Annotated in this window: 52 protein-coding genes (1 of these 52 running past the window's edge); 48 read left to right on the top strand and 4 right to left on the bottom strand. The window is 43.2% G+C overall.

Features of this window, described 5'->3' with window-relative positions:
- The 8 genes from ABID56_RS11455 to ABID56_RS11420 form a co-directional block, all read left to right on the top strand.
- Nucleotides 1-1540, top strand: the 3' portion of a protein-coding gene (locus tag ABID56_RS11455) for a cation:proton antiporter (protein WP_354221315.1). Its footprint begins 272 nt before the window's first position; the window shows 1540 of its 1812 coding nt (coding positions 273-1812); the start codon falls outside the window, past its left edge; the stop codon is at nucleotides 1538-1540.
- A 429-nt stretch (nucleotides 1541-1969) separates the two neighbouring features.
- Complete coding sequence (locus tag ABID56_RS11450) at nucleotides 1970-2575, top strand: TRAP transporter small permease (RefSeq protein ID WP_354221313.1); 606 nt, start codon at nucleotides 1970-1972, stop codon at nucleotides 2573-2575.
- Nucleotides 2576-2598: 23 nt separating this feature from the next.
- Entirely contained in the window at nucleotides 2599-3870 is a 1272-nt protein-coding gene (locus tag ABID56_RS11445; RefSeq protein ID WP_354221311.1) for a TRAP transporter large permease, read from the top strand.
- A gap of 40 nt (nucleotides 3871-3910) precedes the next feature.
- Nucleotides 3911-5053, top strand: a complete 1143-nt coding sequence (locus ABID56_RS11440) for a DctP family TRAP transporter solute-binding subunit (protein WP_354221309.1) — start codon at nucleotides 3911-3913, stop codon at nucleotides 5051-5053.
- Nucleotides 5054-5180: 127 nt separating this feature from the next.
- Nucleotides 5181-5987: a TerC family protein gene (locus ABID56_RS11435; protein WP_354221307.1), complete on the top strand. Its 807-nt coding sequence runs from the start codon at nucleotides 5181-5183 to the stop codon at nucleotides 5985-5987.
- Between the two features lie 59 nt (nucleotides 5988-6046).
- On the top strand, nucleotides 6047-7123 hold the full coding sequence (locus tag ABID56_RS11430) for a hypothetical protein (RefSeq protein ID WP_354221305.1): 1077 nt from the start codon (nucleotides 6047-6049) through the stop codon (nucleotides 7121-7123).
- Between the two features lie 99 nt (nucleotides 7124-7222).
- The gene (locus ABID56_RS11425) at nucleotides 7223-8464 is read left to right on the top strand and encodes an aminopeptidase (RefSeq protein ID WP_354221304.1); all 1242 of its coding nucleotides are present in this window, start codon (nucleotides 7223-7225) and stop codon (nucleotides 8462-8464) included.
- A gap of 9 nt (nucleotides 8465-8473) precedes the next feature.
- Complete coding sequence (locus ABID56_RS11420) at nucleotides 8474-9709, top strand: helix-turn-helix domain-containing protein (RefSeq protein ID WP_354221302.1); 1236 nt, start codon at nucleotides 8474-8476, stop codon at nucleotides 9707-9709.
- Between the two features lie 62 nt (nucleotides 9710-9771).
- Here the strand turns inward: ABID56_RS11420 and ABID56_RS11415 are convergent, their stop codons facing one another.
- Entirely contained in the window at nucleotides 9772-11133 is a 1362-nt protein-coding gene (locus ABID56_RS11415) for a YjiH family protein (protein ID WP_354221300.1), read from the bottom strand.
- A 254-nt stretch (nucleotides 11134-11387) separates the two neighbouring features.
- On the opposite strand from ABID56_RS11415, the gene ABID56_RS11410 reads away from it, so the two are divergent.
- From ABID56_RS11410 to ABID56_RS11385, 6 genes are all read left to right on the top strand, one after another.
- Nucleotides 11388-11510: a hypothetical protein gene (locus tag ABID56_RS11410; protein ID WP_354221298.1), complete on the top strand. Its 123-nt coding sequence runs from the start codon at nucleotides 11388-11390 to the stop codon at nucleotides 11508-11510.
- Nucleotides 11511-11680: 170 nt separating this feature from the next.
- A complete protein-coding gene (locus ABID56_RS11405; protein WP_354221296.1) occupies nucleotides 11681-13033 on the top strand; it encodes a sodium-dependent transporter in 1353 nt (450 codons plus the stop codon).
- A gap of 32 nt (nucleotides 13034-13065) precedes the next feature.
- A complete protein-coding gene (locus ABID56_RS11400; protein WP_354221294.1) occupies nucleotides 13066-13383 on the top strand; it encodes a YwdI family protein in 318 nt (105 codons plus the stop codon).
- 15 nt (nucleotides 13384-13398) lie between these two features.
- Nucleotides 13399-13770: a DUF423 domain-containing protein gene (locus ABID56_RS11395; RefSeq protein WP_354221292.1), complete on the top strand. Its 372-nt coding sequence runs from the start codon at nucleotides 13399-13401 to the stop codon at nucleotides 13768-13770.
- A 114-nt stretch (nucleotides 13771-13884) separates the two neighbouring features.
- Nucleotides 13885-14292 (top strand): hypothetical protein, encoded by a 408-nt coding sequence (locus tag ABID56_RS11390; RefSeq protein WP_354221290.1) that lies wholly within the window; start codon nucleotides 13885-13887, stop codon nucleotides 14290-14292.
- 66 nt (nucleotides 14293-14358) lie between these two features.
- Entirely contained in the window at nucleotides 14359-14877 is a 519-nt protein-coding gene (locus tag ABID56_RS11385) for a YwhD family protein (RefSeq protein WP_354221288.1), read from the top strand.
- Nucleotides 14878-15129: 252 nt separating this feature from the next.
- Here the strand turns inward: ABID56_RS11385 and ABID56_RS11380 are convergent, their stop codons facing one another.
- Nucleotides 15130-17082 carry a transglycosylase domain-containing protein gene (locus ABID56_RS11380; RefSeq protein ID WP_354221286.1) on the bottom strand — a complete coding sequence of 651 codons (1953 nt, stop codon included), beginning with the start codon at nucleotides 17080-17082 and terminating at the stop codon, nucleotides 15130-15132.
- Between the two features lie 139 nt (nucleotides 17083-17221).
- Here ABID56_RS11380 and ABID56_RS11375 point away from each other — a divergent pair, with 139 nt between their 5' ends.
- Both ABID56_RS11375 and argS read left to right on the top strand, forming a co-directional pair.
- Complete coding sequence (locus tag ABID56_RS11375; RefSeq protein ID WP_354221284.1) at nucleotides 17222-17662, top strand: YwiB family protein; 441 nt, start codon at nucleotides 17222-17224, stop codon at nucleotides 17660-17662.
- Between the two features lies 1 nt (nucleotide 17663).
- On the top strand, nucleotides 17664-19331 hold the full coding sequence (argS, locus tag ABID56_RS11370; RefSeq protein WP_354221282.1) for an arginine--tRNA ligase: 1668 nt from the start codon (nucleotides 17664-17666) through the stop codon (nucleotides 19329-19331).
- A gap of 206 nt (nucleotides 19332-19537) precedes the next feature.
- Here the strand turns inward: argS and ABID56_RS11365 are convergent, their stop codons facing one another.
- Entirely contained in the window at nucleotides 19538-20707 is a 1170-nt protein-coding gene (locus tag ABID56_RS11365) for a phospholipase D-like domain-containing protein (RefSeq protein ID WP_354221280.1), read from the bottom strand.
- Between the two features lie 181 nt (nucleotides 20708-20888).
- Here ABID56_RS11365 and ABID56_RS11360 point away from each other — a divergent pair, with 181 nt between their 5' ends.
- From ABID56_RS11360 to prmC, 24 genes are all read left to right on the top strand, one after another.
- Entirely contained in the window at nucleotides 20889-23006 is a 2118-nt protein-coding gene (locus ABID56_RS11360) for a (Fe-S)-binding protein (RefSeq protein WP_354221278.1), read from the top strand.
- Nucleotides 23007-23705: 699 nt separating this feature from the next.
- On the top strand, nucleotides 23706-24728 hold the full coding sequence (locus tag ABID56_RS11355) for an ABC transporter ATP-binding protein (protein ID WP_354221276.1): 1023 nt from the start codon (nucleotides 23706-23708) through the stop codon (nucleotides 24726-24728).
- Nucleotides 24709-25641: an ABC transporter ATP-binding protein gene (locus tag ABID56_RS11350; protein WP_354221274.1), complete on the top strand. Its 933-nt coding sequence runs from the start codon at nucleotides 24709-24711 to the stop codon at nucleotides 25639-25641. The genes ABID56_RS11355 and ABID56_RS11350 overlap by 20 nt, the downstream gene beginning before the upstream one ends.
- A 7-nt stretch (nucleotides 25642-25648) precedes the next feature.
- Complete coding sequence (gene opp4B / locus ABID56_RS11345) at nucleotides 25649-26611, top strand: oligopeptide ABC transporter permease (protein ID WP_354221272.1); 963 nt, start codon at nucleotides 25649-25651, stop codon at nucleotides 26609-26611.
- Nucleotides 26612-26661: 50 nt separating this feature from the next.
- Nucleotides 26662-27543 (top strand): ABC transporter permease, encoded by an 882-nt coding sequence (locus tag ABID56_RS11340; RefSeq protein ID WP_354221351.1) that lies wholly within the window; start codon nucleotides 26662-26664, stop codon nucleotides 27541-27543.
- A gap of 103 nt (nucleotides 27544-27646) precedes the next feature.
- Complete coding sequence (gene opp4A, locus ABID56_RS11335) at nucleotides 27647-29563, top strand: oligopeptide ABC transporter substrate-binding protein (protein ID WP_354221270.1); 1917 nt, start codon at nucleotides 27647-27649, stop codon at nucleotides 29561-29563.
- Nucleotides 29564-29842: 279 nt separating this feature from the next.
- On the top strand, nucleotides 29843-31030 hold the full coding sequence (locus ABID56_RS11330) for an acetyl-CoA C-acetyltransferase (RefSeq protein ID WP_354221268.1): 1188 nt from the start codon (nucleotides 29843-29845) through the stop codon (nucleotides 31028-31030).
- 16 nt (nucleotides 31031-31046) lie between these two features.
- Entirely contained in the window at nucleotides 31047-31898 is an 852-nt protein-coding gene (locus tag ABID56_RS11325; RefSeq protein WP_354221266.1) for a 3-hydroxybutyryl-CoA dehydrogenase, read from the top strand.
- 20 nt (nucleotides 31899-31918) lie between these two features.
- Entirely contained in the window at nucleotides 31919-33058 is a 1140-nt protein-coding gene (locus tag ABID56_RS11320) for an acyl-CoA dehydrogenase (RefSeq protein WP_354221264.1), read from the top strand.
- A 16-nt stretch (nucleotides 33059-33074) separates the two neighbouring features.
- Nucleotides 33075-34217 (top strand): acyl-CoA dehydrogenase, encoded by a 1143-nt coding sequence (locus ABID56_RS11315; protein WP_354221262.1) that lies wholly within the window; start codon nucleotides 33075-33077, stop codon nucleotides 34215-34217.
- Between the two features lie 22 nt (nucleotides 34218-34239).
- Nucleotides 34240-35181 carry a methylmalonyl Co-A mutase-associated GTPase MeaB gene (meaB, locus tag ABID56_RS11310; RefSeq protein WP_354221260.1) on the top strand — a complete coding sequence of 314 codons (942 nt, stop codon included), beginning with the start codon at nucleotides 34240-34242 and terminating at the stop codon, nucleotides 35179-35181.
- Nucleotides 35174-35815 (top strand): TetR/AcrR family transcriptional regulator, encoded by a 642-nt coding sequence (locus tag ABID56_RS11305; protein ID WP_354221258.1) that lies wholly within the window; start codon nucleotides 35174-35176, stop codon nucleotides 35813-35815. The genes meaB and ABID56_RS11305 overlap by 8 nt, the downstream gene beginning before the upstream one ends.
- Nucleotides 35815-39045 (top strand): fused isobutyryl-CoA mutase/GTPase IcmF, encoded by a 3231-nt coding sequence (icmF, locus tag ABID56_RS11300; protein WP_354221256.1) that lies wholly within the window; start codon nucleotides 35815-35817, stop codon nucleotides 39043-39045. Before ABID56_RS11305 ends, icmF begins: the two co-directional genes overlap by 1 nt.
- 576 nt (nucleotides 39046-39621) lie before the next feature.
- Nucleotides 39622-40092 carry a DNA-directed RNA polymerase subunit delta gene (gene rpoE, locus ABID56_RS11295; RefSeq protein WP_354221254.1) on the top strand — a complete coding sequence of 157 codons (471 nt, stop codon included), beginning with the start codon at nucleotides 39622-39624 and terminating at the stop codon, nucleotides 40090-40092.
- Nucleotides 40093-40272: 180 nt separating this feature from the next.
- The gene (gene pyrG, locus ABID56_RS11290; RefSeq protein WP_354221252.1) at nucleotides 40273-41865 is read left to right on the top strand and encodes a CTP synthase; all 1593 of its coding nucleotides are present in this window, start codon (nucleotides 40273-40275) and stop codon (nucleotides 41863-41865) included.
- Between the two features lie 89 nt (nucleotides 41866-41954).
- Complete coding sequence (locus ABID56_RS11285) at nucleotides 41955-42317, top strand: response regulator (protein ID WP_354221250.1); 363 nt, start codon at nucleotides 41955-41957, stop codon at nucleotides 42315-42317.
- A 248-nt stretch (nucleotides 42318-42565) separates the two neighbouring features.
- The gene (gene fsa, locus ABID56_RS11280; RefSeq protein ID WP_354221248.1) at nucleotides 42566-43213 is read left to right on the top strand and encodes a fructose-6-phosphate aldolase; all 648 of its coding nucleotides are present in this window, start codon (nucleotides 42566-42568) and stop codon (nucleotides 43211-43213) included.
- 62 nt (nucleotides 43214-43275) lie between these two features.
- Complete coding sequence (gene murA / locus ABID56_RS11275; protein WP_354221246.1) at nucleotides 43276-44562, top strand: UDP-N-acetylglucosamine 1-carboxyvinyltransferase; 1287 nt, start codon at nucleotides 43276-43278, stop codon at nucleotides 44560-44562.
- Between the two features lie 39 nt (nucleotides 44563-44601).
- On the top strand, nucleotides 44602-45570 hold the full coding sequence (gene glpX / locus ABID56_RS11270; RefSeq protein WP_354221244.1) for a class II fructose-bisphosphatase: 969 nt from the start codon (nucleotides 44602-44604) through the stop codon (nucleotides 45568-45570).
- Between the two features lie 209 nt (nucleotides 45571-45779).
- The gene (gene rho / locus ABID56_RS11265) at nucleotides 45780-47042 is read left to right on the top strand and encodes a transcription termination factor Rho (RefSeq protein ID WP_354221349.1); all 1263 of its coding nucleotides are present in this window, start codon (nucleotides 45780-45782) and stop codon (nucleotides 47040-47042) included.
- A gap of 139 nt (nucleotides 47043-47181) precedes the next feature.
- Nucleotides 47182-47427 (top strand): type B 50S ribosomal protein L31, encoded by a 246-nt coding sequence (locus ABID56_RS11260; RefSeq protein ID WP_354221242.1) that lies wholly within the window; start codon nucleotides 47182-47184, stop codon nucleotides 47425-47427.
- Between the two features lie 573 nt (nucleotides 47428-48000).
- A complete protein-coding gene (locus tag ABID56_RS11255; RefSeq protein ID WP_354221347.1) occupies nucleotides 48001-48624 on the top strand; it encodes a thymidine kinase in 624 nt (207 codons plus the stop codon).
- Between the two features lie 154 nt (nucleotides 48625-48778).
- A complete protein-coding gene (prfA, locus tag ABID56_RS11250; RefSeq protein WP_354221240.1) occupies nucleotides 48779-49849 on the top strand; it encodes a peptide chain release factor 1 in 1071 nt (356 codons plus the stop codon).
- A gap of 1 nt (nucleotide 49850) precedes the next feature.
- Nucleotides 49851-50699 carry a peptide chain release factor N(5)-glutamine methyltransferase gene (gene prmC, locus ABID56_RS11245; protein WP_354221238.1) on the top strand — a complete coding sequence of 283 codons (849 nt, stop codon included), beginning with the start codon at nucleotides 49851-49853 and terminating at the stop codon, nucleotides 50697-50699.
- A 148-nt stretch (nucleotides 50700-50847) separates the two neighbouring features.
- Here the strand turns inward: prmC and ABID56_RS11240 are convergent, their stop codons facing one another.
- Nucleotides 50848-51399 (bottom strand): GNAT family N-acetyltransferase, encoded by a 552-nt coding sequence (locus ABID56_RS11240; RefSeq protein WP_354221236.1) that lies wholly within the window; start codon nucleotides 51397-51399, stop codon nucleotides 50848-50850.
- 305 nt (nucleotides 51400-51704) lie between these two features.
- Between ABID56_RS11240 and spoIIR the strand changes: the two genes are divergently transcribed.
- The 8 genes from spoIIR to glyA all read left to right on the top strand — a co-directional run bounded on the left by spoIIR (nucleotide 51705) and on the right by glyA (nucleotide 57557).
- On the top strand, nucleotides 51705-52301 hold the full coding sequence (gene spoIIR, locus ABID56_RS11235) for a stage II sporulation protein R (RefSeq protein WP_354221234.1): 597 nt from the start codon (nucleotides 51705-51707) through the stop codon (nucleotides 52299-52301).
- Between the two features lie 51 nt (nucleotides 52302-52352).
- Nucleotides 52353-52769, top strand: coding sequence for a hypothetical protein (locus tag ABID56_RS11230; RefSeq protein WP_354221232.1), 417 nt, complete (start codon nucleotides 52353-52355; stop codon nucleotides 52767-52769).
- A 72-nt stretch (nucleotides 52770-52841) separates the two neighbouring features.
- On the top strand, nucleotides 52842-53858 hold the full coding sequence (locus tag ABID56_RS11225) for an L-threonylcarbamoyladenylate synthase (RefSeq protein WP_354221230.1): 1017 nt from the start codon (nucleotides 52842-52844) through the stop codon (nucleotides 53856-53858).
- A gap of 94 nt (nucleotides 53859-53952) precedes the next feature.
- Entirely contained in the window at nucleotides 53953-54495 is a 543-nt protein-coding gene (locus tag ABID56_RS11220) for a manganese efflux pump MntP (protein ID WP_354221345.1), read from the top strand.
- 81 nt (nucleotides 54496-54576) lie between these two features.
- Nucleotides 54577-55008, top strand: a complete 432-nt coding sequence (locus ABID56_RS11215; RefSeq protein ID WP_354221343.1) for a low molecular weight protein arginine phosphatase — start codon at nucleotides 54577-54579, stop codon at nucleotides 55006-55008.
- Complete coding sequence (gene rpiB / locus ABID56_RS11210) at nucleotides 55005-55445, top strand: ribose 5-phosphate isomerase B (RefSeq protein ID WP_354221228.1); 441 nt, start codon at nucleotides 55005-55007, stop codon at nucleotides 55443-55445. Before ABID56_RS11215 ends, rpiB begins: the two co-directional genes overlap by 4 nt.
- A gap of 259 nt (nucleotides 55446-55704) precedes the next feature.
- On the top strand, nucleotides 55705-56256 hold the full coding sequence (locus ABID56_RS11205) for a TIGR01440 family protein (protein ID WP_354221226.1): 552 nt from the start codon (nucleotides 55705-55707) through the stop codon (nucleotides 56254-56256).
- Between the two features lie 50 nt (nucleotides 56257-56306).
- Nucleotides 56307-57557, top strand: a complete 1251-nt coding sequence (gene glyA / locus ABID56_RS11200; protein WP_354221224.1) for a serine hydroxymethyltransferase — start codon at nucleotides 56307-56309, stop codon at nucleotides 57555-57557.
- The last annotated feature ends 114 nt before the right edge of the window (nucleotides 57558-57671 follow it).

Genomic DNA, 57671 nt, shown 5'->3' with positions numbered 1-57671 from the left:
TGTAACAATTGGTCCATTATTAGCTTGGATTAGTGGCTCCTTGGCTGCCCATTATGTAGCTGGATTGTCATGGGCAGTTGCTTTCGTGATTGGCGGTATTTTTATCGTAACTGGTCCGACAGTTATTTTGCCGTTATTACGTCAAGCGAAATTAAAACCGAGAGTCGCAGCTGTATTAAAATGGGAAGGGGTTATTGTTGACCCGTTCGGTGCTTTAATAGCTGTATTTTCATTCGAGTTTATTCAGTTTTTAACGACTGAATCTGTTGAGTTTAGTGCAGTTATCATGTTCTTGTTAGCATCTGTCGTCGCAGCTATTATTGGCGTGATCTTCGGTTATATAATTGGTTGGTCATTTGAGCGTGGCGCTGTACCAGAATTTTTGAAATCCCCTGTCGTTCTCGTCACAGTCATTACAGCTTTTGTTGTGTCAGATATGATTATGCACGAAACGGGATTATTAGCAGTTACAGTCATGGGTATGACGATTGCCAATATGCATATATCGTCGATTAATGATATGAGGCACTTTAAGGAAAATATATCAATATTACTCATATCAGTTATCTTTATTATGTTAACAGCATCACTGGAACGCGACGTATTGTTATCAATTTTTGATACGGATATTTTAATGTTTATCCTGCTTATGTTGTTTGTTATTCGACCGTTAACGATTTTTGTGTCAACGATAGGGACAAATTTGGAATTCCGCGAACGGTTGTTAGTCGGTTGGATTGCACCACGCGGTATTGTCGCTTTAACAGTATCGGCTTATTTCGCGAGTATTCTAATTGATGCGGGTTATGCGGATGCTCATATTATGACGTCACTAACGTTCGGTTTAGTGTTTAGTACCGTTTTAGCACACGGCTTTTCTATCGGTTGGTTATCCCGTAAACTCGGCCTGTCGATGGATGATAAACCAGGCGTTATTTTTGTCGGGTCGAATAAGTTCTCTACGAGCTTTGCCCAAGTGTTACAAGGCTTAAATATTCCGGTTATTATTACCGATGCATCGAGCAGTCGCCTGACACACGCGAAGCAAGCAGGCGTACCGCATGAGCACGAAGAGATTTTGTCAGAACAGATGGAATATCAATTAGATATGACACCGTATGACTTTATGTTAAGTGTCACGGAATACGACTCCTATAACACGCTCGTGAGTTCAACGTTCAAGCCGGAGTATGGTAAAGAGAAGTTGTATCAATTACCACTTCAAGCGGATGCGGGTGACTCATTAAGTAGTGTGAGTCATCATATTAGCGGGACCGTATTGTTTAGCGATGATGTAACATGGACGATCTTAAACGAGAAAATTAACGATGGTTTTGTGTTTAAGAAAACGTTGATCACAAAGGAATATACGTATAACGATTTCTTAGATGATTGTGATGCAGAAGATATTCTTCTCGTCATGATGCGCCAATCTGGAATGTTAGACTTCTATTCACCAGAAAAACAAATCCTAATCGGTGAACCAGGAGACTTAGTCATTAGCTTAGCAAAACCAAAACCACAAAATGATTCAGAATAATGAATGCCCTTTGTAGCCTCGCGCTGCAAAGGGCATTTTTACGTGCAGGCCAAAAGTCTTGTCCCCTAAATGAATATATGTTAGAATATTAGCAAAATTAAACATAGTTATTTTTAACGAAAACCTTCCGAGAATGATCAGTCTACACTTCGTCAAACAGCAAAATGAAAGTAAAGCATATTATTTCACAGAATGAGCGAATATAAAAAAGAACAATACAGTTCAGCTATGTAGATTGACGCTTCACCGTAAATTATCCACCTATTTCAGAAAATTCAACGTTTGTGGCAAAGCATTTTTCTTCGATAATATTTTAATATGACTTTTTGATTACAAATCATAACCAAAACATAACAACATATGGTTTCATTGTGATGGTTTTGGGGTAGTAATAATTATTATGACGTCGGCCAACCGAGGAGGAACAGTGTGAAAGATCAATCGTTTTGGCAAAACCCAGTTTTTAAAGCGATCGGGAAATTTCTTAAAGCCATTGATTATGCTTTTTTAAAATTAGAAGAATTTGTTTTAAGTACAGCTATTATCATCATTGCAGTTATGATTGGTGGCAATGTGATTAGTCGGGAATTTTTTGGCCCGAGCATTTGGTTTCATGCTGAGGTATCGCAGTTTGCGGTTGTCATAGCAACATTTATGGGCATTAGTTATGCGGCGCGCAAAGGACGTCATATTAGCATGTCCGCTATATACGACACCGTACCGTGGAAAGTGCGAAAAGCGATGGCTATTTTCATTCCAGCGGTAACGTCAGGAATTTTATTTTACTTATCTTACGTGTCATATGAGTACGTCCTAACGGTTGTTGAATCAGGACGGACGACGACGTCACTTCAAGTACCACAGTGGTGGTTATACATGTTTATACCAATCGGTTTCTTAACGGGTGGTATTCAGTTTTTACGTAACTTAATCGTCAATTTAGTTAACAAAGAAGTGTATATTGGGTCTGATGCCAAAGACTACAATGATATCAAACCAGAAGAACGAGAAGAAGATGAAAGCATGCAACTATAATATAACAAAGTGAGGAACAAGCTATGTTAACAGCGCTACTCGGTATAATGTTTGTTCTCTTGATGCTTAATTTCCCAATGATGATTCCGTTGATTATTGCGCCTTTTGTGGTGGCTTTGTTCTATTCGCCGCTATTAGATACTTCGATGATGGTGCCGCAATTAATTACAGGGATTGAAAAATACGAGTTATTGTGTGTTCCGCTGTTTATTTTTGCAGCTGATATTATGACATCAGGACGAACATCTGAAAGACTACTTGATTTTATCGGCTCGTTTGTACGCCACATTCGCGGTGGTTACGCCGTCACAACGGCGGCAGCTTGTACGATGTTTGGTTCGATTTCCGGATCAACACAAGCGACCGTAGTAGCGATTGGTCGGCCGATGCGAGAACGTATGTTAAAAGCAGGCTATAAAGATTCGAGTGCTATGGCCTTAATTATAAATGCTAGTGACGTGGCACTACTCGTACCGCCAAGTATTGGGTTAATTATTTATGGTTTGGCGTCTAAAGAATCTATTGGTGATTTATTCTTAGCGGGTATTTTACCAGGTGTCATGGTATTTTTAGCATTTGCTATTTATAGTATTGTTTATGCGAAAGTCAAAGATATTCCGCTCGCGCCGAAAGCTGATTGGAAAGAACGGCTTCAAACGTTCCGAAAAGCATTACTACCGCTTGGCTTTCCAATTCTAGTAATCGGTGGTATTTATTCAGGTTATTTCACAGCAACAGAAGCAGCTGGGGTATCAGTGCTTTATGCGTTGTTGTTAGAGGTTATTATTTATCGTTCGGTACATATTAAGAAAATACCGAGCATTGCGCTATCAACGGGCCTTGTCACGTCAGTGGTTTTTATTCTTGTAGCTGGTGGGCAAGTATTCACCTTTTTAATTAATTTAGAAAACATACCAGAAATGCTTACGAATGCAGTGTTAGGGTCAGACCCATCTGCCTTTTACGTGTTAGTCATCGTCAGTGTCTTCTTTTTCGTAGGTTGTATGTTTGTCGATCCGATCGTCGTTATTTTAGTGCTGACACCGATTTTTTTACCAGCGGCAGAAACAGCGGGTATCGACCTTGTTCATTTAGGTATTATTATCACATTCCAAGCGGCTTTAGGTTCAGCAACACCACCGTTTGGCGTGGATATTTTTACGGCGAGTGCTGTATTTAATAAACCGTATATGGAAGTTATTAAAGGCACGCCGCCATATATACTAATGATGATCGCTATGTCTATTTTATTAATCTTGTTTCCACAGATTTCTCTTGCACTTGTACCAGAGTAAGGGAATCTTTACACACTATATCACTAAATATTAGGGGGTAATGATCATTTTAAACAAGAAAAGTTTTATTCTTGCGTTATTGATCTTTTTGACACTAGGTTTATTAGCAGCTTGTGGCGGTGGTGACGACACAAGTGAAGGAGAAGGTTCAAGTAATACTGAAACAGAGGAAGATAGCAGTGGTGACAGCGGCGATAGTGGAAGCGAAGGTGGAGACGCTCAGTTTGAAGAAGACACATGGCGCTTTGTCACTGAAGAAGTGGAAGGTCAAGTCCAGTACGTTTATGCTGAAGAGTTCGCTAAACGTATTTCTGAGAAAACAAACGGTGCGATTACAGTTGAACCTTATGAATTCGGTGGACTTGGAAGTGAAACAGACCAGGTTGACCAGTTAATGCAAGGAACGGTCGAAATGGCTGTCATGTCACCAGGTTTCACAGGTAACATGGTTGATGAAGGGCAATTGTTTGCGTTGCAGTTCTTGTTCCCAACAGATCAAGCAACGACTCAAGAAATTTTAAATAATAGTGAAGCATTAAACACGGATTTACGTGAGCAATATGAAGAGCATAGCATTACGCCATTAGCTTATTGGTCAGAAGGAGCGATGCAGTGGACGTCAAACGATCACCCACTAACGACCTTAGATCAATTCGAAAACTTCCAAATGCGTGTACAGACATCTCCACTCATTATGGAGTCGTACAAAGCTTATGGTGCCAACCCGCAGGAAATGAGTTGGGGTGAGCTTTATACAGCGCTTGACCGTGGTACAGTTGAAGGTCAAGAAAACCCAATTTTCTTCATCGGTGACGCATCATTCCACGAGGTGCAAGATTACCTAACGATGTCTAACCATAACAACTATGTGGCGATGACAACGGTTAATACAGAGTGGTTTAATGGATTAGATGAAGAATTACAAACAATCGTTGAAGAAACGGTAACAGAAATGCAAGATTGGGTATTCGAAGAGCAAAAGCGTCAGAACGAAGAGTATCTACAAGTTATTCGTGAAGATGAAGAAAACCCAACAAAGATTGTAGAATTATCAGATGAGCAAGTCGAAACGTTCCGTGAGAAAGCGATGAAAGTTCGTGAGTTTTACCGTAACGAAGTATCAACAGTTGACGGTGCGATTTTAGATAAGCTTGAAGATGAAATTGCAGAGCATACTGAATAATAAAAGTAAATCTGTGGACGAAACGAGCGATGCCAACATGGTATCGCTCGTTTTCGTTATGTTAGGCATGAAGTCCGATCCATTGGTTAAAATAGCCTTATGAACAATTAATAAGGAGCGTTTAACGATGGATTGGTCTTTATTATTAGAGTACAGTTGGGTATTAGTCATTCTCATTGTACTAGAAGGTGTACTTGCGGCAGACAATGCCATGGTTTTAGCGATTATGGTTAAACATTTGCCAGAAGAAAAACGTAAGAAGGCGTTGTTTTATGGGTTATTAGGTGCGTTTATCTTCCGTGTCGGGTCGTTATTTATTATTTCGCTATTAGTGGATTTTTGGTTTATTCAAGCAGCGGGTGCTTTATATTTATTTTTTATCGCAGGCAATCATTTAGTGAAGAAATTTATATTAAAGCGTGATAGTGATGGCGACAAGCAGAAAAAAGCTGAGAAAACAGACGGTGCGGGTTTTTGGCTAACCGTTGTGAAAGTGGAGTTCGCTGATATCGCGTTTGCTGTCGATTCGATTTTGGCCGCAGTTGCCATTGCGATAGCTCTACCGACGACACCAATCCCTGCGATAGGTGGTATGGATGGGGGTCAATTTCTCGTCATTTTATTCGGTGGTTTAATCGGTGTTATTATTATGCGGTTTGCGGCTACTTATTTTGTAAAATTGATCAAACGTCGACCTGGATTAGAGACGGCCGCTTTTATGATTGTCGGATGGGTCGGGGTGAAATTGCTTGTCATTACACTAGCGCATGAAGATCTGGCCGTCATACCGTATGATTTTGCTCATTCAACGGTTTGGAAAGTTATTTTTTATACAGTTTTAGTCGGGATTGCTGTGACAGGCTGGTTTATGAGTGACCGACGTGATATTGACGATGATCATACGGATGAACTGATTGGCGCGATGAAGTCATAGTATTGTACTGTAACAAGCCTCCTTCACATATAGTGTTGGTATAGTGAAGGAGGGATTAAATGGTGCAACATCACTATTTTATGGGCGGTTCAACAGCGAAAGGGTACGTCCAGTTTTATGACAATGCCGTCGAGCAGTTAGATCACGTCATTTATTTGGATGGTGGATTTACGACGATTCTTACACCGTTGCTTGAAAGAATGATTCATGACTATTCAAATGAAACGACGATTGACGTGATTCATAACCACATCATGCCCAACCATTATGAAGGCGTTATCTTTCCGGATCGTCGCGTCGGCATATTCGACAGAACGAAGATGCAACCGAAACGCATGGCACTGCCTGGGTTGAAAGATCAACTGATTTATTTTGGGGATGGCTATGCGCTCCCAGCGTTAAAACAAGAGCGTCAAACGGTTACGGCGTTGCAACGTGATATAAGAACCCATCATCATGATGTGATTCGCCATTTCGATCAAGCGTTAAAACAGCACCATCAAGTTGAAGCGATTTATTTAGATTACTTAAATGTGAGGCGAGCGAATGAACAAACAGATGAACTAATCGATACGTTGTTACAGGATAATGAAAAAGAAGCGGTGGGCCATGTTAAACATCGTTATTTAGGGGCTGCAACACCTGAAGGCCCTGTTGATTATGTGATGGAATTAACCGAGGACATTACGAAACGCTACTTTATTAAAGGTCGTTCAGGAACAGGGAAGTCGACGATGCTTCGAAAGTTAGCGCATGAAGCAAATGATCGTGGGTTTGACGTGGAAGTGTATCATTGTGGCTTTGACCCGGGTAGTTTAGATATGGTGATTGTCCGTGAATTAGATTTCGCGATATTTGATGCGACTGCCCCGCATCAACACACGCCTAAACGCAAGGGCGATCTCATTTATGACGTCTATGAACGATTTATTGACGGACATCCAGACGCTTTGCATCGGAAAAAACTTGGTGATTATAAGCAGGCTTACCAACAGGAAATGGCTCAAGCAGCGGATGAGTTAAAGCAATTACAAGAGAAACAACAAGAGTTAGAATCGATTTATCGTAAGGCGATGCGTGAAGATTTTTTTGAAGATAGTTACCGTCGTATAAGGCATTGGATAGATAATATGTGACCAAATTCGACGAAATATTAGTTTTTAGTGGCATAACTTTTTAATTTTTTAAAAATATGAAATAATAGATGCAGTGATAAAAATGAAGGAGTGGACAAAATGACTTTTCCTACAACAGAGCAATTATCGAAGTATGCAAAATTAGCCGTCCGAATGGGCGTTAACATTCAAGAAGGGCAAGCGCTATTAATTAATGCGCCTATCGAAGCGCGTGATTATGTTCATCACGTCGTTGAAGAAGCATATGCAGCAGGAGCGGAAAACGTCCAAGTGAGTTGGTCGGATGAAGTGTTAACACGGAAAAAGTATGACCATGAGCCATTAAGTGTGTTAGAAAATGTACCGGATTGGCAAATCGACCGTGTCTTGAGTCATGCGCAAGATGGTGGCGCGGTATTAAATATTTTAGCGCCTAATCCCGATTTATTAGAAGGTGTCGACGCCGAACGCGTTGCAAAAGCGAATAAAGCGCGTAGTGAAGCGATGCAAGATTATAAAAAGTACATTATTAATGACAAGATTCAATGGTCCATCGTGTCTGTTCCAACAGAAAAATGGGCGAAAAAAGTATTTAATACAGATAATGGAGATCAAGCGGTGCAAGATTTATGGGAACAAATCTTTAGTATCGTACGTGTCGACCAGCCTGATCCGATCGAGGCGTGGAAAAACCATAATGAAACACTGTTTGAAATCCGTGATTACTTAAATAACAAACAATATGATCATTTAGAATATCATTCAGAGTATGTGGACTTAACCGTTAAGTTGCCTGAAAACCACGTATGGGCTGGCGGTGGTGCTGTTGCTGAAACAGGGGCATCATTCAACCCGAACATGCCGACAGAAGAAGTGTTCACAGCGCCAGATTACCGCGGGGTTAATGGCACGGTGAAAAACACGAAGCCGTTAAATTATAACGGTAACTTAATCGATGACTTTGAATTAACGTTCAAAGACGGTCAAGTCGTTGATGTTAAAGCTGGAAAAGGCGAAGAAACATTTAAACATTTATTAGAATCGGATGAAGGGGCGAAATATTTAGGTGAGGTGGCATTAGTGCCGCATTCATCACCGATCTCGCAGTCTGATCTCGTCTTTTTCAATACTTTATATGATGAAAACGCGTCATGTCACTTAGCGATTGGTTCAGCTTATCCGACGAATGTGCAAGACGGTGAAAAGATGTCTGATGCCGAATTGAAAGATATCGGCGTTAATTCGAGTATTATTCACGAAGATTTCATGGTTGGTTCGGCAGACTTAACGGTATACGGTGTTACATCAACTGGCGATAAGGAACCAATTATCGAAAAAGGTGAGTGGGCGATTCCGCGGTAGGTGATTAGGATGTCGATTATTGGACAGGCGCTTAAATCGTACCGCATGGAGCAAGGGTTCACTCAAGAACAGTTAGCAGATGGTATTTGTTCGGTCGCGTATTTAAGTAAATTAGAAAACGGTAAGATAAGTGTTGACCAGACCGTAGTCATGAATCTCTGTGACCGTTTAGAGCTTGATCAAACGCCGTTTCTAATTAAAACGGATACAGTTTTTCATGATGAATTATTACAATGGTTAAGTGATATTCATATATTTCACATTCTTGAAGTGGATAAACGGACGCCGTCTATTTTTGAAACGAAACGTGACGCCATGTCAATTGATAATCAATGCTTATATGACATTGCGTTGTTAGGTTATTATTTAATGACTGATCAATTACAAAACGCAGCGACACAATGTGACGAGTTAGAAAAACGACCGCTTCTGTACCAAGCATGTGACCCCTTTAGCTTCTTTAAGTTCACAGGTATGTACTATCGCCGTAAAGGGCTTTACCATAATGCGATAGAACGTTTAGAGCAGGCAAATGACTCTTATCATGAACAAGAAGACGCAGAATTATATATCACGATGGCAACCGTTTACAGCCGTTTGAATAATATTTTAATCTCGAATAAATACGCTCAGTTAGCGTTTTCGATTTTTCAAGAAAAATTGTTCTACGTCCGTATGATAGACTGCCAAATTGTTCTCGGTGTTAATTATAGTTTAGTTGGTGACGTCTATTCGGCTGAAACGTATTTTCAGCAATTATTAGAAGTGGACGGTGAACATTTATTAGATAAAACGCGTGCTAATATTCACCACAACATTGGCTATATCAATTTTCGTAAAAAAGAATATCATGATGCGAAACAATCGTTTGAGCGTGCGTTGACGTTTAATGTGAATGAAAGTGATTTCTTAAATGCACGGTATTTATTAGCGTATATAGCAATGCAAGAACGTGACCGTTTTAAAGCGAAAGAGCATATTCAGACGGGATTGATTGTGGCGAATCGTTATGAGCATTTGCGTTATAAAATTAAATTCCGGGTGCTTGACTATTTGTTGGATGAACAGACGGATAAATTAGTTGATTATTTAGAGGATGAGGTGCTGTCGTTTTTTGAAACTAATCGTGAGGAAATTGAGCTGAAGTCATATTATTATTTACTCGGCCAATTAATGTTTGATCAAAAGAAATACAAACGCGCAGCCGAATGTTTTAAACGGTCAACTGATGGGTTGGTCGTGTGACATTAAAAAGCCCGTACGAGTTAACTGAACGGATTAACTCGCACGGGCTTAATTTATGGTGTTTAAAATAACAGATGCGCCATTGCGACAATGACTGGTAGTGTAATGATGGTTCGTAATAAGAAAATGACGACGAGCCGACCGAAATTAAGCGGCACATTCGAAGCAAGTAAAACACCACCGACTTCAGATAAATAAATCAATTGCGTCACGCTTAAAGCAGCAACGACGAATCGAGTCATATCACTTGCGACCGATTCGATTAATAACGCTGGTAAAAACATATCTGTAAAGCCTATTAAAATGGTTTCAGAAGCAGCTTTGGCTTCTGGAATTTGCATCAATTCTAATAGCGGGACAAATGGCATACCGAGCCAAGTGAACACAGGCGTTGTATTAGCGACAACTAAACCGATTGTGCCGATTGCCATGACAATTGGTAGAACACCCACCCACATGTCGAGTACATTTTTCGTGGCAACAGAGAAATACCCTTTAATGCCAGGTGATTGTTTAGCGCGTTCAATCGCTTGTTTGTAGCCCCAAGTGAACATGTTATAACCGTCAGGAGTGGATTCGTCTAATGAAGACGACTGTCCCGAGTACATATCATCTGGTATTCGTGATAATGGCGGGATGCGAGGCATGACTAAAGCAGCGATGAACCCTGCTAAAAAGATAGTCCCGTATAACGGTAAAAACATGTCCATTAAACCAACTTGTTGAATAATTGAAATCGTAAACGTAATCGATACAACGGAAAAGGTCGTACCAATCACGGCCGCTTCACGTTTAGTATAATACCCTTGTTCATACTGTTGATTGGTTAAAAGGACGCCGACTGTGCCATCACCAAACCACGATGTTAAGTTGTCGACAGTAGATCGGCCTGGTAACTTGAACAGTGGACGCATCACCTTCGTGAAAAGCGAACCAATCAATTCCATTAGCCCGAAGTTGAGTAATAAAGGCAGCAATAAACCCGCAAACAAAAAGACAGTCAGTAAAAAAGGGAGGAGGCCGCCATCACTTAGTAACAGGCCACCATTTTCGCCATTATAAATGCCGCTCCAACCTAGTTGAAAATAAGTCATAAATGCGATGACCATGCCAATGAGACGAATTATTAGCCAGACAGGGCTCACATGAAATAACGTTTGGAATAATGACTCTTGTTGCGATTCTTGTGATTGAGGCATCATGGTCGCCATTAGTGAGCCGATTGCTGATAAGGATATGATCACTAAGACGAGAATTGGTGCCATAAATCCGAGTACCAGTTCTAACTCTTCAGCTAAAATGGCAACCGGAATGCTCGTTTGTTCTTTGTATTGAATCGGGGTCATAAATAAGAAAATCCCGATAATAGATAAGATGAGAAATTTTAAATGATACTTTATCGATATAGCATTAGAGTGTGTCATGCTTTACCTCCTATTCCTCACATATTATGCCATATTTATGGTTATACAACAAGATGCAATAGTATAAAGTCAACATTAGTAATTGTGTTTCAATTTACAGTTCGCTGTAAAGCTGTGTAATCGGTGTTTCATTATATAAACATAACATTTTAAATTTTCGAAAAATTATTTACCTATCCAACAGTTTCATGTATAATATAAAGCGTGTTCTTCATATCATGATATTGTAACCATGTGGGAGGTTCTTAGGTTCGATGAGTAATCAATATGAACGTTGGGTGAAACAATTCGAATCAGAGCTCGGCAGACAATTGAAGGAAAAAGAAAAAGACTTCGTCTGCTGGATATGTGAACAACAAAAAGACACGGCACATTAATTTGATATAAACAACACCCCTCATACACTGCATCCTTCTGCAGTGTATATTTTATAAGGTTTATTTTATTAGTTTAAAGCATTGACATGCAAAAGGGGTGAGGTGATAAAATAAGCAATTATGTTAGAAATGAAGCATGATAGAATGATCATAACAAAGGAGTGACCAAGATGAGTCAGCAAAGTGGCATCGGCCAAGATCAATGGAAAACGCGCCTCGGTTTTATGCTTGCGGCAATGGGATCGGCAGTAGGGTTAGGTAATATTTGGCGCTTTCCATACGTGGCAGGTGAAAGTGGCGGTGCAACGTTTTTATTAGTATATTTAGCCTTTGTCTTTTTAATCGGTGTTCCGTTGCTATTAACGGAATTTAGTATTGGTAAAGCAGGTAAAATGGATGCTGTTGGTTCCTTTAAAAAGCTTGCTCCGAATACGAAGTGGCATTTAACCGGCATTATGGGTGTCATTGGTGGTATTTTAATATTAAGTTTTTACAGTGTTGTTGCCGGTTGGTCGATTTTTTATTTGTATCAATATGTAACAGGAGCTTTTTGGACTGAGCCTGACGGTGGCTTTGGCGCTGCGTTTGATGCGTGGATTACGAATCCGCTTGCACCATTATTTTGGCAAGCGTTGTTTTTAATTGTAACAATGGTGATCGTGATGCGCGGTATTGGATCGGGTATCGAACGCGCGAACAATATTCTGATGCCAGGCTTAGCGATCTTAATGATCTTCATGGCTGGTTATGGAATGACGTTAGACGGTGCAGGTGAAGGTTTAGCCTTTTTATTCACACCAGATTGGTCGAAGTTAGCTGATCCGAACGTGTATTTAATGGCGTTAGGTCAGGCGTTTTTCTCGTTAAGTATCGGTATTTGCGGGATGTTAACTTACAGTAGTTATTTGAAAGAAAAAGATAAACTACCAGCAGCAACCGTGGGTGTCGGGTTAATGGACACATTATTTGCTGTAATTGCTGGTGTGATGGTCTTTACGGCTGTGTTTAGTTTTGGCGTAGAACCGACATCAGGCCCACCACTCGTGTTTATTATTTTACCGAGCATTTTTGAGAGCATGCCTGCAGGTGGATTAATCGGCGTTGTTTTCTTCGTGTTACTTGTCATGGCAGCTTTATCGTCTGCGTTATCGCTTCTCGAACTGCCAGTCGCGTACATCCATCGTACACTTGGCTTAACGCGTAAAGCAGCGACAGCGATCGCCGGTTCGATTATTTTTGTTTTCGGTATTGCGGCGTCGCTTGGGTTTGGCATTTGGAGCCATATTCAAGTGAATGGTAATAATATTTTAGACATGATGGATAACTTAACCGCGAATATTATTTTGCCATTAGGCGGACTACTCATGGCGTTTTTCGTCGGTTGGTATTTAACGCGTGATAAAGCGATTCAGTTTAGTGAAATTGAATCACCGCTCTTACAAAACATTTGGTTAATCATTATTCGCTTTGTAGCTCCAGTTGTCTTATTAATTATTATGGTGACATCCTTATTAGGCATCTAATAGATATGCTATAATAAGGAATGGTGATGACAATGTCTGTTTCTTATCAAAATATAATCGAAAAAATGAAAAAAGAATTACAATCTGTTGATGCGACTTCTAATGAGGCAGATTTGCGTGCTAAAATGTATGCTATCAGGTCATTAGCGGATGTTGTTTTGGCTGATGAGTCTGAACCGCCGATGGTAGAGTCAAAACCGATTGCTTCTACTAAGGAGCAAGAGGCGGAGCCAAAGCAAGACATTTCGGCATTAGAAGCTAAAATGATGGGAATCGAAAAGCCGTCTAACAAACCACAAAACACGTGGCATGAAGACGATGCAAACGGTGAATCGATTTTCGATTTTTAAAGGAGCGAAATACAGATGAAGTTACTCTTAATGATCGGTGCGATTAGTGGTTTTATTACCGTCGCATTAGGTGCATTTGGCGCGCACGGTTTAGAAAGTCGCTTGAGTGCGAAGATGTTAGATACGTGGGAAAAAGCGGTTCAATATCAAATGTTTCATACGACAGCGATTTTAATAGCAGCAGTCTTAGCACTTAAGACAGATATCACGTTGTTCCAAACAGCTGGTTGGTTTTTCTTAATCGGCATCGTGATCTTCTCAGGTAGTTTGTACATCTATTCGTTATCAGGTGCGAAGATTTTCGGTATGATTACGCCAATCGGAGGCCTAGCCTTTTTAGTCGGTTGGGCGCTCGTTGCCTATGCTGTGACGAAGATTGTTGTATAGTAAGATGCTCTCACATTGTTGTGGGAGCATTTTCTGTTTAGAGATTAAATCACTTTTAAACAAATACAAATTAATTTATGATAATAGAAGAATAATTGACAGAGGAGTTAAGCGATGAAAAAGATTCATATCATGTTAATCGTGGCGATCGTCTCGTTAGCGATAAACCCATTTGCAATACAAGCTGAAACGACTGAAGAAGAATATCGTCTCGCGGTCGGCAATCTTTGGTACCCTGTGTCTGACGAATACGATAAACTCGAAATGCCGTATTTATCTTACACATTTGATGCCGTTTTTGCAGAAGATGAAGACGAAAAAGCAGAATTAACCAATCAACTCGACCAAACCGTTGCCAATGAGTTGTGGGATTTTTTTAACCGTGAAGATGTGAAACAACTAGCTTATACAGATGATGTTCTAGATTATTTAGATTCAAATTTTGACATCGATAAAAACGAAGGCGGTTTTTGGAGTTGGTTCGGCCGATTATTTAGTTGGATCGGTAATTTGTTTGCATAGCCTTTGCTTTTAAACGTTTGAATAATGTGGCAAAATGGAAGTGAATGATGTGAGGAGGTGCGACATATGTCAGAGGAACAAAATGAACAGAAGAAAAGTAATCAATTTACGATAATGAAAGATGATCCAATTGATGGCCACCCAGGTTATAGTGGCGGTGGTGCTTTCAGTTTGGAAAATATGTCACCGCTTATTGTTGACCCGAACGAGGACCACGTGTGGGTTGATATGGGTGCGATGCATGCACGTAGTGAAGTGGAAAAGCGGATTAAATTCGTCGCTGATAAAGAGGAAGTCCCGAATGGCAAACCGTATTGGATTGTCTGGGTGACAGTTGAGCAGAAAGAAGAAGGGCCATATTATCATGGTGTGGCTGCGTGTTATTTAGAAGTTGATCGTGAAGCGCGCCGTGGCTATAAAATTTTAGCAGAGCACGTGAATCGTATGGATAAATCGCTTAAAGGTCGCATTATATTAGAGCATATGGATGATCATTCGAAAGCCTTGCTACGCGATTTCTTGAAAGATTTTAACGAGCAATATTGGGATTTAGCATCTGATGAATTGAAACAAGTGCTCGCATAAATTTTGACTGATTTATGAACAATGTATCTCGTGATTGTGCAAAAGCTAATTTCTTTGTACAATAGAATTAAACATGGGCATGAAACATGTTTATTAGGACAAAAAAGCAGGTTAGTCGATTAATCGACTAGCCTGCTTTTTTTATCTTTTTTTAGAGTTATGAGATAAGTGCGCGCACTTATCTCATAACTTCGTGGTTTTATTTCAAAATTGGCTAAAGTTATTTCAAAAATAAAGCGAATTATTTCAAAACTATGATGCGTCTTCGCAATAGGTTGTCGGTTCGGTGCCCTCGATAAAATACATCGTACGTGCTCGTTCGCTACAAGCATCGCTCGCTAAACGCCCTGAATTAGGATCGACGTCAACGCCATTGACCCCGTGCGGAACAGTGAAGGGTCTCACTGGTAAGTTAGCGTGCAATTCGTGCATATAATCGGCCCAAATGGTCTTCGCAGCTTGAGATTCTGATCGTGTTGACAACGCTTGGTTATCGTCATACCCTGTCCAAACGGCTGTCGTGTAATGAGGGCTATAGCCAACCATCCACGCATCGAAATCGGTCGTTCCCGATTTACCAGCGTAAGCTTGATTAAGCTGGTGGCTGATCGGCGCCCCTGTCACCCGTAAATAATCACTTAGTCGTTCATCAAACATGCCGGTTAATAAATGCGTCAGCACGAAGGCGTATCGTTCATCCAATACAGTTTCTTGTTGCGAGGGTTCGTGTTCATAAACGACATCGCCATCACGATTTTCGATTTTATCAATAATATAAGGGTCCACTGATTGCCCGCGATTTGCTAACAAGCCGTAAGCGCGAGTCATTTCATAAACGGAAGCGGACTCTGTTCCTAAGGCCAACGCTAAGCCAGGTTCAACCTCAACGTCTATTCCGAATACATCAGCTGCTTCGGCCAAGTTTTCAGGCCCGATCATTTGATTCGTTTTCACCGCGTAAATATTATCCGACACCGCTAAAGCTTGAGCTAACGTCACAGGACGATCAGCATAGACGTCACTAACATTGGCTGGTTGATAGACGTCACCGTTTGCTAACGGAAACTGTGTGGCTGTGCTTTCGAGTGTCGTTGACGGTGTAAACCCGTAAACGAGTGCTGCATAATACAAAAATGCTTTAAACGTGGAGCCCGTCATACGTTCAGCCTGTACAGCTCGATTATACCGCGAGTCAGTAAAATCTCGCCCCCCTTGCATAGCGACGATAGCGCCTGATTCATGGTTAAGTGTCATCGCGCCAATTTGTAATGGATCTTCCTCAGGAAAATGGTCTAAAGTCTTTTCTTCTAACAGGTTTTGCGCTGTTTCATCTATCGTTGTATGGATTTGATAACCCGATGCCGTTACTTGTTCAGGCGATAGCCCGAGAATAGACGCCGCTTCCTCAAGCGCGAATTGAACTGCATATTGCCCAGTCTCACGCTCGGTACTTGCTTGGGTGACGAGTCGAATCGGTTCATCTGACGCCTGTGCATACGTGTCGTCATCAATAACGTCAAGTTGTTTCATTTGCTGCAAAATCCACGTCTGACGTTCTTTCGCCCGGTCTTGATGATCAATCGGTGAATAAACGGCTGGCCCTTTAGGAATCGCAGCTAACAGGGCCGCTTCACTCACCTTTAACTCGTCCGCATGTTTATCGAAATAAAAACGGCTCGCCGACTCAATCCCGTATTGGCCATGGCCGAAGTAAATCGTATTTAAATAACTCGTTAAAATCGTATCTTTCGACCAAAACATTTCTAACCTAAGTGCGATGAGAAGCTCTTTAATTTTGCGGTTCCATGTTTTGTCATGTGATAAAAATAAATTGCGCGCAAGCTGTTGTGTGATCGTACTTGCCCCTTGAGCTCTCTCTTGCGCGACTATATTTTGATAGGCGGCGCCAGCGATTCGTTTCGGGTTAAAACCGGCATGGTTATAAAAATGATGATCCTCAGCGGCAATAAATGCGTCGCGCACGTGTTGGGATACGTCTTCTAGTTCAACGGCATAGCGACTTTCAATGCCGTGGTGCTCTGCCAACACTGTATGATGTTGGCTAAAGATCACCGTGTTTTCATCTAATTGCACATTAGGAGGGCCTTGTAGCCAAAGCATGATTAACACACTGCACGTCGCACCTACGGCAAAAAATAGACTAACAACGATTAACCAAAATAAGCGTTTCATCCAAACTAGCATGCTGACACATCCTCTCAACATCTAGTATGCGCGAGCACAAGGGCCTTTAAACACTTATGATTCTTCACTTCTCTTTTGCGTCATAATTCGTTATAATATAGTCTTGAAGAGTTATGTTTTAAAGAAAGGTCGGAAAAGATTGACTAATAAAGCGTTAACCGTTGATATTACAATTGATACGGATATTAAAGATCCAAACGGCGAAAACGAGTCGATACGTCGTGAAGAGAAAGGCTCTTATGTACAACGTGGGGGTCTTCATTTATTGAAATATGACGAAGAGATGGAAGATGTCGGCACAGTGAAAAACACGGTGATCATTACCGACGACAAAATTACGTTAAAACGAGAAGGCGTCGTCAAAATGCATCAAGTTTTTCGCATTGGCCAACGTACTGAAACAGTTTATCGTCATCCTTATGGCCATTTTCGGATGGAAACGAACACTAATCGAATGGAATATATGAAAGGAACGGAAAACCGATCAGGTAAAATTCGTCTAGAGTATGAAGTCGCGCTTAATGATGATGAACCAAGAGAGCACGTGTTGCAAATAGATTTTCAAGAGGAGGATGCTTGACGTGAACGTAGTAGAACAAGTCGAAAGTCAGTTAAAACAATCGATCGAACAAGCTGTCATAAAAGCAGAATTAGCTGGTCGTGACGAGATGCCAGAAGTCATTTTAGAAACGCCGAAAGAAAAAAGCCATGGTGATTATGCGACGAATATGGCGATGCAACTGGCGCGCGTTGCGAAAAAACCACCGCGCGATATTGCTCAAGATATCGTTGATCAGCTCGACACAGAAGCGGCATCCGTGAAGTCGGTTGAGATCGCAGGGCCTGGGTTTATCAACTTTTTCATGGATACGTCTTACTTAACAGATGTCGTCACGACGATATTTGATCAAGGTGACGAGTACGGCCAGACGAATGATGGTCAAGGCGAGCGTGTCCAAATTGAGTTCGTTTCGGCTAACCCAACTGGTACGTTACACCTCGGGCATGCTCGCGGCGCGGCTTATGGTGACGCGTTAGCGAATGTGATGGAGAAAGCAGGATATGATGTTGAACGTGAATATTACATTAATGATGCCGGTAACCAGATTGATTTATTAGCGCAATCGATCGATGTCCGTTATGCACAAGCGTTAGGCGAAGAGAAAACGATGCCAGACGAAGGGTATCGCGGGCAAGATATTATTGATTTAGCGAATGACCTCGCTGAGGAGCACGGACGTTCCTTTTTAGATATGAACGAAGCTGGGCGTTTAGAAGCGTTTCGCGAGCATGGCTTGAACCATTTACTTGACCAAATCAAACATGATCTCGAAACGTTCCGCGTGCCATTTGATTCATGGTTTTCTGAACGTTCCCTTTATACAGATGATAAAGTGCATGCAGCCGTTGAGTCCTTAAAAGAAAAGGGCTATGTTTATGAATCGGAAGGAGCAGTTTGGTTCCGCTCAACCGATTTTGGCGATGACAAAGATCGTGTTTTGATCAAAAATGACGGCAATTATACGTATTTAACGCCCGATATTGCGTATCACCAGGACAAAATCAGTCGCGGTTTTGATCGTTTAATTAATATTTGGGGTGCTGACCACCACGGTTATGTGACTCGGATGAAAGCAGCGATTGCCGCGTTAGGTTATGACGACTTACTCGATATTAAAATTACACAAATGGTTAACTTGTTCGAAAACGGCGAAAAAGTGAAGATGAGTAAACGGACTGGTAAAGCAGTCACGATGAAAGAATTAATCGAAGAAGTCGGTTTAGATGCGACGCGCTATTTCTTTATTATGCGTTCGAATGATGCTCACCTTGATTTCGACATGGACCTCGCGCGTTCAGAGTCGAACGACAACCCCGTTTACTACGTGCAATATGCGCACGCGCGTATTTGTAGTATGTTGCGTCAAGCGGAGGAGAAAGGGATCGCTACGAGTGAGCAACCTGATTTGTCATTATTAACAGCTGAAAAAGAAATCGATCTATTGAAGCGGTTAGGCGACTATCCACAAGTCATTAGTGAAGCAGCGACGAAGCAAATGCCGCATCGCATCCCGCAATATGTGTTTGACTTGGCGTCAGACTTACACAGTTTCTACAACGCTGAAAAAGTGATCGACCAAGATCAATTAGCATTAACACAAGCGCGTATTGCCCTCATGCAAGCAACACGTACCGTTATTCAAGATGCCCTAGCCTTAATTGGTGTTCATGCACCTGAAAAAATGTAACCCGTTATCCCGATGAGCAATTTCGTTCATCGGGATTTTTTGTGTTTCGCCGTATGTGACGTGGATTTCGCCGTATAATGAATGAAAATCGCCGTATCGATCAAAAATGTCGCCGTATAACCGCTCGATTTCGCCGTATCATGTCCAAAAATCGCCGTATCCGACAACGTCATGACAAAAAACCGTATAATTATTCATAGCATATTTTAAAGAAATGGTCGCAATAGACGGGCGATGAGTTGTTTTAAACGAAACATGAAAGCATTCGGTGTTTTAAACCAATCGTCATACAAGTTAATCGAAGCGTCGACGTCACGTTGGAATTCATGTTTAATCTGATTCACAACACGAAGGTCTTTCGTTACAAGCTTGACCTCGTCATTGACAAAAAGGCTACGCCGATCGAAATTCGCCGTGCCGATATCGATGAATTGATCATCCATCATGAATAACTTCGCATGATAAAAACCGTTATAAAATAAATAGACGCTACCGCCATATGTCGCGATCTGTTTTAAATACGGTGCAGATGCTTCTTTAACGAGTGGATGGTCGGAGTCGTGTGGGTATAAAATCGTAACGTGAACACCTGATTGCATTTTATCGACCAGGACGTTCATGAGGCGCTTGCTTGGGATGAAATAGGGCGTGCCAATTTGAATCGTGTGTTCGGCTTGCTGTATCCACCTTATAAACGTGTCTTCTAATAATCCATTAGCTGAAGGAATTAGTTGTACTTGTGAAAGGCCTCGTCGCTTGTTCAGCTTGGAAAATGATAATGATTCTCCTGTGTTATCAAACCAATCTGAGCAAAACTGTGTCGTCAAATGGTCCACAATCGATCCGGTTAATTGCAAATGATAGTCGCGCCAATTCGCGAACTTGCCGCCTTGATTCACGTATTGGTCGCCAATGTTAAATCCACCGAGAAAACCTGTATCGCCATCAATGACGGATATTTTTCGATGGTTACGTCGGTTTAAAGATGAAAAAGGGCGACGTAAGCGAAAACGATTGCTAAAGATAACGTGGAAACCGGCGTGGTCTAATGCTTCCAGGTTCGATTTCGAAATAGCCCTCGCTCCGATAAAATCAACTAATAAATAAACAGAAACGCCTGAAGTTGCTTTATCCCGTAAAACCGACAACACTTCATCGCTAAACGTATCGTCCTTAATGATAAAAAATTGTACTAAAATCCATTTATTTGCCGACTGTAATGTTTCTATATAGTGTCGAAATAAATCGTGGCCATTACTAAAAAACGTCACGTTGGCGTCAGTTGGCGGATAAGGTGACGGTTGGTGGTATGGTTTTTGGTCCGGTCGTACAATCGCAATAAGAATCATGATAGCAATTATGATTAGCGCCCACATGACGAGCCCTCCTTCTCAGATAGTTTCCGTTTGAGTCCCGTCAAATATACAAAAAGCCATTGACTGAATGCTCATTCAGTGTATAATAAAGTTATAAGAAAACTTGTTCAATTCTGACGTGTTCGTGTTAAAATGAAAGGTATGAAAGCGGTCACACGTAAAACTACTAGGGGGGAGACACATGGAAGCATTGTTATGGGTGAATTGGATTGCATTTGCTGCAATTACGGTGTATGCGTTGTTCCTGTTTGTGCAAGTTGTTCGGACGCGGATTGCATACATTAAGTTAGGGCGAAAATCAGAATTCGATCACGATGTGAAAGACCGGTTGAAAGATATCGGCGTTTATGTGTTTGGTCAAAAGAAATTATTAAAAGACGCGAAATCTGGCGCGATTCACGTTATGATGTTTTACGGCTTTTTACTCGTTCAATTCGGGGCGATTGATTACATATGGAAAGGGTTGAACCCTGGGTCGCATTTACCGTTTGGTATTTTGTATCCTGGCTTCGTCTTTTTCCAAGAACTCGTCACGTTAACGATTTTAGTCGCTGTCGTATGGGCGTTTTATCGCCGTTATATTGAGAAGCTCGTTCGTTTGAAACGAGGCTTTAAAGCAGGTTTAGTGTTAATTTTTATCGGGACGTTAATGGTATCAGTGCTTGCTGGTAATGGATTCGGCATGATTTGGCACGGCCATGAATTAACATGGACTGAACCAGTCGCTTCGGTTATTGCTGCTGCTTTTGCGTGGGTAAGTCCAACCGTTGCTGCCACGTTGTTCTATGTTATGTGGTGGATTCACTTAATTGCATTACTCGCCTTTTTAGTGTACGTCCCGCAGTCGAAGCACGCACACTTACTGGCTGGCCCTGCAAACGTCTATTTCAACCGGGACAAAAATCACGGCAAATTACAGCCGATTAATTTTGATATGGACGAAATGGAAGAGTCTGAAGAAGAGCCGACATTTGGTGTCGGTAAAGTAGAAGATTTAAGCGATTTACAACTGTTAGACCTGTACGCGTGTGTTGAATGTGGACGTTGTACGAATGTCTGTCCATCATCAGGTACAGGTAAAATGTTATCGCCAATGGATATTTTAGTGAAGATTCGTGACCACTTAACCGAGAAAGGGGCGGCTGTCACAGGTAACACACCGTGGGTACCGTCGTATGCTTTCGCTGGAACAGCTGGTAATCAAGCCGCTGACCCGAACAGTTCATTAGCAGAACAAGTTGTCAATCAAGACTTAATTGGTGATGTCATTACAGAAGAAGAGCTTTGGGCGTGTACGACATGCCGTAACTGTGAAGACGCTTGTCCTGTGATGAACCAACACGTCGATACGATTATTGACCTGCGTCGTTATCTCGTCATGACAGAAGGTAAAATGGACCCCGAGGCGCAACGAGCGATGACAAACATTGAGCGTCAAGGTAATCCGTGGGGCTTATCGAAGAAGGACCGCGAAAATTGGCGAGATGAAGATGAGACGTTACACGTTCCAACCGTTAAGGAATTGGAAAAAGAAGGCGAAGAATTTGAATATTTATTCTGGGTTAGTTCAATGGGCTCTTACGACAACCGTAGCCAAAAGATTGCGATGGCATTCGCTCGCTTGATGAACAAAGCAGGCGTTAAATTCGCGATTTTAGGTAATAAAGAGCGTAACTCAGGTGATACGCCACGTCGTATGGGTAACGAATTCTTATTCCAAGAGTTAGCTGAAAAAAATATTAAAGAATTCGAGAAGAATGATATTAAGAAGATCGTAACCATCGATCCGCACGCTTATAATATTTTCAAAAATGAGTACCCAGATTTTGGGTTTGAAGCGGAAGTGTACCACCATACTGAATTGTTGGCGGAGTTAATCCAAGAAGGTCGCCTCGAGCCGAAAGAAGCGGTGAACGAGAAGATTACCTTCCACGATTCATGTTATTTAGGACGTTATAATGAAGTTTACAATCCGCCGCGAGACATCTTACAGTCGATTCCAGGCGTTGAATATGTCGAAATTGAACGTAACAAAGAAAACGGCATGTGTTGTGGTGCTGGTGGCGGTATGATGTGGATGGAAGAAACATCAGGTAACCGTATTAACGTCGCTCGTACTGAACAAGCATTAGACGTCAATCCGAATACAATCTCCAGTGGGTGTCCGTTCTGTTTAACGATGTTATCGGACGGTACGAAAGCGAAAGAAGTCGATGAAGAAGTGACAACACAAGACGTCGCTGAAGTATTAGAACGCTCGATCTTTGGCGAAGAAGCGAAAATCGAACAACCAGCTTAACTGATGGAGGCTGAGAAATAAGAATATTTAATTGTGCAAAAGACCAATTTGTTAGAATCAAAAGAGTCAAGCACTTATGAAGCGGAATCAAAGTGCGTAGACTCCTGCGGGTACAGCACGAGTCTCAAGACCCCGAGAGATGCACCTGCGTCTTCTAGCAGTGCTTCGTAGCAGGCTTCCTCGGTGCAAGTTGCAAGGTAGCTTACTCGATGATGTTGCCTGGCTTGAGCCGTGCCCGCGGAAAGCGAAGCGTTTTGATGAAGCGTCATTCAAGTAAAACACCCGAACGATGTATTTTATTAAAATCTTTCGGGTGTTACTTTGCTTAATCAGACTTTGTGGCAGGCTATTTTTATACATATAAATGAATAAACATTCATTCGACAAAAGTTACCAAAATTATTATAGTAATTTAGTAATTTTTCCCGAAATTTCGTCTTGATAAATTCACAAACCGTGATAAAATAAGGCAATAAGATTTCAGAAAATAGTGCAAAATAATAATAAATCATATATTTAGAAAATTTGCAAAAAAGGTATTGCAATTTTCTGTGACATTATCTACAATAACAGTTATCAAAATTTTTAATAGACAAAATTGTAGGAAAATAGAAAACACAGTCAAAAAATTTTCAAGCGAATTTTCAGAATTTATAATTAATAAAATCAGCACGAAAAAAAAGATCAAGGGTGATTGGGTTGAGTCATGAATTATTAGAGATTAAAAATTTATCGACATCGTTCCAAATAGACGAGCAGTATTACGCTGCTGTTGACGATGTCACATTAACGGTTCACGAAAACGAAGTGTTAGCGATTGTGGGCGAATCAGGTTCCGGGAAAAGTGCTACGGCCTTTTCGATTATGGGGTTACATAGCCGTGGGAAAATCGAAGGCGAAATATTATTCCAAGGCAATGATATCGCGAACTTACCACCATCAAAGCTAAATAAAATTCGTGGTAAAGATATGTCCATGATTTTCCAAGATCCATTAACAGCATTAAACCCGCTAATGGAAATTGGCGATCAAATCGGAGAAGTTCTCTTATTACATAATAAGAACATGTCAAAATCAAAACGACGTGAATATGCGGCTGAATTGCTAGGGCGTGTCGGAATTCCGAGACCTGATCGTGTCGTCGAACAATTCCCGCATGAGCTGTCTGGTGGTATGCGTCAACGTGTGATTATTGCGATCGCCATTGCGAACCAGCCAAAGTTACTTATAGCAGACGAACCAACAACAGCCTTAGACGTGACGATTCAAGCGCAAATTCTCGATTTAATTCGCGAATTAAAAGATGACTTAAATTCAGGTGTTATTTTGATTACGCACGACTTAGGTGTTGTCGCTGAAATGGCTGACCGTGTCGCAGTCATGTATGCAGGTCAAATTGTTGAAGAGGCTGATGTCGAATCGATTTTCGTCAACCCACAACACCCATATACGCGCTCGCTTTTAAGTTCGATTCCAGCGACGGAATATGCACAAGATCGTTTGCACGTCATTCAAGGCATTGTACCATCACTGAAAAACTTACCGCGTGAAGGGTGTCGTTTTAAAGAACGGATTCCGTGGATGGATGATTCCGTGCATGAGGACCATCCAGAATTGCATGAAGTGAGCGATAATCACTTTGTTCGTTGTACATGCTATCAACATTTTTACTTCCCAGATGAGAACAAGGAGGAGCAAGCTAATGGCGTTACTGAAGGTTGATGATTTGAAGATTCACTTTCCGATTCGTGGCGGAATTTTAAATCGAGTTGTCGATAACGTGAAAGCCGTCGACGGTGTTTCGTTTGAAGTCAAGCAAGGTGAAACATACGGTTTAGTCGGCGAGTCAGGTTCTGGTAAAACGACAACAGGTAAAGCTGTGATGGGGCTTAACAACATCACGTCTGGTGACATTTATTTTGAAGACGGTCATTTAAACGCAGAAAAAGGCAAGAAAATCGATGTTCGTAAAGATATTCAAATGATTTTCCAAGATCCTTATTCCAGTTTGAACCCGAGAAAACGTGTCGCTGACATTGTCGCAGAGCCTTTTCGCAATTATGAAAAACTGTCAAAAGATGAAGAGCTTAAAAAGGTAAGAGAATTGCTCCAGCGAGTGGGCATCAGTGCTGACAGTTTATACAAATATCCACACGAATTCTCAGGTGGACAACGTCAACGTATCGGGGTCGCTCGTGCGATTGCGTTAAATCCGAAGTTAATTATTGCGGATGAGCCAGTTTCGGCCTTAGACGTGTCCGTTCAAGCGCAAGTGTTGAACTTCTTACAAGATATTCAAGAAGAATTGGACTTAACATTATTCTTCATCGCACACGACTTAGGGGTTATTAAACATATGTGCGATCGTATCGGGATTATGTATCAAGGACGATTGGTTGAGGAAGGGTTAACTGAAGAAATCTTCAACAACCCACAACATATTTATACGAAACGACTGGTCGCGGCAATTCCAGACGTTGATCCGAGAAATCGGCAAAAACACCAATCGTATCGTGCTCAAGTCAAAGAAGAGTATCAGCAATCATTTTATGACTACTTTGACGATGAAGGCTTGGCGTTTAACCTCAAGCATATTACAGACACACACAAAGTAGCTTTACCGGAAAGAGGTTGATCGAAAAATGTGGAAATTTATCGTACGAAGACTACTCATTACAATGCCGCAACTTGTATTATTAAGTTTACTCGTGTTCGTCATGGCATCGTTCATGCCAGGGGACGCATTCACGGGACAAATTGACCCGAACATTTCGCCAGAAGCGATTGAAGAACAACGTGAACGTCTAGGGTTAAATGATCCGTGGTACATACAGTACGCTGACTGGGTCGGAAATCTGTCTAAAGGTGATTTAGGGACATCAACACAATATCACAGACCGGTGTCTGACTTAGTTTGGGAACGTGTTGTCAATACATTCTGGTTATCGTTATTATCCGTTATCTTTATTTATGCAATTGGACTCCCGCTTGGTATCGTCAGTGGTCGTTGGAATGACCGTTTAATTGACCAAATCATTACGGGTTACACATATTTAGGGTTTGCAACACCGATTTTCATTTTCGCCTTAGTGACCTTATGGGTGTTCGGTTTCCATTTCGGGTGGTTCCCAACAGGCGGTTCAGTTGCATCAGGCTTAGATCCTGGCTCGCTTGAATATATACTGAGTAAGTTGAATCACTTATTGCTACCAGCTTTATCGATTGCCTTAATTGGTGTTGTTGGTACCGTCCAATATTTACGTAGTGAAATTATTGATACGAAACAAAAAGATTTCATTGTCACAGCACGCGCAAAAGGAGCGCCGGAATCGCGTGTCTATAACCGACACATTTTCCGTAACTCGGTGCTACCAATTGCAGCTTTCTTCGGTTATGAGATTACGATGCTCATTACGGGGTCGATATTCGTAGAACGGATTTATAGTTATCCAGGTATGGGTAACTTGTTCATCCAATCTATTCTACTACGTGATTTTCCAGTTGTAACAGCAGTCGTATTGCTGTTCGGATTAGCTGCAATTCTCGGTGCGCTACTATCCGATATCATCTTAAGTATTGTCGATCCACGAATCCGGATTAAATAAGAGAGCTGCAGGGGGTGAAACGAGTGAGTAACGAACAAACAGAAAAAGTCATGGATCAAAAAGTTGAAAAAAGTCCTTCAGGGATGAAGATATTCTGGAAGGAAGTCTTACGAGATAAATTAGCATTACTGTCATTAGTCTTTCTAGTGATAACAACGATAGCCGTTTTCGGCGTATCGGTATTGTTAGATAAAGAAGAGATTGTACGCGTCGATCCGTTTGCGATTTACTTACCACCAGGTGAACAGTTTATTTTAGGAACAGACCAAGGTGGACGCGATATATTCGGCCAGTTAATTATTGGCACGCGTAACTCTTTATCAGTTGGTTTATTAGTTACCTTAATGTCGGGTATCTTTGGCATTATCTTCGGCGTCGTATCGGGGTATTTTGGTGGACAAGTAGATAACATCATGATGCGTATCGTCGACTTCTTCATGGTATTACCGAACATTATGATTATTATCGTATTCGTTACGATTGTACCGAAATATAGTGTATTAACATTCTCGATTGTTATGTCCGCATTCTTGTGGATGGGTATTGCGAGGTTAATACGTTCGAGGGCATTGCAAGAGAAAGAACTTGATTATGTCCAAGCATCGAGGACGTTAGGATCATCGCATACAAAGATTATTTTCAAAGAAGTTCTGCCTAATATAATGTCCTTAATCGTCGTGACGATGACATTAAACTTGGCAGCGAACATCGGAATCGAATCAGGTTTATCATTCTTAGGGTTCGGTTTCCCGCAAGACACACCAAGTCTTGGAACATTGTTAAGTTACGCAACAAATCCGACGACGTTAGAAGAGCGTTGGTGGATTTGGGTACCAGCAGCTATTTTAATTTTAGTGTTAATGCTTGCTGTGCGTAACGTAGGTGAAGCGTTAAAGCGTGCGGCTGACGCAAGACAACGCCGCGCATCTTAATCTTGATACAGTCGACCGCCTCGGATTGCGGGGCGGCGATTAGTATAAATTTATGTCAGAACAATCTGGCAAACTATTTAAGAAAAAAGGGGAGGTAATTTACATGAGCAAATCATTTATGGGCAAATCACTCTTTGTCCTAATGCTCGCTCTGTTCCTTGTTCTCGCAGCATGTGGTGGCGGCGATGACACAAGTGAAGGCGGCTCAGAAGGCGATTCTGACGGCGAAGGAACAGAAGAAAATGAAGGTAGTGAAGGAGACGGCGGAGGCGACAGTGACTCCGAGGGCTCTGACTCTGAAGGTTCTGATTCAGAAGGTAATTCGGATCAGCAGATTTTTGATATCGAAAACTTCGACACTGTCACATCGAACGATGGTGAACCGATTGATGGCGGTCACTTAAACTACGGTTTAGTGTCGGACACAGTGTTTGAAGGTACACTAAACTATAACTTCTATTCAGGTAACCCTGATGCGATGATTTTACAGTTTATTGACGAGTCTTTGCTAGGTATGGACCCGAGCCATAACTATAACCAAGAAGGTGCAGCAACGTTCGAAGCTAACCGCGACGAAGGTTCAATCACTTTCACAATTCGTGATGGCGTTAACTGGCATGATGGTGAGCCGGTAACAGCTGAAGACTGGGTACATGCGTACGAAGTAATCGGTCACCCTGAATACACGGGCGTACGTTATGGTACAGTTGGTTTCACAATGATCGAAGGTATGGAAGCGTATCACAATGGTGAAGCGGATGAGATTTCTGGTATTGAAATCCATGACGAAAAATCATTCACAATTAACTATGAGCGTCTAACACCATCTCTATTATCAGGTGGTATTTGGACTTACGCACTTCCGAAACACATTTTTGAAGATATTCCAGTAGCAGATATGGCAGAAAGTGATGCCGTACGTCAAAACCCAATCGGTTTCGGTCCGTTCAAAGTTGATTCAATCGTTCCAGGTGAATCTGTTGAACTAACGAAGAACGAAGATTATTGGGAAGGCGAACCGAACCTAGACAGCGTAACGGTTAAAGTTGTGAACCCGAACGTTGTCGCGCAAGAACTTGAAACAGGAGGCGTTGACTTAGTTGACTCATTCCCTGCTGCTCAGTTCCCGTCTAACTCTGACATGGAAAACGTTGAGTGGTTAGGTGATGTTGATGGTGCTTACACGTACATCGGCTTCAAACTAGGTGATTGGAACGCTGAAGAAGGCGAAGTGAACTACAAGCCAGACGAAATGAAGATGGGTGACGTAGAGCTACGCCGTGCAATGTGGTATGCGATTGATAACAATGCGGTTGGTGAGCGTTTCTACAATGGTTTACGTTGGAACGCGACGACATTAATCACACCGTGGCATCCAACATACCACGACGATTCAATCGAAACACCAACGTACGACCTTGAAAAAGCGAACCAGATTTTAGACGAAGCAGGTTATGAAGATACGAATGGTGACGGTTACCGTGAAAAACCAAACGGTGACGAGTTATCAATTAACTTCGCATCAATGTCTGGTGGCGAAACGGCTGAACCACTTGCAAACTACTACATGCAACAGTGGGACAAAGCTGGTTTAGATGTTTCCTTAGTAGACGGTCGTTTACTAGAGTTTAACCAGTTCTACGATCGTGTCGGTCAATCTGGTGAAGACGATCCAGCTATCGACATTTACCAAGGTGCTTGGAGTGTTGGTTCTGACGTTGACCCATCAGGTCTTTACGGACGCGAAGCAATCTTTAACTTCCCTCGTTATGCGAGCGAAGAAAACGATGAGCTTCTAGAAAAAGGACTGTCACAAAAAGCATTTGACATTGAGTACCGTCAAGAAGTTTACAGCGATTGGCAAGAACTAATGGTAGAAGATATTCCAGTAATCCCTACACTTTACCGTTCTGCTATTTACCCAGCTAACGAGCGTGTTGTAAACTACGACATCTCAACGTATGCTTTAGAATGGCATGAAGTAGGCGTCACGCAAGAAGAACCAGTGACAGCTGAATAATAACTTAAATGAAACGCCGAGGATCCGTCCTCGGCGTTTTTCTATGTCTTCTTAAATGGCTGCTCTCCAACTTTTTAAATAACTCACTTCATTTATGAGATAAATGAAGTGAGTTTTGAGATAAGTTGTGGGAGTTTTTAAATAACTGAAGGGATTTATTTAAAAACTAATGTTTAGCAGAAAAATTAAAAAAATCAGTCTAAATTGAACGAACGCTCAATCAATCTATGTTATAATAAATGATAGCGATTACATAACGATTATTTAGGAGGGGAAAGCATGACAAAAACAGTCATTGTAGCAGGTGCGCGTACACCGTTCGGGAAATTTGGTGGCGCATTAGCACCATTAACAACAGCCAAACTCGGAGGAATCGCGATTAAAGAAGCACTTAATCGCGCTAATGTCGCACCTGACGATGTGCAAGAAGTGATTATGGGTAGCGTCTTACAAGGTGGACAAGGACAGCTGCCATCGCGCCAAGCTCTGCGCGAAGCTGGCTTACCATGGGGAACGAAAACAGAAACGATTAATAAAGTGTGTGCATCAGGTATGCGCAGTGTCGCCATGGGTGATATGCTCATTCGCCTTGGTGAAGAAGACGTCGTCGTAGCAGGTGGTATGGAAAGTATGAGCCAAGCGCCATATTTCATGCCGAATGCACGTTGGGGCTTACGTATGGGAGATCACCAAGTGAAAGACATGATGGTGCATGACGGTTTAACATGCTCCTTTGAAAATGTTCATATGGGAAGCTACGGTAACAGAACCGCAGACAAATTCAACTTATCTCGCGAACAACAAGACGAATGGGCGGCTCGCAGTCACGAACGTGCTATTCAAGCAACGAAAGACGGTAAATTAGCAGAAGAAATCGTCACTGTCGAAGTCCCGCAACGCAAAAAAGACCCGCTTCACGTATCGGAAGACGAAGCGCCACGCGAAGGGACAACAGCAGACGGTTTATCAAAATTAAAACCGGCTTTCGATAAAGACGGCACAATTACCGCCGGAAACGCACCAGGTGTTAATGACGGAGCCGCGTCGATGGTTATGATGTCAGAAGACAAAGCGAAAGAAAACGGGCAGACCCCACTTGCGACGATTTTAGGTCATGAAGAGGTCGCTGTTGAAGCTGATCGTTTCCCGGAAACGCCAGGTATTGTTATTAACAATCTACTTGAGAAAACAGGTTATTCAAAAGATGACATCGACTTGTTTGAAGTCAATGAGGCGTTTGCCGCTGTATCCCTTGCAAGCAGTGACATTGCAGGACTTGATCCGGAAAAAGTAAACGTTAACGGAGGCGCCGTTGCTCTCGGCCACCCAATCGGTGCGAGTGGTGCGCGTATTATTTTGACACTTGCTTATGAGTTGAAACGTCGCGGAGGCGGCTTAGGTATCGCCTCGATTTGTTCAGGTGGCGGCCAAGGTGACGCGTTATTAATTGAAGTACCGAAACAATAAAGGAGGCCCATTCAACATGGCAGTTCAAAACGTAATGGTGATCGGAGCAGGCCAAATGGGGGCGGGCATTGCCCAAGTATTCGCCCAAGCCGGCTTCGATGTAAAATTAAACGATATTGCAGAAGATTCGCTGACAAAAGGATATCAAGGCATCGAAAAACGGCTCGATCGTCAAATCGAAAAAGGGCGCATGACCGAAGACGATAAGAATCAAGCGTTAAACAACCTAACAACGACAACAAACCTTAACGAGGCGAGCGACCGCGATCTCGTCATTGAAGCGGTCGTTGAGAATATGGATGTGAAAACAAGCGTTTTTCAAAAACTTGACGAAATCACGCCAGAGCATGCGATTTTAGCGACGAACACGTCATCGCTTCCGATTACAGATATCGCAGCTGTCACGAATCGTCCTGAACAAGTGATTGGCATGCACTTCATGAATCCGGTTCCCGTCATGAAGCTCGTCGAAGTCATTCGCGCGATTCAAACGAGTGACGCGTCTTTTCAAACGATTCAAGAAGCGACTGAAAAACTCGGTAAAACAGCCGTGGAAGTCAATGATTACCCAGGTTTTATTTCGAATCGTGTCCTTATGCCGATGATTAATGAAGCGATTTATACCGTGTTTGAAGGTGTCGCTAAACCAGAAGACGTCGACAGCGTCATGAAGCTCGGCATGAATCATCCGATGGGGCCATTGCAATTAGCTGATTTTATCGGACTAGATACATGCCTATACATTATGGAGATTTTACACGACGGTTTTGGCGACAGTAAATATCGCCCGTGCCCACTGCTACGTAAATACGTGAGCGCTGGTTGGCTCGGTAAAAAATCGGGGCGCGGTTTTTACGTCTACGACTAACTTGAACGGGAGTGCTAACCATGGATTTACAATTTAGAGAAGAGCAGACGATGATGCGCAAAATGGTCCGCGATTTTGCACAACAAGAAGTCGCCCCTGCTGTGGAACAAATGGAACGGGAAGACCGTTTTCCGAAAGAAATTATCGATAAAATGGGCGAACTCGGTTTACTCGGTATTCCTGTGAGTGAAGACCAAGGCGGCGCAGGTATGGATTACACGTCATACATTATTGCGATCCACGAGCTATCGAAAGTGAGTGCGACGCTAGGTGTGATTTTGTCTGTTCATACGTCAGTCGGTACGTTTCCGATTGTGAAGTTTGGGACGGAAGAGCAAATTAATCACTATGTGCCGAAGCTAGCTACAGGTGAATACCTCGGCGCTTTTGCGTTAACCGAACCACAAGCTGGCAGTGACGCGAGTAATTTGAAAACAAAAGCGGTTAAAGATGGCGACGATTATGTCATCACAGGGTCGAAAGTGTTTATGACGAACGGTGGTTTTGCGACTACGTATATCGTGTTTGCCAATACGAATCCAGAACTCGGCCATAAAGGTGTGTCTGCGTTTATCGTTGAAGATGGGACGCCTGGCTTTGAAGTCGGTAAACCAGAAGAGAAGATGGGCTTGCACGGGTCTAGTACCGTGTCGCTGACGTTTGACCAGTGTCGTGTGCCAAAATCGCAATTGCTCGGTGAAGAAGGTGAAGGGTTTAAAATCGCGATGGCGAATTTGAATATTGGTCGGATTGGGATTGCTGCACAAGCGTTAGGCATTGCTGAAGCATCATTAGAAGCGGCCACCGATTACGCGAAAGAACGCGAACAATTCGGCAAGCCCATCGCACAGCACCAAGGTGTGTCGTTTAAACTAGCCGATATGGCAACAGCCGTCGAATCTGCTAAACTATTAGTCTATAATGCGGCTTCGACCTATGAAGCTGGGCAAGATGCTGGGAAGCAAGCGTCGATGGCGAAAAAATTCGCTTCCCAAACTGCAATGGACGCAGCAATCGAAGCCGTGCAAGTCTTTGGCGGTTACGGCTATACGAAAGATTACCCAGTCGAACGCTATTTCCGCGACGCCAAAATCACCCAAATATACGAAGGCACGACTGAAGTCCAAAACATGGTGATCAGTCGTCAGTTATTGAAATAAAGGGAGGAACTAATAGATGAATTTTCAACTAACCGAAGAACAACAAATGCTACGCAAAATGGTCCGCGATTTTGCGGTGAATGAAGTCGAACCAACAGCAGCAGAACGAGATGAAGAAGAGCGGTTCGACCGCGGGATTTTTGACCAAATGGCTGAACTCGGCCTAACAGGAATTCCTTGGCCTGAAGAATACGGCGGAATCGGAAGCGATTTCGTCAGTTACGCAATCGCGGTCGAAGAATTATCACGCGTCTGTGCGTCAACAGGTGTAACCCTATCAGCTCACATCTCGCTTGCAAGCTGGCCAATTTACACATACGGTAACGAAGACCAAAAACAAAACTTCCTGCAACGTCTAGCGACAGGTGAAGCTTTGGGAGCTTACGCTTTATCAGAACCAGGTGCCGGTAGTGACGTATCCTCAATGAAAACAACGGCGAAACTAGACGGCGATCATTACGTATTAAACGGCTCAAAAGTATGGATCACAAATGGCGGTGTCGCAGATATCTATGTTGTGTTCGCGAAGACAGACATGGACGCGAAACATAAAGGCATTTCGGCGTTTATCGTCGAAAAAGGCACAGAAGGCTTTAGTTTTGGTAAGAAAGAAGAAAAACTCGGTATCCGTTCGTCTCCGACAACAGAGCTTATTTTCGAAAATTGCCGTATTCCAAAAGAAAACATGCTCGGCGATGAAGGTGACGGATTCAAAATTGCGATGACGACATTAGACGGCGGTCGTAACGGAATTGCGGCTCAAGCGGTCGGGATTGCCCAAGGTGCGCTCGATAAAGCGACGGACTATGCGAAGGAGCGCGAACAGTTCGGTAAACCGATTGCGAAAAATCAAGGTATTTCCTTTAAGCTAGCCGATATGGCGACGAATATCGAAGCGTCCCGTCTATTAACCTATCAAGCTGCTTACAATGAGTCAGAAGGGCTACCTTACCAAAAAGAATCTGCGATGGCGAAACTGTTTGCCGGTGATACGGCGATGAATGTGACGGTTGAAGCGGTACAAGTTTACGGTGGTTACGGTTATACGAAAGACTACCCAGTCGAGCGTTACATGCGCGATGCGAAAATTACGCAAATTTACGAAGGTACACAAGAAATTCAGCGTCTCGTCGTCGGTCGTATGGTGACGAAAGATTAATTAATGGAAAGGAAGGACTCGTATGGAGCAACTGGCTGAACGAATTGCGAACCAAGATCAACGTGCATTAGCCCGAGCGATTACGATGGTTGAAAACGATCATCCTGACAAGCTCGCCTTACTAAGCGCGATTAATCAGCGAAAACAAGGATCGCATTATATCGGTATTACGGGCTCACCTGGTGCTGGTAAGAGTTCGCTACTCGACCATCTCGTCACGCAATTGCGCGAACAAGGGAAAACGGTCGCAATCATCGCCGTTGATCCAACGAGTCCGTTTAGTGGCGGCGCGCTTCTCGGCGACCGTGTTCGTATGCATAAACATTTCACAGATGAACACGTCTTTATTCGCAGTATGGCTACGCGCGGCAGTCTCGGCGGCTTGGCGCGTGCGACGAAAGATGCGATTCGGGCGTGCGATGCCTATGGGTTTGATTATATTTTCGTCGAAACAGTCGGTGTTGGTCAGTCAGAGCTCGATATTATGAAGGTCGTGGATACGACGGCGGTTGTCCTGACGCCTAATTCGGGCGATGTCATGCAAGTGTTTAAAGCAGGCATTATGGAAATTGCTGATCTATTTATCATTAACAAAGCCGATTTACCAGGCGTACGCAAACTTAAAAATCAGCTTTACGACATGATTCATATGGTCGGTCATGACGGCTTTGAACCGGTCGTGTTAGAAGCCGTATCAACGGATGAAGCGCAAGGGTTTGACCGCATGATTCGGTCGTTCGGCAAGCATTGGGCGTACTTGGAAGAAACGGAAGCGGGTGCGCGTAAACGCCAAAACCAACTTAAACAAGAAGTCTATGACTTGATTCATGATAGCTTGTATAAAGACGTCGTCACGATGATCGAAGCGGATGAATCGATGCAAGCCGCGTTAAACGACATCACAGACCCATATCAATTAGCAGAACGGTGGCTGAAGACGTGGAAGGGGACGAACGATGGTTAAAGAAATTAGTTCCTCAATTAAAGATGAAACATTAATCCAAAAACGACGAGCCCAACTGCAAAAAGGCGCGGTCACACTGTTTAAACAAAAAGGCTTTCACCGCGCAACGACACGAGAAATTGCGAAAGCAGCCGGCTTTAGTATCGGGACCCTTTACGAATATATTCGCACGAAAGAAGATGTGCTCTTTCTCGTTTGTGATGCGATCTACGATGAAGTACGCTCGCGCATGGAAGCGGTGATCGATACGAATGAAACATCGCGGGACGCGCTTTATCAAGCAGTGAAATCGTATTTTCATGTTATGGATGACTTACAAGATGAAGTGCTTATTTTGTATCAAGAATTAAAAGCATTACCGAAAGATGCCCAAGATTATGTGTTAAATAAAGAAAAAGAAATGATGCAGTTGTTTGAACGAATTTTAGCGAATAATTATGCTGCGATTTTAAATGAAACAGATATTGTGTTGATCGCGAATAATATTTTTATTCAAGGGCAAATGTGGGGCTTTCGTCGATGGGTATTGCAAAAAACATTTACGTTAGACGATTACACAGATCAACAATTTAAATGGTTAACAAACCAATTGGCTTATGAAGCGGCCAAACAAAAGCAAGGAGGCGTGTCATAATGCAACAAATGGAAGCGTATCAAGTGAAACATCCCGTACGATTTGTGACGGCATCGAGTTTGTTTGACGGACACGATGCATCGATTAACATTATGCGTCGTATTTTACAGGCGAGTGGCGCCGAAGTCATTCACTTAGGGCATAACCGATCAGTTGAAGCGGTCGTGAATGCGGCAATTCAAGAAGACGCACAAGGCATTGCGATTTCATCATATCAAGGTGGCCACGTGGAATATTTTAAATACATGGTCGACTTGTTAAATGAGAAGGGTGCCGGTCACATCCGCGTTTATGGTGGCGGTGGCGGTGTTATTTTGCCACGTGAAATTAAAGAACTTCATGACTATGGTGTGGCGCGTATCTTTTCACCAGAAGACGGTCGTGAAACAGGGCTTCAAGGCATGATCAACACGATGCTTGAAGAGTGTGATCACCCGACGCCGATTGAATTAGAAGCGGACGCGAAAGCAGCAAAAGACGGCGATAATCAAGCAGTGGCTCGTTTAATTACCCATGTGGAAAATGGTTCGGTGTCGAGTGAGGAGTTAAATCGACTGCTAGCAATCGACGGTTCAAACGTTCCTGTCATGGGGATTACCGGAACAGGTGGCGCTGGTAAAAGTTCCTTAACCGATGAATTAATTCGTCGCTTTTTAAACGAAGTACCTGATAAAAAGATCGCGGTTATTTCGGTGGATCCGACGAAGAAGAAAACGGGGGGCGCGTTACTCGGCGACCGCATTCGCATGAACGCGATTTTCGATTCGCGCGTATACATGCGTTCGCTCGCTACACGCGATTCGAAAAGCGAGCTGTCAAAAGCGATCACGGATGCGATTAACGTGACGAAAGCGGCGCATTTTGACTTTATCATCGTTGAAACGAGTGGTATCGGTCAAGGTGACGCCGAAATTACCGAAATCACGGACTTATCGATGTATGTCATGACAGCCGAATTCGGTGCACCGTCTCAGCTTGAGAAGATCGACATGATCGACTATGCCGATTTTATTGTGATTAATAAATTTGAACAAAAAGGCTCGGACGACGCGCTCAAACAAGTGCGCAAACAATACGAACGCAGCCATATGCGATTCCACGAAGACCACGCGTCATTCCCAGTGTTCGGTACGATCGCGAGTCAGTTTAATGATGCAGGGACGAACACGTTATTTGCAGCCATGCTTGAAACGTTGAATGATCGTTATGCTTGGAATGTTGATGTTCCATTCGATACAAGCGTCAAAACGGCTGAGAAACAAAACTTAATTATTCCGCCAGAACGACGTCAATATTTACGCGACATCGCTGAAGCGGTACGCGGTTATAAAGAACACGCACGTCGCCAAAGCGAAATCGCGAGCAAAGTGTATCAATTAAAAGGCACGAAAGACGAACTTGCGGGCCACGAAATCGATGCGCTTGAAAACTTGATCGCCGATTATGAAAAGCAACTTGACGCTGAAACCGTGCAACAATTAGACAATTACGATCATTTCCAAAACACGTATTCGCAAGATGAAATGAGCTATGAAGTACGTGGTAAAGAATTCAAAGTCGAGATGAACACTGAAAGTTTATCCGGCCTTAAAATTCCGAAAGTCGCACTCCCGAGTTACCAAGACTGGGGCGACCAGGTTAAGTTTATGATGCTTGAAAACTTACCAGGTTACTTCCCGTATACAGCGGGCGTGTTCCCATTCAAACGTCGCGGCGAAGATCCGACGCGTCAATTTGCAGGGGAAGGTACGCCAGAACGAACGAATCGCCGTTTCCATTATTTATCGGAAAATGAACCGGCGAAGCGCTTGAGTACGGCATTTGACTCGGTTACGCTTTACGGCGAAGACCCAGATGAGCGCCCGGACATTTACGGTAAAGTCGGGGAGTCTGGTGTTAGTATTTGTACTGTTGAGGATATGAAGAAACTGTACGACGGCTTTGATTTAAGCGATCCGAAAACGTCCGTGTCGATGACGATCAACGGGCCGGCACCGATTATTTTAGCCATGTTCTTTAACGCAGCTGTCGATCAGCAACTGGAGAAATTTAAAGACGAAAACGGACGCGAGCCGAGTGCGGACGAGCACGAACGGATTAAGGCTGAAACGATTTCGGTCGTGCGCGGTACTGTGCAGGCGGATATTTTGAAAGAAGACCAAGGTCAAAACACGTGTATCTTTTCGACGGAGTTTGCCCTACGCATGATGGGTGATATTCAAGAATACTTTATCGAACAAGATGTGAAAAACTATTATTCTGTGTCGATTTCCGGGTATCACATTGCTGAGGCGGGCGCGAACCCGATCAGTCAGCTTGCGTTCACGTTAGCAAATGGCTTTACGTACGTTGAGTACTATTTAAGTCGTGGCATGGATATTAATAAATTTGCGCCAAACTTATCGTTCTTCTTCTCAAATGGCTTAGACCCAGAATATACCGTCATCGGACGCGTTGCTCGTCGTATTTGGGCTGTTGCGATGCGCGATAAATACGGGGCGAATGATCGAAGTCAGAAGTTGAAGTATCATATTCAAACATCAGGTCGTTCCCTGCACGCGCAAGAGGTCGATTTCAATGACATCCGTACGACGCTCCAGGCGTTACTCGCGATTCAAGACAATACGAACTCGCTTCACACAAATGCGTATGATGAAGCGATTACCACACCAACCGAAGAATCTGTCCGCCGTGCGATGGCGATTCAAATGATCATTAACAAAGAATTCGGCTTAACGAAGACGGAAAACTCGCTACAAGGGTCATATATTTTAGAAGAATTAACCGATCTTGTCGAAGAAGCGGTGTTAGCTGAATTCGAAAGCTTAAACGACCGCGGTGGCGTGCTCGGCGCGATGGAACGTCAATATCAACGTGGTAAAATTCAAGAAGAATCACTTTATTACGAAGGTAAGAAGCACTCAGGCGAATTGCCGATCGTCGGTGTGAACACGTACCAAAACCCGAACCCACCATCAGAAGACGACATCAACTCAATGGAGGTCGCGCGTGCATCACAAGACGAAAAACAACAACAAATTCAAAACTTACGCGATTTCCAAGCACGCAACAAAGCGGAAGCAGACGAAGCACTCGCGCGACTTAAAGACGTCGCAGCATCAGGCGGCAACATTTTCGCCGAACTCATGGAAACCGTCAAAGTCGCAAGCCTCGGCCAAATCACCAACGCCCTATACGAAGTCGGCGGCCAGTATCGACGGAATATGTAAGATTGTTTGATGAGTCGTTGAGGCTGGCACGAAATGTTTAAAGATTACAAAAGATGAATGTTTGAAAATAGCTGTAGAAAGTAATGATGAAGCGGGATCAAAACACATAGACGCCTGCGGGAACAGCACGCGTCTCGAGACCCCGCAAGCCTCGCTTTTGGGCTGAGGAGGCTCGAGCCGTGCCCGCGGCAAGCGAAGTGTTTTGATGGAGCGTCATTCAAGCAGAAACCCGAACAATTTATTTTATTAAAATTGTTCGGGTTTTACTTTGATTAATTCACCTTGCGATTTGTCGATTTCGGTAATTAATTTGTCGAACGGGCGCTATGATTTGTCGATCTCAACTATTAATTTGTCGATTGCATCTATATATCGCCGATCTCCGCAATATATCATCGCGATTTCAATTTTATCGCCGATTTCGCAAATATATCGTCGATTCCCAAAATATATCGCCGACTTGCAACCGCTATTCACATCATAATAATTTTTTCTTGAATTGACGATGATATATGATATTCTGTAAACTAGGAAAGTAGCTAAAGTTACCGTTAACTGGATAAAGGAGTGCTGGTTGTGAGCTTAGAAAAGTATACAAAAGAAGAAATCCAAGAAATATCGATGATTGATCTCGCTTATGAAATCATGGTAGGCGAAAATCAAGCGAAAAATTTTCAAGATATTTATCAACTCGTAGCTGAGGCGAAGGGATTTAGCCAAGAGGAAAAAGAACAATTTATTTCGCAATTTTATACGGATTTAAATGTTGATGGCCGTTTCTTATCTGTCGGCTCTAACCTTTGGGGCTTGAAGCACTGGTATCCATTCGATCAAACGGTTGAAGATGCGTTCGTCGCTGAAGAGAAACCGAAGAAAAAGAAACAGAAGAAGAAAAAAGCTAAAGCAGAAGAACCAGTTGAAGAAGAAACCGTTCTTGACGATGAGTTAGACGTTGAAGAAGAGGAAGAAACAGAAGAATTATTCGAAGATGAAGTCGACGATCTCGAGAAAAATTTAGATAAAGGTGACGATGACGAAGAGTTATAAAGGATGCTTGACTTTCTGTTAGCTCAGGCGTATTATTCTATGTGGGCTCTCTAAAAATCGTAAACTAAGCTCCCGAATACAGTTCGGGGGCTTTTTTTGTTTTTTATAGACGGATTAGATAGTTAATCTCCACACATAGATCCATACTAAACACAATGAAAAGAAAGTGAGGACGAAAGCATGACGAAGTATATTTTCGTAACTGGCGGCGTGGTATCGTCATTAGGTAAAGGGATTACTGCAGCATCATTAGGAAGGCTACTAAAAAACCGAGGACTCAACGTGACGATTCAAAAGTTCGACCCGTATTTAAACGTTGATCCGGGGACGATGAGTCCGTATCAACACGGTGAAGTGTTCGTGACAGAAGACGGTGCAGAGACCGATCTCGATTTAGGTCACTACGAACGTTTTATTGATATTAACTTAAATAAGTATTCCAATATCACGACAGGTAAAGTTTACTCAACGGTTATTCGTAAAGAGCGACGCGGCGATTATTTAGGCGGTACAGTCCAAGTGATCCCGCATATTACGAATGAAATTAAAGACAAGGTCTATCAAGCAGGAAACGAAACGAATGCCGATGTTGTCATCACGGAGATCGGCGGAACGGTCGGTGACATCGAAAGTTTGCCATTTTTAGAGGCGATTCGTCAGCTCAAAAGTGACGTCGGCCGGGATAATGTCATGTACATTCACTGCACGCTCGTACCATATTTAGAGGCAGCAGGTGAAATGAAAACGAAACCGACGCAACACTCGGTGAAAGAATTGCGCTCTCTCGGTATCCAGCCAGATGTTGTGGTGTTAAGAACCGAAATGGAAATTAGCCAAAGTATGAAAGATAAAATTGCGTTGTTCTGTGACATTAACGAAAAAGCTGTCATCGAAGCACGTAACTGTGATGTGTTATACGAAGTCGCATTAGAAATGCAACAACAAGGGTTAGATGAATTAGCGTGCAATCATTTTGGCTTGGACATAAAGCCTGCCGAGATGGGTGAATGGCACGAATTGATCGATCGCGTGAAAAACTTATCGAAAACGACGACAATCGCACTCGTCGGCAAATATGTTCAGTTGCAAGATGCGTATATTTCCGTTGTCGAAGCGTTGAAGCATAGTGGCTTTGCTTTCGATTCGGATATTAACGTGAAATGGGTCAGTTCCGAAACGTTGACGCGGGATAATGTTGAGCAAGAATTAAGTGATGTCGACGGGATTCTTGTCCCAGGTGGTTTCGGCGACCGTGCGATTGACGGTAAAATTGAAGCGATCCGTTATGCGCGTGAGGAAAGAATTCCATTCCTCGGCATTTGTCTCGGTATGCAGCTCGCAACCGTGGAATATGCTCGCAACGTATTAGGGTTAGAAGGTGCTCATTCGGCTGAAATCGATCCGTCGACTCCGCACCCTGTCATTGATTTATTACCAGAGCAAAAAGATGTCGAAGATTTAGGTGGAACACTTCGTTTAGGTGTCTATGCCTGTCGCTTGAAAGAAGGGACGAATGCGTACGATGCTTATGAAGACGAAATTGTTTACGAACGCCACCGTCATCGCTATGAATTTAATAATACGTACCGTGAAAAAATGGAAGAAGCGGGCTTTCAGTTTTCCGGTTTAAGCCCAGATGGACGTTTGGCCGAAATTATTGAAATCGCTGATCACCCGTGGTTTGTCGCGTCACAATTCCACCCAGAATTCAAATCGCGCCCGACACGTCCGCAACCGTTATTCAAAAAATTTGTCGAACACTGTGTGAAATAATTAAAGCGTGAAAAGTGTTGAATGGATTGATTTTCCTATTCCAATCTTGTAAAGTAATAGTGTGATGATTTTGAGAAAAAGGTGATGGAATGGGAAAATATCAAGCTGTTGTTGTGGATGATGAAGAATCAATCGCTATGTTGATGGGTGAATTTTTGAAGCAAGAAGATTTTCATGTCCAACAATTTTTAAATTGCCATGATGCATTACAAACGATGGATAGTGGGCATGTAGACCTATGCTTCATTGATTATTTATTACCTTCTATGAAAGGTGATAAATTTATTGCGACATTACGCGAAAAAGGTGACGATACACCTGTGATTTTGATGACAGGCATGGCTAAAAAACAACTTGAATTAAATTCAAATTCCGATCATCAAGGTGTGTTAGAAAAACCGTTCACACTTAGCGACGTTATTTATTTCGTGAATAAGTATGTTAAGAAGTAGCCCGATTAGATACTTAGTTGCGAAAATGCGACACACTTGATATTCTAGTAATGTGATACATGATAACAACACAAAGGGGGGGCCGCTGTGCCATTTAAGTATGTTTCAGACCATCAATGGAATCATCGTCAGGTAGCATGCGGTTTCATCACCATATAAACACAAAGCAATTGGCTGACCCAGTTTGATCTGGGTTAGCCTTTTCGTGTATCAGTCGAGATTATTTTGATTTTAAAGGAGACTAAAACATGAAATTTTTTATTGATACGGCTAACATTGATGAGATTAAAGAAGCAAACGCATTAGGGATTTTATCAGGCGTGACGACAAACCCGTCACTCGTAGCGAAAGAAGGTGTCTCATTCCACGATCGCCTTAAAGAGATTACAAAAGAAGTCACAGAAGGCTCCGTCAGTGCAGAGGTCATTTCTGAAGATGCAGAAGGGATGCTGAAGGAAGCTGACGAACTCGTTCAAATCGCTCCGAATATTACGATTAAATTACCGATGACACTTGAAGGGTTGAAAGCGTGTAAAACATTAACGGACCGTGGTGTGAAGACAAATGTAACGCTTGTTTTTTCAGCTAATCAAGCATTACTTGCAGCACGTGCAGGCGCATCGTACGTATCACCGTTTTTAGGTCGCTTAGATGATATCGGTCAAAACGGCTTACACTTGATTCAAGAAATCGCGGCTATTTTTGACACGCACGGTATTGAAACGGAAATTATCGCAGCAAGTGTGCGTCACCCGATGCACGTGTCAGAAGCGGCGATGAGTGGTGCGCATATCGCGACAATTCCGTTTAACGTCATTCAGCAACTCGTGAAGCACCCGTTAACGGACCAAGGGATTGAGAAGTTTTTAAATGATTGGGAGAAAGCGAATAAATAAATCGTATGGAAAAGGGCATCCTACAACCAAAAGGTGACCGATACGGTTAAGGAGTATGTTATATGGATAAATTGCTAATCGAAGGCGGCCATAAACTGAATGGAGAAGTTCGGATTAGCGGGGCTAAAAACAGTGCCGTGGCGTTATTGCCAGCGACGATTTTAGCCGAATCCGAAGTCACGATTGAAGGGCTGCCGAATATTTCAGATATCGACATTTTAAAAGAGTTGCTCGAAGATATCGGTGGCGAGGTGTCACAAGACGGCGAGGATGTGACCATCAATCCAGCTAATATGGTCTCGATGCCACTGCCGAACGGTCGTGTAAAAAAATTACGCGCGTCGTATTATTTTATGGGTGCGATGCTCGGCCGATTTAAAAAAGCAGTCATCGGTTTACCAGGCGGTTGTAACCTTGGCCCACGCCCGATCGACCAGCATATTAAAGGCTTTGAAGCGTTAGGCGCTAAAGTAACGAATGAACAAGGCGCGATTTACTTGCAAGCTGATGAACTTGTCGGTGCGAAAATATATTTAGATGTCGTGAGTGTCGGTGCGACGATTAATATTATGCTTGCAGCGGTAAAAGCTAAAGGCAAAACGACGATTGAAAACGCAGCGAAAGAACCGGAAATTATTGATGTCGCGACACTGCTCAATAGTATGGGCGCGAATATTAAAGGAGCTGGCACGGACGTTATTCGTATTGAAGGCGTCGATGAGTTGAACGGTTGTCAGCATACGATTATTCCTGATCGGATTGAAGCTGGCACGTACACCATTTTAGCAGCATCCAAAGGCGAAGAAGTGACGATTGATAATGTCATTCCGACCCACTTGGAATCGTTAACGGCTAAACTACGTGAGATGGGTGTTGAAATCGAAGAAAGCACCGATTATTTAATTGTTCGTGGCAATCGACCGCTGTCGAATGTCGATATTAAGACACTCGTTTATCCAGGAATCCCGACAGATTTACAACAGCCGTTCACATCATTACTCACACAAGCTGAAGGGACGAGTATCGTCACAGATACGATTTACCAAGCCCGTTTTAAACATATTGACGAGCTGCGGCGCATGAATGCGAGTATTAAAGTCGAAGGCAACTCAGCTGTCGTATCTGGTCAAACGCCATTAGAAGGAGCGAAAGTGAAGGCGAGCGACTTGCGCGCGGGCGCGGCGTTAGTCATTGCTGGTCTCATGGCAGATGGCGTCACAGAAGTCGTCGGTCTGGATCATATTGAACGAGGCTACGATCAAATCACTGAAAAACTGAAAAATTTAGGCGCTGTCGTGTGGCGCGAACAAATGTCAGAAGAAGATAAGAAACTATTCCAAAACGCATAATGCACTTAATGGGGACATGATAAAAGGGGGAGCATAACGATGGAAAGAAGTTTATCGATGGAAATTGTCCGCGTCACAGAAGCGGCAGCTTTAGCATCCGCACGCTGGATGGGACGAGGTGAAAAGGAAGAGGCAGACGGTGCAGCGACCGAAGCGATGCGAACGGTTTTTGACACTGTTCCAATGCAAGGTACCGTTGTGATTGGCGAAGGGGAAAAAGATGAGGCACCGATGTTGTACATAGGTGAAGAAGTCGGACAAGGGCAAGGTCCAGAGGTCGATATCGCCGTTGATCCAGTCGAAGGCACGAATATCGTAGCACTCGGGACGTGGAATGCCCTTTGTGTTGTCGGGATTGCAGACCGTGGTGAGCTGTTACACGCACCAGATATGTACATGGAGAAGATTGCCGTCGGTCCAGAAGCAGTCGGAAAAGTTGACCTTAACGCATCTGTTGCTGAGAATTTAGAAGCAGTCGCAAATGCTAAAGGCAAAGACGTAGAAGATATCGTGGTCGTCGTTCTTAATCGCCCGCGCCATGACCAACTTATTCAAGAGATTCGCGAAGCAGGCGCTCGCATCAAGCTCATCCCTGATGGCGATGTGGCCGCATCGATAAACGCAGCCTTTGACCACACAGGTGTCGATATGTTGATGGGCACAGGTGGTGCACCCGAAGGCGTCTTATCAGCGATTGGATTAACGTGTTTAGGTGGCGAAATTCAAGGTCGCTTAAAACCAGTCGATGACGAGCAAGTTGCCCGTTGCCGTGATATGGGCATTCAAGACGTTAACCGCGTGTTAACGATGGAAGACCTATGCGGTGGTGATGATGCGATCTTTGCTGCAACTGGTATTACAGACGGCGAATTGCTCCAAGGCGTCCAATTCAAAGGTGACAAAGCCACAACAGAAACCGTCGTTATGCGCGCCAAATCAGGAACCGTCCGATTTATCGATGGCACACACAGCCTAGCGAAAAAACCAGATTTGGTGATTAAGGATTGATATTTAGCGAAATCTGCAGGTCATACTGCAGATTTCTTCTTTTTACACCCCTAGATTAAACTTGCTTAACGTCATCAAAAACGATACAATAAAACAGTTATACCTCATATAACAATTTCTTCTCACATATAAATTGACAACCCAACGACTATATTTCCAACATAAAAAATAAAATTTCATAGAAGTGTGGTGTTTTTGTGTCAAATCCAATGACAATCGCACAATTAGAAACGAAAAATCTTAAAGAGCTTTACGCGTTAGCACGCGATTTTGGCGTTTCTTATTATGCGAAACTCAACAAAAAAGAATTAATTTTTGCGATTTTAAAAGCGCAAACAGAACAAGACGGCAAATTATTCGTTGATGGCGTATTAGAAATTATTCAATCAGAAGGTTTCGGTTTCTTGCGTCCGATCAACTACGCGCCAAGCCCTGAAGATATTTATATTTCAGCGTCGCAAATCCGTCGTTTTGACTTGCGTAACGGAGACCTCGTATCCGGTAAAGCGCGCCCGCCAAAAGAGAACGAGCGCTACTTTGGCTTATTGCACGTTGATGCGGTCAACGGAGATGATCCAGAAAGTGCAAAAGAACGTATTCACTTCCCTGGTTTAACGGCTTTATATCCTGACCGAAAGATGAATTTAGAGACGAAATCGAACGTTTTATCAACGCGTATCATGGACATGATGTCACCTGTCGGGTTTGGTCAACGTGGTCTAATCGTCGCTCCGCCTAAAGCCGGTAAGACGATGATTTTGAAACAAGTAGCTAACAGCATTAAACAAAATCATCCTGACTCAAAACTGATTATTTTACTCATTGATGAGCGACCTGAAGAAGTGACGGACATTGAACGATCAGTAGCCGAAGATGTCGATGTCGTCAGTTCAACATTTGATGAAGTGCCAGAAAACCATATTAAAGTGTCTGAACTCGTGCTAGACCGTGCGATGCGTTTAGTGGAGCACAAACAAGATGTCATTATTTTAATGGACAGTATTACCCGTCTAGCGCGTGCGTATAACTTAGTTATCCCACCGAGTGGACGAACTTTATCAGGTGGTATTGACCCAGCGTCGTTCCACCGTCCGAAACGCTTTTTCGGTGCAGCGCGTAATATCGAAGAAGGCGGTAGTTTAACCGTTTTAGCGACGGCACTTGTCGATACTGGTTCGCGTATGGACGATGTCATTTATGAAGAATTTAAAGGAACAGGCAATATGGAATTGCATCTTGATCGTCGTATGGCTGAACGCCGGATTTTCCCTGCGATTGACGTGTTAAAGTCAGGGACACGAAAAGAAGAGTTGCTCCTGTCAAAAGAGCATCTTGATAAGACATGGGCGATCCGAAAAACGATGCAAGACCAGCACGATTTCTTAGACCGCTTCTTACGTCGTCTGCGTAATTCGAAAGACAACGAAGAGTTTTTCAAAATTATGGACGATGAAATGAAAGGAAAACAATAAGAATTTCGTTAACGTCTTGCAATCTACACGTCGAGTTGATATAATCACTCTGTATGAATTGGGACGTTAACAATCGGTTAACGAACGGTTTAAATTAACTCTGTTTCCACAGGATTCAGGGCAAGGAGGAGTGTTAAGCATGAAACAGGATATCCATCCGGAATATCGCAAGGTTGTATTTTTAGATACAAGCTCTAATTTCAAATTTCTAACAGGTTCAACGTTAGAATCTGAAGAAACAATTGAATGGGAAGACGGTAATGAGTACCCATTAATTCGTGTTGAAATTAGTTCAGATTCTCACCCGTTCTACACTGGTAAGCAGAAAGCCGACAAAGTTGGTGGCCGTGTAGACCGCTTCAAGAAAAAATACAACATGTCATAATAATGATTTCATTAAAGGAGCTGACCGAATCTTTCAGCTAAACACCATACGAGATGATCGACACCATTATAATCACCGTGTGGCAGCTTAGCAAAGACGGTCAGCTTTTTTATTTTTTGGTTCTGTTAAAGTCCGTTGTTGATATTGTGATCCGCTTTCGGTGGACGCTTTCCGCGGGCACGGCTCGAGCCAGGCAACCTCATCGAAAATGCTTCCTTGCAACTTGCACCGAGGAAGCCTGCTTCGAAGCGTTGACTCGCAGACGCAGGTGCATCTCTCGGGGTCTCGAGACTCGTGCTGTTCCCGTGACGACCCGGACGGTCTAATGTCGATGTTGGTCACAGGACGTGACCGCTTTTAGTCGACCAGGAGTCACCACCTTCGCTCCTCACAATTCAACAACTCAGTGCTACTATCATTTTAAAAACACCATTAAACTTTAAAGAGCCTTAATTTTTATTTTAGCAATCATATCTTTCATCATATGGCAGTCACCTTTACGGTTGACCGCCCTTTTTAATCTTTACGGTGCGAAAAATGTAAAAGTTTGTATAAATGAGGTGCGAAATTATGATGTATGTAATGAAACATAGCGGTTGGCTTGAGGTCATTTGTGGTAGCATGTTCTCAGGTAAATCAGAAGAACTTATTCGCCGTGTGCGACGTGCGACTTACGGCCATTTGAATGTGCGCGTCTTTAAACCGGCGATTGACAACCGCTACGATGATGAGTCGATCGTGTCACATAACGGGAACTCTATCATCGCTAGACCAATCGATGATGTTCAAGACATTTACGACAACATTGACGATGATGTCGATATTGTCGGTATTGATGAAGTGCAATTTTTCGATGATGACGTCGTCGAGGTCGCGCAATACTTAGCTGATCGTGGTGTGCGTGTTATCGTGGCCGGTCTCGATCAAGATTTTCGCGGGGAACCGTTCGGTGCGATCCCGCAGCTCTTGTCGCTTGCGGAAACTGTCACGAAACTGAACGCGATTTGTCCGCACTGTGGCTCACCGGCTAGTCGTACGCAACGGTTAATCGACGGGAAGCCCGCTTCATATGACGATCCCGTTATTTTAGTCGGCGCGTCAGAATCGTACGAACCGCGTTGCCGTCACCATCACGAAGTACCGAAGCATCCGCGTTATGCAGAATTTGACGTCGCGAGTCGTTCGTCATTCAATTAAATGAATTGATCGCTTAACCAGTCTGGATTAAAGTTAATCTTGACTGGTTTTCGATTTTCATAAGATTATCATGCTTTACGGACGAAATGTTATGCTTATTTATGGTATGATATAATGTGGAATAATTAACGAAAGAGTAAGAGGTGGACGTCGTATGCTCGAAAAATTACAACATATGGAGGATCGTTACAATCAGTTGACCGATTTACTGATGGATCCTGAAGTGATTAACGATTCAAATAAACTACGCCAATATTCAAAAGAACAAGCCGATATTCAACCTGTCGTGGAGAAATATCGCGAATATAAAGATATTAAACAACAAATCGAAGACGCCAAAACAATGATCTCAGAAGAATCGGATAAAGATGTGATCGACATGGCGAAAGAAGAACTTGAAGAATTAGAGCCACAAGTTGAACCGCTCGAAGAAGAGATGAAGTTTTTACTTATTCCGAAAGACCCGAATGATGATAAAAACGTTATTATGGAAATCCGCGGAGCAGCCGGTGGTGATGAAGCGGCGCTTTTCGCTGGTGACTTGTATCGTCTTTATTCACGTTATGCTGAATCACAAGGTTGGAAGTTAGAAGTGATTGAAGCGCACGAAGCTGAAGTCGGCGGTTATAAAGAAATTATTATCATGATTAACGGTAATGGCGCGTATTCACGTTTTAAATTTGAAAACGGCGCGCACCGTGTTCAGCGTGTTCCAGATACGGAATCAGGTGGCCGAATTCATACGTCAACGGCGACGGTTGCGGTATTACCTGAAGCGGAAGAAGTTGAAGTCGAGATTCATGATAACGATATCCGCGTTGATACGTTTACATCCAGCGGCCCAGGCGGACAAAGTGTTAACACGACAATGTCAGCCGTTCGTTTAACGCATGAGCCAACAGGCGTCGTTGTATCTTGTCAGGATGAGAAATCGCAAATTAAAAACAAAGAAAAAGCGATGAAGGTCCTGCGTGCACGTATTTACGAGATGGAACAGGCGAAAGCGCAAGAAGAATTAGATGAAAACCGTAAATCAGCGGTAGGTACAGGTGACCGTTCTGAGCGCATTCGCACGTATAACTATCCGCAAAACCGTGTCACGGACCACCGTATTAATTTAACGATTAATAAACTTGACCAAGTGATGGAAGGTAAAATTGACGAAATCATTGATGCGTTATTAATCGAAGAACAAACGGCGAAGTTAGACGAACTTGGAGACTAATATGTCAGAATCGAAACTTACTGTGCAGGGAGCCCGGCGTTGGGCTTCTTCTTTTTTGAAACAATTCGGACGAGAAGAACGTGTTGGCGACTTGTTGTTGCAGTATTTGTTGAAGGTGAGTCATAGCGAGTGGTTGGCCATTCAACGTGATACGTTAGATTCGGACGTTGCGCAGACCTTTGCCGTTTGGGTGCATGAGCATGTCGTAACGGGGAAGCCAGTCGAACATTTCACGCGATCGGTCGATTTTTTTGATGATACGTTTTATGTCGATGAACGCGTTTTAATTCCTCGTCCGGAAACAGAGGAATTAGTGCTGGCGGTATTGTCGGAAGCGCGCTGTCCGGAGGTGATCGTCGATTTAGGGACTGGTAGTGGTGCGATTGCGTTGTCGTTAAAAGGTCGTTTGCCTGAAGCGAATGTTGTTGGTACAGATTTATCAGAGGATGCATTAGCTGTTGCAGCTTATAACGGGGAGTTGTTAGACCGTGACGTCACGTTACTTGAGGGTGATTTTCTAGAGCCTGTGTTGGAACGTGGTTGGACGCTTGATGTGATCGTGTCGAACCCACCGTATATTCCGCATGACGAACGCGACTCATTGTCAGAAACCGTGGCGCTGCACGATCCAGCTTTAGCATTATTCGCCGATCAAAATGGTCTGGCAGCGTACGAGCGAATCGTTGAACAAGTGATGCGATTGCAACACAAACCACAATTAACCGCATTCGAAATCGGTTATGACCAAGGTGAGTCCGTGCCCGCTTTAATCAAGCATTATGACCCCAACGCGACTGTGCGAGTTGTACAAGATATCAACGGAAAAGACCGCATTGTGTTATGGACGTAAAAACGATCCCCGGCTAAGCCGAGGATCGTTTTTTTGAGATAAATCGCTGAAGTTATGAGATAAGTCTCTATAGTTTTGAAATAACTATAGGTAATTATGAAATAACTGCTCGCAGTTATTTCATAAATTCAAGAAGTTATGAGATAACTTAATGAGAAGCGTCTAGCCATTCGTCCTGCAGTAGCCCATAAACGATGTGATCGACATAATCGCCGTGCAGGCGTTCAGCAGCACGGATACTGCCTTCTTCTACAAAACCTAACCGCTCAGGGATCGCACGGCTTTTCGTATTACCGCCTGCCGCCCGAATTTCGACTTTGTTCATATTCAAATCACGAAACGCGTAGGTCATAAGTGCACGTGTTGCATCGGTCATAATGCCGTAGCTTTGAAACGATTTACCGAGCCAATAGCCGATATGAGCCTTACTATTCGTCCAGTCCAATTGATTAAAACCCACAACGCCCGCCAGTTGTCCGCGAAACACAACGGCGATATTCATCCCTTTACTTTCGGCATATAGTTGTTTAGACGCTTGGATAAATTTCGCCGTATCCTCCGGTTTCACCGTGTGATCGACCCAAGCGAGCCAACGCCGTAAGTCATTCCGATTACGATCCGTTAAAGCAAAAAGTTCCCCTAAATCACTGTCATCAAGCAATTTTAAATAAAGGTCATCCCGAATATAGTGTGTAAACATCGTTTAGCCACCTTTCGTGTGTTGGTTTATGATTGACTTTACTAGGAATTGAGCGATCTCAGTCAGGAAAAGCGCGACTTGCACGCCTATATGTGCGACTGGTGTGATTAATTGATCAACTTTTCCCGGGAATGTGCAACTTTCATGATAAATGATCGTCTCTGAGTAAGATTGAGCGTCTGTCGCAATTAATTGAGCGACTCTACCAATAATATTTTTATTAATCTAACATACTTTAAGACGTATATCTACCGCATTCGTCGGCGACAATGTAATTACGAGATTACGAGAAAGGGTTGAAGACGATGCGGATTGGTTTATTATTAGTCGTAATTTTGATTGGAATGACATGGTTTTGGAACGATACAAGTGCGGAAGAGCAAGTAAATTCAGATTACGTTGTGATTCCAGATGATGCGATTCGATTACGAATTTTAGCGAACTCGAATAGTGAAGCCGACCAACAAGAAAAACGAGACGTCCGAGATGCGGTTAACGAACAAATCACAGAATGGGTAGAAGACTTAACATCAATAGAAAAAGCACGTCAGACGATTCGTGACAACATCCCGGTCATTAAAACAATCGTTGAAAAACATACAAGCTATTCATTTAATGTCGAGTTTGACGACGTCATGTTCCCTGATAAAGTGTATGACAAGTTTATTTATCCGGCAGGGGAATACGAAGCGATTTTAATTACGCTCGGGGAAGGAAAAGGCGACAATTGGTGGTGCGTCTTGTTTCCGCCGCTTTGTTTCGTCGAGTTTTCCGACGGTGCCGCAGTGTTAGAACACGATGAGGAAGAAGAAACAACTGATAGTGACGAAAAATCCGATGACGAACGCGAAACGAAATTTTTTATCTGGGAATGGCTAAAAAATCTATTGAATTGGGCATAAAACTAGCGCTCGTCTCATAGGTTGATAGAAAATGCTTAGGAGGCGAGCGATATGATGACGATCGAACCATTTTATGACGTATCACATGACACCGCTCAGACATTTTTCACAGATGAGACAAAACCGAAAACGGATTGGGAGCAACAATATGGCTATCTTTTATTCGTTGATGATGTAGCGATTGCGTTTTTTGTGCTTTACCCAATGAGTGTTGAAGCCGTTTGGTTAAGACGATTATGGTTGCACGAACAGGCTAATCCGGCGTTACTCATGATGATGTTTGACTGGATCAGCGATTACGCCAAAACTCAATCATACAACGATTTGTATACGCATTTAGACGATCCGACTAAACACGTATTGCTCGAGATGAATCACTTTCACTTAGCCGAAGAGGTGCCAACTGCATTCGAAGGTACAAAAGGTCAATGTTACGTCAAATCTTTATCGACGCATGCGACGTCATGATGATTGCACTTTCATCGTTTTCCTTCCATAATATAAATAGCAATTGACGTTATGAAAAAAAGGAGCAAGACGATGGAAACGATACGTTGGACAAGTCATGGCCATGTCCATGAAGACGCGATACAAGAAGCAGCAATGACATTAAAACAAGGTGACACAGTTGCTTTTCCGACTGAAACGGTTTATGGACTTGGGGCGGATGCGACGAATGAAGACGCCGTTGGGAAGATTTTTACGGCAAAAGGTCGTCCGGCAGACAATCCGCTCATTGCGCATGTTGGTAGGCGTGACGTAGTGTACGATTATGTGACTAACGTGTCGCCACAAGCAGAACAACTGATGGACGCGTTTTGGCCCGGGCCGCTCACGTTAATCATGCCAGCGCAAACGACATTAGCGAGTAATGTGACGGCCGGGCTTACGACAGTTGGTTTTCGCATGCCAGACCATCCTGTCGCGTTAGCATTACTTCAAGCCGCCGACATTCCAGTTGCGGCGCCGAGTGCGAATCGATCTGGAAAGCCGAGTCCGACTGCGGCTGAGCATGTGTTACACGATTTAGACGGTCGCATTAATGAGGTTGTCGATGGCGGAAAAACAGGCGTTGGCGTCGAGTCGACCGTGATTGATATGACATTAGGCGTGCCAATGATTTTACGCCCAGGTGGTGTTACGCGTGCGGATATTGAAGCGGTGATCGGACCTGTCGATGTCGCGCCGTCTCTACAAGATGATGTGGCTCCTCGGTCGCCGGGGATGAAATATAAACATTATGCGCCTGATTGTCCGATTTGGATTGTGACGGGTGAAACGGACGCAATGCAGCGGGTTGCTTATGAATTAGCGCAGGACGGAAAACGCGTCGGGTTTTTAGTTAGCGACGAGCGGGCAAAAGAACTCGCAACAAACGACGTATTTACGCTCGGATCAAAAGGTGATTTAATCGCGGTCACGAGCCATTTATACGATCGTTTACGCCAAATCGATATGTCAGATTATGATGTTATATTAGCTGAAGCCTTTTCGAAAGAAGGGATCGGAACAGCTTTCATGAATCGTCTCGAAAAAGCAGCGTCGAAAACGATATAAGCAGAAGGTGTGATCACACGCTTTTCTTCTAAAATGCCTGAAACGAGCATACAGTGAACTAGAATGCTCGGGCAAATAGGAGGACAAGCGTGTGATGTTTTTTTATGATAGTGTGACACCGTATGTGATCATGGCAATTGCCGTTAGTATGGATGCTTTGTCAGTTAGTCTGTCGATTGGTTTTTCTCAGAGACGCTTGCGGTGGTGGTTATATTTTGTCATGTTAGTCGGTTTGTTTCATGTCATCATGCCACTTGCGGGGATATTTTTTGGTGACATGTTATCGGAACAGTTAGGGCATATGGCGCAACATATTGGTGGTTGGCTACTCGTAGCAATCGGGATTCAAATGATCATGGCGACGTTTTGGCAATCAGATCGTCAACCGCCTTTAACAGCGATCGGCTTATTTTTTCTAGCGCTTACTGTGAGTTTAGACAGTTTTTCGGTCGGGATTTCAATCGGGATGTTAGGTGTCCATGTGTTTGTCATCGCGTTGTTATTTGGCTTTGTCAGTATGGTCTTTACATGGTTTGGTTTCATGTTATCGAAGTATGGACGAAAATGGCTAGGGACATATTCGGAAGCAATCGGTGGCGTCGTTTTGGCGATATTAGGTTTGCAAATGGTGTGGTAAAACACATGACAACACGTGCGAATTCAAGTAAAATAGATATAGATGGAAACAGTGAAACAGGAGGGGTACGCGTTGCATCGTGTGTTATTTGTATGTACAGGCAACACGTGTCGCAGTCCAATGGCTGAGGCAATCGTGAAGCATAAATATCCTGAAATTGATGTACAATCGGCCGGCGTGTCCGCGAATCATGGACAAGCTGCAAATGATCATGCTATTCAAGCTTTAGACGCAAACGGGATAGGAATTGATCATATATCACAACCCGTCACACGCGAATTGCTTAACTGGGCGGACTTAGTCTTAACGATGACATCACAGCATAAAGAAGCATTAAAACTAGAATATACACGCTTTGATGATAAGATTTTCACATTAAAAGAATACGTTGACGAACCATCCCATGATATAGCCGATCCAATCGGACTAGACGTCGCAACGTACGAACACACGCGTGAAGAACTAGAAAAATATATCGATTTAATGGTCGAGAAATTGGAGGAAGACGAATGAGAGTTATATTAGCATCAGACCACGGAGGACAAAACTTACGCGCCGATATCGCGAACTTATTAGAGGAAATGAATGTTGAATTTGAAGATATAGGATGTAACTGTGAAGGATCAGTTGATTACCCGGATTATGGTATTCCAGCTGCAGAACGTGTCGCAAATGGTGAATTCGATTACGGCATCGTCATTTGCGGAACAGGTATTGGGATGTCGATTTCAGCGAATAAAGTAACAGGCGTTCGCTGTGCACTCGTCCATGACGTTTTTAGCGCAAAAGCAACCCGCCAACATAATGATGCCAACGTGTTAGCAATGGGCGAACGCGTCATCGGCCCAGGCTTAGCACGCGAGATCGTCAGCACATTTTTAAACGAATCATACGAAGGCGGCCGCCACGCCAACCGCGTGAATAAGATTAAGGCTTATGAGGAGAAGTAGTTGATTAGAAGTCGGGACTCGAGTGTGAGTTCCGATTTTTTTATGCATTGAATCAAGAATCCAAGGTTTTGATGCAACAAATCTCGAATTTGAATCAAGTGGAAAACTGTTTGAATCAAGCCGATCAAAAGTTGGTGCAACAAACTCAACATTTGAATCAACCACCGCTTCATTTTTGAAGATTCAAACAAAAAACATATACCTTTTTCCATCTTTTTGTTATAATTTTATATAAGAAACGATTCCTTTTTAAGGAGGAATGGCGTTGACGTTAGATGAGTTAAAACAAGACGTGCAGTCGATTGTGGCGTCTTGGCGTGAGTCTGAATATGCGCGAGCGAATTCGATCATGGTCGTCGGCTGTTCGACGAGCGAAGTGAAAGGCGAATTGATTGGATCGGCTGGGAGTATGGATGTTGCAGCTTTGTTGTACGACGAATTGGAAGCGTTTCAACAAGATCTTGGCGTGCACGTCGTTTATCAATGTTGCGAGCATTTGAATCGCGCGATTGTCATGGAACGTGCATTACAACGATCGCTCGGGATACCCGAAGTGAGCGCTGTTCCGCATGCAAAAGCAGGTGGGTCGATGGCGACGTATGCGTATCAATCGATGGATGACCCTGTATTAGTCGAAGGGGTTGCTGCTGATATCGGCATGGATATTGGTGACACATTAATTGGCATGCACTTAAAACATGTTGCCGTCCCGTTACGTTTTCCGGTGAAAACTTTAGGCGGTGCGCACGTGACTTACGCTTACACACGTCCGAAATTAATCGGCGGTGAACGCGCGATTTATCACACGTAAAAAGGTCAGTGCATTGTCGCTGACACGATATACATAAGGAGGCTTATTGAATGACACATTTACACAATCAATTACACGAAGTAGACCCAGATATGCTGAAGGCGATTAACCAAGAAAAAAATCGTCAGCACGACAAAATTGAATTAATCGCATCGGAAAATTTTGTTTCTGAAGCGGTCATGGAAGCGACTGGTTCAGTTTTAACGAACAAATATGCAGAAGGTTATCCGCATCGTCGTTACTATGGTGGCTGTGAGTATGTCGATATCGCAGAAGATTTAGCGCGCGACCGTGCGAAGGAATTGTTCGGCGCTGATCATGCCAACGTTCAGCCTCACTCTGGCGCACAAGCGAATATGGCGGTTTATTTTGCGGCCCTTAAGCCTGGTGACACGATCTTAGGAATGAACTTGAATCATGGTGGCCATTTAACGCACGGTAGCCCTGTTAACTTCAGTGGTAAACTTTACAACGTCGTCGATTACGGGGTTGATGAAGATAATGAAGTGATTGATTATGATGCGTTATTAGCGAAAGCAAAAGAAGTCGAGCCAAATATGATCGTCGCTGGCGCTTCGGCTTACCCTCGCCAAATTGACTTCAAGCGATTCCGTGAGATTGCAGATGAAGTCGGCGCTTACTTACTCGTCGATATGGCACATATTGCAGGACTCGTCGCAGCAGGTCTGCACCCTAGTCCTGTGCCGCACGCTCATTTCGTCACATCGACGACGCATAAAACATTACGTGGCCCGCGCGGTGGCTTAATTTTATGCCAAGAAGAATTTAAGAAAAAGATCGATAGTAACGTCTTCCCGGGTATGCAAGGTGGCCCGCTCATGCACGTCATCGCAGCAAAAGGCGTCGCATTCAAAGAAGCACTAGACCCGTCGTTTAAAGAGTACTCCAAACAAATTATCGATAACGCGAAACATCTCGGTGAAGCGTTAAAACGCGAAGGCATTCGTCTCGTATCAGATGGGACGGACAACCATCTATTATTATTAGATGTACGTCCACTCAATTTAACGGGTAAAGTGGCCGAAGCAGCGCTTGATGAGATCGGTATTACGACGAATAAAAACACGATTCCGTTTGACCCAGAAAGCCCATTTGTCACAAGTGGTATTCGTATCGGTACAGCGGCTGTCACGACACGTGGTTTTGGTAAAGACGACATGGATGAGATTGCATCTATTATTGCTTTTACCCTTAACCATCATGACGATGAAGCGAAATTAGAAGAAGCGAAAGCGCGTGTGCAAAAGCTTGCGGATCGTTTTCCAATGTATAGTCAATGATAAAAAAAGTGGTGGGATGTAGACTAACCTAAATATTTGAGACAATATAAAACACCTTCGAAATGGTACAATGAAAGAAGTACTTATTCGGAGGTGTTTTTGCATGGGCAAAAA

Origin of the sequence: Alkalibacillus flavidus, assembly GCF_040545925.1 — a bacterium.
Classification (GTDB): Bacteria; Bacillota; Bacilli; order Bacillales; family Alkalibacillaceae; genus Alkalibacillus; species Alkalibacillus flavidus.
This window is presented reverse-complemented; position numbering and strand designations above follow the sequence as displayed.

Bases quoted from the DNA above. Each gene is read 5' to 3' on its own strand.
- ABID56_RS11445 (WP_354221311.1), top strand. From the start codon at position 2,599: ATGTTAACAGCGCTACTCGGTATAATGTTTGTTCTCTTGATGCTTAAT.
- ABID56_RS11440 (WP_354221309.1), top strand. From the start codon at position 3,911: ATGATCATTTTAAACAAGAAAAGTTTTATTCTTGCGTTATTGATCTTT.
- ABID56_RS11435 (WP_354221307.1), top strand. From the start codon at position 5,181: ATGGATTGGTCTTTATTATTAGAGTACAGTTGGGTATTAGTCATTCTC.
- ABID56_RS11430 (WP_354221305.1), top strand. From the start codon at position 6,047: ATGGTGCAACATCACTATTTTATGGGCGGTTCAACAGCGAAAGGGTAC.
- ABID56_RS11425 (WP_354221304.1), top strand. From the start codon at position 7,223: ATGACTTTTCCTACAACAGAGCAATTATCGAAGTATGCAAAATTAGCC.
- ABID56_RS11420 (WP_354221302.1), top strand. From the start codon at position 8,474: ATGTCGATTATTGGACAGGCGCTTAAATCGTACCGCATGGAGCAAGGG.
- ABID56_RS11415 (WP_354221300.1), bottom strand. From the start codon at position 11,133: ATGACACACTCTAATGCTATATCGATAAAGTATCATTTAAAATTTCTC.
- ABID56_RS11410 (WP_354221298.1), top strand. From the start codon at position 11,388: ATGAGTAATCAATATGAACGTTGGGTGAAACAATTCGAATCAGAGCTC.
- ABID56_RS11405 (WP_354221296.1), top strand. From the start codon at position 11,681: ATGAGTCAGCAAAGTGGCATCGGCCAAGATCAATGGAAAACGCGCCTC.
- ABID56_RS11400 (WP_354221294.1), top strand. From the start codon at position 13,066: ATGTCTGTTTCTTATCAAAATATAATCGAAAAAATGAAAAAAGAATTA.
- ABID56_RS11395 (WP_354221292.1), top strand. From the start codon at position 13,399: ATGAAGTTACTCTTAATGATCGGTGCGATTAGTGGTTTTATTACCGTC.
- ABID56_RS11390 (WP_354221290.1), top strand. From the start codon at position 13,885: ATGAAAAAGATTCATATCATGTTAATCGTGGCGATCGTCTCGTTAGCG.
- ABID56_RS11385 (WP_354221288.1), top strand. From the start codon at position 14,359: ATGTCAGAGGAACAAAATGAACAGAAGAAAAGTAATCAATTTACGATA.
- ABID56_RS11380 (WP_354221286.1), bottom strand. From the start codon at position 17,082: ATGCTAGTTTGGATGAAACGCTTATTTTGGTTAATCGTTGTTAGTCTA.
- ABID56_RS11365 (WP_354221280.1), bottom strand. From the start codon at position 20,707: ATGTGGGCGCTAATCATAATTGCTATCATGATTCTTATTGCGATTGTA.
- ABID56_RS11360 (WP_354221278.1), top strand. From the start codon at position 20,889: ATGGAAGCATTGTTATGGGTGAATTGGATTGCATTTGCTGCAATTACG.
- ABID56_RS11350 (WP_354221274.1), top strand. From the start codon at position 24,709: ATGGCGTTACTGAAGGTTGATGATTTGAAGATTCACTTTCCGATTCGT.
- opp4B (WP_354221272.1), top strand. From the start codon at position 25,649: ATGTGGAAATTTATCGTACGAAGACTACTCATTACAATGCCGCAACTT.
- ABID56_RS11340 (WP_354221351.1), top strand. From the start codon at position 26,662: ATGGATCAAAAAGTTGAAAAAAGTCCTTCAGGGATGAAGATATTCTGG.
- opp4A (WP_354221270.1), top strand. From the start codon at position 27,647: ATGAGCAAATCATTTATGGGCAAATCACTCTTTGTCCTAATGCTCGCT.
- ABID56_RS11330 (WP_354221268.1), top strand. From the start codon at position 29,843: ATGACAAAAACAGTCATTGTAGCAGGTGCGCGTACACCGTTCGGGAAA.
- ABID56_RS11325 (WP_354221266.1), top strand. From the start codon at position 31,047: ATGGCAGTTCAAAACGTAATGGTGATCGGAGCAGGCCAAATGGGGGCG.
- ABID56_RS11320 (WP_354221264.1), top strand. From the start codon at position 31,919: ATGGATTTACAATTTAGAGAAGAGCAGACGATGATGCGCAAAATGGTC.
- ABID56_RS11315 (WP_354221262.1), top strand. From the start codon at position 33,075: ATGAATTTTCAACTAACCGAAGAACAACAAATGCTACGCAAAATGGTC.
- meaB (WP_354221260.1), top strand. From the start codon at position 34,240: ATGGAGCAACTGGCTGAACGAATTGCGAACCAAGATCAACGTGCATTA.
- ABID56_RS11305 (WP_354221258.1), top strand. From the start codon at position 35,174: ATGGTTAAAGAAATTAGTTCCTCAATTAAAGATGAAACATTAATCCAA.
- icmF (WP_354221256.1), top strand. From the start codon at position 35,815: ATGCAACAAATGGAAGCGTATCAAGTGAAACATCCCGTACGATTTGTG.
- pyrG (WP_354221252.1), top strand. From the start codon at position 40,273: ATGACGAAGTATATTTTCGTAACTGGCGGCGTGGTATCGTCATTAGGT.
- ABID56_RS11285 (WP_354221250.1), top strand. From the start codon at position 41,955: ATGGGAAAATATCAAGCTGTTGTTGTGGATGATGAAGAATCAATCGCT.
- fsa (WP_354221248.1), top strand. From the start codon at position 42,566: ATGAAATTTTTTATTGATACGGCTAACATTGATGAGATTAAAGAAGCA.
- murA (WP_354221246.1), top strand. From the start codon at position 43,276: ATGGATAAATTGCTAATCGAAGGCGGCCATAAACTGAATGGAGAAGTT.
- glpX (WP_354221244.1), top strand. From the start codon at position 44,602: ATGGAAAGAAGTTTATCGATGGAAATTGTCCGCGTCACAGAAGCGGCA.
- rho (WP_354221349.1), top strand. From the start codon at position 45,780: ATGACAATCGCACAATTAGAAACGAAAAATCTTAAAGAGCTTTACGCG.
- ABID56_RS11260 (WP_354221242.1), top strand. From the start codon at position 47,182: ATGAAACAGGATATCCATCCGGAATATCGCAAGGTTGTATTTTTAGAT.
- ABID56_RS11255 (WP_354221347.1), top strand. From the start codon at position 48,001: ATGTATGTAATGAAACATAGCGGTTGGCTTGAGGTCATTTGTGGTAGC.
- prfA (WP_354221240.1), top strand. From the start codon at position 48,779: ATGCTCGAAAAATTACAACATATGGAGGATCGTTACAATCAGTTGACC.
- prmC (WP_354221238.1), top strand. From the start codon at position 49,851: ATGTCAGAATCGAAACTTACTGTGCAGGGAGCCCGGCGTTGGGCTTCT.
- ABID56_RS11240 (WP_354221236.1), bottom strand. From the start codon at position 51,399: ATGTTTACACACTATATTCGGGATGACCTTTATTTAAAATTGCTTGAT.
- spoIIR (WP_354221234.1), top strand. From the start codon at position 51,705: ATGCGGATTGGTTTATTATTAGTCGTAATTTTGATTGGAATGACATGG.
- ABID56_RS11230 (WP_354221232.1), top strand. From the start codon at position 52,353: ATGATGACGATCGAACCATTTTATGACGTATCACATGACACCGCTCAG.
- ABID56_RS11225 (WP_354221230.1), top strand. From the start codon at position 52,842: ATGGAAACGATACGTTGGACAAGTCATGGCCATGTCCATGAAGACGCG.
- ABID56_RS11220 (WP_354221345.1), top strand. From the start codon at position 53,953: ATGTTTTTTTATGATAGTGTGACACCGTATGTGATCATGGCAATTGCC.
- rpiB (WP_354221228.1), top strand. From the start codon at position 55,005: ATGAGAGTTATATTAGCATCAGACCACGGAGGACAAAACTTACGCGCC.
- ABID56_RS11205 (WP_354221226.1), top strand. From the start codon at position 55,705: ATGGCGTTGACGTTAGATGAGTTAAAACAAGACGTGCAGTCGATTGTG.
- glyA (WP_354221224.1), top strand. From the start codon at position 56,307: ATGACACATTTACACAATCAATTACACGAAGTAGACCCAGATATGCTG.